The 53977-nt window shown below is 69.6% G+C and carries 60 protein-coding genes (2 of these 60 only partly in view); 26 read left to right on the top strand and 34 right to left on the bottom strand.

From position 1 onward, the window contains the following. Positions 1 to 714, bottom strand: partial view of a heparinase II/III family protein gene (locus O4G76_RS00585; RefSeq protein ID WP_269395817.1) — the start only. 993 nt of this gene lie to the left of the window's left edge; the window shows 714 of its 1707 coding nt (coding positions 1-714); it begins with the start codon at positions 712 to 714; its stop codon lies off the left edge, out of view. Positions 715 to 780: 66 nt separating this feature from the next. Continuing rightward, on the bottom strand, positions 781 to 2082 hold the full coding sequence (locus O4G76_RS00580) for an RsmB/NOP family class I SAM-dependent RNA methyltransferase (protein ID WP_269395520.1): 1302 nt from the start codon (positions 2080 to 2082) through the stop codon (positions 781 to 783). A gap of 85 nt (positions 2083 to 2167) precedes the next feature. Here O4G76_RS00580 and O4G76_RS00575 point away from each other — a divergent pair, with 85 nt between their 5' ends. Beyond that, positions 2168 to 2365 (top strand): DUF1674 domain-containing protein, encoded by a 198-nt coding sequence (locus O4G76_RS00575; protein WP_269395519.1) that lies wholly within the window; start codon positions 2168 to 2170, stop codon positions 2363 to 2365. Between the two features lie 19 nt (positions 2366 to 2384). Here the strand turns inward: O4G76_RS00575 and dapB are convergent, their stop codons facing one another. Further along, positions 2385 to 3203, bottom strand: coding sequence for a 4-hydroxy-tetrahydrodipicolinate reductase (gene dapB / locus O4G76_RS00570; protein WP_269395518.1), 819 nt, complete (start codon positions 3201 to 3203; stop codon positions 2385 to 2387). An 86-nt stretch (positions 3204 to 3289) separates the two neighbouring features. Here dapB and rbfA point away from each other — a divergent pair, with 86 nt between their 5' ends. From rbfA to truB, 3 genes are read left to right on the top strand one after another with little or no spacing between them, the layout of a single operon-like run. Next, a complete protein-coding gene (gene rbfA, locus O4G76_RS00565; RefSeq protein WP_085895054.1) occupies positions 3290 to 3715 on the top strand; it encodes a 30S ribosome-binding factor RbfA in 426 nt (141 codons plus the stop codon). Next, complete coding sequence (locus tag O4G76_RS00560; RefSeq protein WP_085895055.1) at positions 3712 to 4476, top strand: phosphodiester glycosidase family protein; 765 nt, start codon at positions 3712 to 3714, stop codon at positions 4474 to 4476. Before rbfA ends, O4G76_RS00560 begins: the two co-directional genes overlap by 4 nt. A gap of 36 nt (positions 4477 to 4512) precedes the next feature. Further along, on the top strand, positions 4513 to 5418 hold the full coding sequence (gene truB / locus O4G76_RS00555) for a tRNA pseudouridine(55) synthase TruB (RefSeq protein WP_269395517.1): 906 nt from the start codon (positions 4513 to 4515) through the stop codon (positions 5416 to 5418). A 41-nt stretch (positions 5419 to 5459) separates the two neighbouring features. Here the strand turns inward: truB and O4G76_RS00550 are convergent, their stop codons facing one another. The 4 genes from O4G76_RS00550 to rnhA all read right to left on the bottom strand — a co-directional run bounded on the left by O4G76_RS00550 (position 5460) and on the right by rnhA (position 8809). Continuing rightward, complete coding sequence (locus tag O4G76_RS00550) at positions 5460 to 6224, bottom strand: sulfite exporter TauE/SafE family protein (RefSeq protein ID WP_269395516.1); 765 nt, start codon at positions 6222 to 6224, stop codon at positions 5460 to 5462. A gap of 45 nt (positions 6225 to 6269) precedes the next feature. Then, positions 6270 to 7481 carry an MFS transporter gene (locus tag O4G76_RS00545; protein ID WP_269395515.1) on the bottom strand — a complete coding sequence of 404 codons (1212 nt, stop codon included), beginning with the start codon at positions 7479 to 7481 and terminating at the stop codon, positions 6270 to 6272. A gap of 124 nt (positions 7482 to 7605) precedes the next feature. Then, complete coding sequence (gene recO, locus O4G76_RS00540) at positions 7606 to 8334, bottom strand: DNA repair protein RecO (RefSeq protein WP_269395514.1); 729 nt, start codon at positions 8332 to 8334, stop codon at positions 7606 to 7608. Positions 8335 to 8341: 7 nt separating this feature from the next. Beyond that, entirely contained in the window at positions 8342 to 8809 is a 468-nt protein-coding gene (gene rnhA, locus O4G76_RS00535) for a ribonuclease HI (protein WP_269395513.1), read from the bottom strand. Positions 8810 to 8945: 136 nt separating this feature from the next. Between rnhA and O4G76_RS00530 the strand changes: the two genes are divergently transcribed. Further along, positions 8946 to 9770, top strand: a complete 825-nt coding sequence (locus tag O4G76_RS00530) for a manganese catalase family protein (protein WP_269395512.1) — start codon at positions 8946 to 8948, stop codon at positions 9768 to 9770. A gap of 157 nt (positions 9771 to 9927) precedes the next feature. On the opposite strand, the gene O4G76_RS00525 is transcribed toward O4G76_RS00530, so the two are convergent. The 3 genes from O4G76_RS00525 to O4G76_RS00515 form a co-directional block, all read right to left on the bottom strand. Beyond that, positions 9928 to 10362, bottom strand: a complete 435-nt coding sequence (locus O4G76_RS00525) for a DUF3429 domain-containing protein (protein ID WP_269395511.1) — start codon at positions 10360 to 10362, stop codon at positions 9928 to 9930. Further along, positions 10359 to 11318, bottom strand: a complete 960-nt coding sequence (gene ispH, locus O4G76_RS00520; RefSeq protein WP_269395510.1) for a 4-hydroxy-3-methylbut-2-enyl diphosphate reductase — start codon at positions 11316 to 11318, stop codon at positions 10359 to 10361. Before ispH ends, O4G76_RS00525 begins: the two co-directional genes overlap by 4 nt. A 106-nt stretch (positions 11319 to 11424) precedes the next feature. Further along, positions 11425 to 11985: an NYN domain-containing protein gene (locus O4G76_RS00515; RefSeq protein WP_085895063.1), complete on the bottom strand. Its 561-nt coding sequence runs from the start codon at positions 11983 to 11985 to the stop codon at positions 11425 to 11427. A 101-nt stretch (positions 11986 to 12086) separates the two neighbouring features. On the opposite strand from O4G76_RS00515, the gene folK reads away from it, so the two are divergent. The 13 genes from folK (at position 12087) to O4G76_RS00450 (ending at position 23016) form a co-directional block, all read left to right on the top strand. Further along, the gene (folK, locus tag O4G76_RS00510) at positions 12087 to 12680 is read left to right on the top strand and encodes a 2-amino-4-hydroxy-6-hydroxymethyldihydropteridine diphosphokinase (RefSeq protein WP_269395509.1); all 594 of its coding nucleotides are present in this window, start codon (positions 12087 to 12089) and stop codon (positions 12678 to 12680) included. 138 nt (positions 12681 to 12818) lie between these two features. Further along, positions 12819 to 13172 (top strand): DNA-directed RNA polymerase subunit omega, encoded by a 354-nt coding sequence (gene rpoZ / locus O4G76_RS00505; protein ID WP_021692332.1) that lies wholly within the window; start codon positions 12819 to 12821, stop codon positions 13170 to 13172. A 37-nt stretch (positions 13173 to 13209) separates the two neighbouring features. Further along, positions 13210 to 15360 carry a bifunctional (p)ppGpp synthetase/guanosine-3',5'-bis(diphosphate) 3'-pyrophosphohydrolase gene (locus O4G76_RS00500; RefSeq protein ID WP_269395508.1) on the top strand — a complete coding sequence of 717 codons (2151 nt, stop codon included), beginning with the start codon at positions 13210 to 13212 and terminating at the stop codon, positions 15358 to 15360. A gap of 14 nt (positions 15361 to 15374) precedes the next feature. Beyond that, positions 15375 to 16031 (top strand): DUF2062 domain-containing protein, encoded by a 657-nt coding sequence (locus O4G76_RS00495; protein ID WP_269395507.1) that lies wholly within the window; start codon positions 15375 to 15377, stop codon positions 16029 to 16031. Positions 16032 to 16054: 23 nt separating this feature from the next. After that, positions 16055 to 16804: a pyridoxine 5'-phosphate synthase gene (locus O4G76_RS00490; protein WP_269395506.1), complete on the top strand. Its 750-nt coding sequence runs from the start codon at positions 16055 to 16057 to the stop codon at positions 16802 to 16804. A gap of 243 nt (positions 16805 to 17047) precedes the next feature. Continuing rightward, positions 17048 to 17692 (top strand): hypothetical protein, encoded by a 645-nt coding sequence (locus tag O4G76_RS00485; RefSeq protein WP_269395505.1) that lies wholly within the window; start codon positions 17048 to 17050, stop codon positions 17690 to 17692. A gap of 171 nt (positions 17693 to 17863) precedes the next feature. Then, complete coding sequence (locus O4G76_RS00480) at positions 17864 to 18304, top strand: PA2169 family four-helix-bundle protein (protein ID WP_269395504.1); 441 nt, start codon at positions 17864 to 17866, stop codon at positions 18302 to 18304. A gap of 116 nt (positions 18305 to 18420) precedes the next feature. Further along, complete coding sequence (acpS, locus tag O4G76_RS00475; protein WP_085895068.1) at positions 18421 to 18828, top strand: holo-ACP synthase; 408 nt, start codon at positions 18421 to 18423, stop codon at positions 18826 to 18828. A gap of 56 nt (positions 18829 to 18884) precedes the next feature. Continuing rightward, positions 18885 to 20045, top strand: a complete 1161-nt coding sequence (locus O4G76_RS00470; RefSeq protein WP_269395503.1) for an MFS transporter — start codon at positions 18885 to 18887, stop codon at positions 20043 to 20045. Between the two features lie 77 nt (positions 20046 to 20122). Continuing rightward, positions 20123 to 20974: a signal peptidase I gene (lepB, locus tag O4G76_RS00465; protein WP_269395502.1), complete on the top strand. Its 852-nt coding sequence runs from the start codon at positions 20123 to 20125 to the stop codon at positions 20972 to 20974. Further along, entirely contained in the window at positions 20971 to 21651 is a 681-nt protein-coding gene (rnc, locus tag O4G76_RS00460; protein ID WP_269395501.1) for a ribonuclease III, read from the top strand. The genes lepB and rnc overlap by 4 nt, the downstream gene beginning before the upstream one ends. Continuing rightward, a complete protein-coding gene (gene era / locus O4G76_RS00455) occupies positions 21648 to 22685 on the top strand; it encodes a GTPase Era (protein WP_269395500.1) in 1038 nt (345 codons plus the stop codon). Before rnc ends, era begins: the two co-directional genes overlap by 4 nt. Continuing rightward, complete coding sequence (locus O4G76_RS00450; RefSeq protein WP_269395499.1) at positions 22678 to 23016, top strand: DUF1491 family protein; 339 nt, start codon at positions 22678 to 22680, stop codon at positions 23014 to 23016. The genes era and O4G76_RS00450 overlap by 8 nt, the downstream gene beginning before the upstream one ends. A gap of 85 nt (positions 23017 to 23101) precedes the next feature. Here the strand turns inward: O4G76_RS00450 and O4G76_RS00445 are convergent, their stop codons facing one another. The 6 genes from O4G76_RS00445 to mbfA are packed head-to-tail and all read right to left on the bottom strand — an operon-like array spanning position 23102 to position 27641. Then, complete coding sequence (locus O4G76_RS00445; RefSeq protein ID WP_269395498.1) at positions 23102 to 24001, bottom strand: ornithine cyclodeaminase family protein; 900 nt, start codon at positions 23999 to 24001, stop codon at positions 23102 to 23104. After that, positions 23998 to 24618: an HAD family phosphatase gene (locus tag O4G76_RS00440; RefSeq protein WP_269395497.1), complete on the bottom strand. Its 621-nt coding sequence runs from the start codon at positions 24616 to 24618 to the stop codon at positions 23998 to 24000. Before O4G76_RS00440 ends, O4G76_RS00445 begins: the two co-directional genes overlap by 4 nt. Beyond that, positions 24615 to 25073: a YaiI/YqxD family protein gene (locus O4G76_RS00435; RefSeq protein ID WP_269395496.1), complete on the bottom strand. Its 459-nt coding sequence runs from the start codon at positions 25071 to 25073 to the stop codon at positions 24615 to 24617. The genes O4G76_RS00440 and O4G76_RS00435 overlap by 4 nt, the downstream gene beginning before the upstream one ends. Next, complete coding sequence (fghA, locus tag O4G76_RS00430; protein WP_269395495.1) at positions 25070 to 25900, bottom strand: S-formylglutathione hydrolase; 831 nt, start codon at positions 25898 to 25900, stop codon at positions 25070 to 25072. Before fghA ends, O4G76_RS00435 begins: the two co-directional genes overlap by 4 nt. Then, positions 25897 to 26604 carry a nitroreductase family protein gene (locus tag O4G76_RS00425; RefSeq protein WP_269395494.1) on the bottom strand — a complete coding sequence of 236 codons (708 nt, stop codon included), beginning with the start codon at positions 26602 to 26604 and terminating at the stop codon, positions 25897 to 25899. The genes fghA and O4G76_RS00425 overlap by 4 nt, the downstream gene beginning before the upstream one ends. A 59-nt stretch (positions 26605 to 26663) precedes the next feature. Further along, positions 26664 to 27641: an iron exporter MbfA gene (gene mbfA / locus O4G76_RS00420; RefSeq protein WP_269395493.1), complete on the bottom strand. Its 978-nt coding sequence runs from the start codon at positions 27639 to 27641 to the stop codon at positions 26664 to 26666. Between the two features lie 125 nt (positions 27642 to 27766). Between mbfA and O4G76_RS00415 the strand changes: the two genes are divergently transcribed. Further along, positions 27767 to 28384 carry a TetR/AcrR family transcriptional regulator gene (locus O4G76_RS00415; protein WP_269395492.1) on the top strand — a complete coding sequence of 206 codons (618 nt, stop codon included), beginning with the start codon at positions 27767 to 27769 and terminating at the stop codon, positions 28382 to 28384. On the opposite strand, the gene O4G76_RS00410 is transcribed toward O4G76_RS00415, so the two are convergent. Next, positions 28381 to 29112 carry an NYN domain-containing protein gene (locus tag O4G76_RS00410; protein ID WP_269395491.1) on the bottom strand — a complete coding sequence of 244 codons (732 nt, stop codon included), beginning with the start codon at positions 29110 to 29112 and terminating at the stop codon, positions 28381 to 28383. The genes O4G76_RS00415 and O4G76_RS00410 overlap by 4 nt on opposite strands. Before the next feature lie 111 nt (positions 29113 to 29223). After that, entirely contained in the window at positions 29224 to 30354 is a 1131-nt protein-coding gene (locus O4G76_RS00405; RefSeq protein ID WP_269395490.1) for an S-(hydroxymethyl)glutathione dehydrogenase/class III alcohol dehydrogenase, read from the bottom strand. A gap of 129 nt (positions 30355 to 30483) precedes the next feature. Here O4G76_RS00405 and O4G76_RS00400 point away from each other — a divergent pair, with 129 nt between their 5' ends. Both O4G76_RS00400 and O4G76_RS00395 read left to right on the top strand, forming a co-directional pair. Further along, complete coding sequence (locus O4G76_RS00400) at positions 30484 to 30765, top strand: I78 family peptidase inhibitor (protein WP_269395489.1); 282 nt, start codon at positions 30484 to 30486, stop codon at positions 30763 to 30765. A gap of 298 nt (positions 30766 to 31063) precedes the next feature. Further along, complete coding sequence (locus tag O4G76_RS00395) at positions 31064 to 31405, top strand: DUF2794 domain-containing protein (protein ID WP_269395488.1); 342 nt, start codon at positions 31064 to 31066, stop codon at positions 31403 to 31405. Between the two features lie 3 nt (positions 31406 to 31408). On the opposite strand, the gene O4G76_RS00390 is transcribed toward O4G76_RS00395, so the two are convergent. From O4G76_RS00390 to O4G76_RS00380, 3 genes are all read right to left on the bottom strand, one after another. After that, entirely contained in the window at positions 31409 to 32224 is an 816-nt protein-coding gene (locus O4G76_RS00390) for an NlpC/P60 family protein (protein ID WP_269395487.1), read from the bottom strand. Between the two features lie 5 nt (positions 32225 to 32229). Next, positions 32230 to 33624, bottom strand: coding sequence for a M17 family metallopeptidase (locus O4G76_RS00385; RefSeq protein ID WP_269395486.1), 1395 nt, complete (start codon positions 33622 to 33624; stop codon positions 32230 to 32232). An 82-nt stretch (positions 33625 to 33706) separates the two neighbouring features. Further along, positions 33707 to 34099: a hypothetical protein gene (locus O4G76_RS00380; protein ID WP_269395485.1), complete on the bottom strand. Its 393-nt coding sequence runs from the start codon at positions 34097 to 34099 to the stop codon at positions 33707 to 33709. A 100-nt stretch (positions 34100 to 34199) separates the two neighbouring features. On the opposite strand from O4G76_RS00380, the gene O4G76_RS00375 reads away from it, so the two are divergent. Continuing rightward, the gene (locus tag O4G76_RS00375; protein WP_373568000.1) at positions 34200 to 34859 is read left to right on the top strand and encodes a carbonic anhydrase; all 660 of its coding nucleotides are present in this window, start codon (positions 34200 to 34202) and stop codon (positions 34857 to 34859) included. Here O4G76_RS00375 and O4G76_RS00370 read toward each other — a convergent pair. The 7 genes from O4G76_RS00370 to O4G76_RS00340 all read right to left on the bottom strand — a co-directional run bounded on the left by O4G76_RS00370 (position 34823) and on the right by O4G76_RS00340 (position 43780). Further along, complete coding sequence (locus O4G76_RS00370) at positions 34823 to 35929, bottom strand: AbrB family transcriptional regulator (protein ID WP_269395484.1); 1107 nt, start codon at positions 35927 to 35929, stop codon at positions 34823 to 34825. The two genes, O4G76_RS00375 and O4G76_RS00370, sit on opposite strands and share 37 nt — an antisense overlap. Before the next feature lie 41 nt (positions 35930 to 35970). Continuing rightward, the gene (locus tag O4G76_RS00365; protein ID WP_269395483.1) at positions 35971 to 36843 is read right to left on the bottom strand and encodes a rhodanese-related sulfurtransferase; all 873 of its coding nucleotides are present in this window, start codon (positions 36841 to 36843) and stop codon (positions 35971 to 35973) included. 128 nt (positions 36844 to 36971) lie between these two features. Continuing rightward, complete coding sequence (gene selD / locus O4G76_RS00360) at positions 36972 to 39125, bottom strand: selenide, water dikinase SelD (RefSeq protein ID WP_269395482.1); 2154 nt, start codon at positions 39123 to 39125, stop codon at positions 36972 to 36974. 49 nt (positions 39126 to 39174) lie between these two features. After that, positions 39175 to 39729, bottom strand: a complete 555-nt coding sequence (locus O4G76_RS00355) for a pyridoxamine 5'-phosphate oxidase family protein (RefSeq protein WP_269395481.1) — start codon at positions 39727 to 39729, stop codon at positions 39175 to 39177. After that, positions 39722 to 40756, bottom strand: a complete 1035-nt coding sequence (locus O4G76_RS00350) for a lipocalin-like domain-containing protein (RefSeq protein WP_269395480.1) — start codon at positions 40754 to 40756, stop codon at positions 39722 to 39724. Before O4G76_RS00350 ends, O4G76_RS00355 begins: the two co-directional genes overlap by 8 nt. Next, positions 40746 to 43127: an FtsX-like permease family protein gene (locus tag O4G76_RS00345; protein ID WP_269395479.1), complete on the bottom strand. Its 2382-nt coding sequence runs from the start codon at positions 43125 to 43127 to the stop codon at positions 40746 to 40748. The genes O4G76_RS00350 and O4G76_RS00345 overlap by 11 nt, the downstream gene beginning before the upstream one ends. After that, positions 43124 to 43780, bottom strand: coding sequence for an ABC transporter ATP-binding protein (locus O4G76_RS00340; protein WP_269395478.1), 657 nt, complete (start codon positions 43778 to 43780; stop codon positions 43124 to 43126). The genes O4G76_RS00345 and O4G76_RS00340 overlap by 4 nt, the downstream gene beginning before the upstream one ends. Before the next feature lie 170 nt (positions 43781 to 43950). Here O4G76_RS00340 and O4G76_RS00335 point away from each other — a divergent pair, with 170 nt between their 5' ends. The 4 genes from O4G76_RS00335 (at position 43951) to idi (ending at position 48068) form a co-directional block, all read left to right on the top strand. Then, the gene (locus O4G76_RS00335) at positions 43951 to 44535 is read left to right on the top strand and encodes a hypothetical protein (RefSeq protein ID WP_269395477.1); all 585 of its coding nucleotides are present in this window, start codon (positions 43951 to 43953) and stop codon (positions 44533 to 44535) included. Beyond that, the gene (locus O4G76_RS00330; RefSeq protein WP_269395476.1) at positions 44536 to 47100 is read left to right on the top strand and encodes an HWE histidine kinase domain-containing protein; all 2565 of its coding nucleotides are present in this window, start codon (positions 44536 to 44538) and stop codon (positions 47098 to 47100) included. It abuts the gene before it with no gap. Between the two features lie 67 nt (positions 47101 to 47167). After that, positions 47168 to 47485 carry a hypothetical protein gene (locus tag O4G76_RS00325; RefSeq protein WP_269395475.1) on the top strand — a complete coding sequence of 106 codons (318 nt, stop codon included), beginning with the start codon at positions 47168 to 47170 and terminating at the stop codon, positions 47483 to 47485. Between the two features lie 58 nt (positions 47486 to 47543). Continuing rightward, positions 47544 to 48068 (top strand): isopentenyl-diphosphate delta-isomerase, encoded by a 525-nt coding sequence (gene idi, locus O4G76_RS00320; RefSeq protein WP_269395474.1) that lies wholly within the window; start codon positions 47544 to 47546, stop codon positions 48066 to 48068. A 6-nt stretch (positions 48069 to 48074) separates the two neighbouring features. Here idi and O4G76_RS00315 read toward each other — a convergent pair whose 3' ends face one another. The 6 genes from O4G76_RS00315 to recQ all read right to left on the bottom strand — a co-directional run. Continuing rightward, positions 48075 to 48527 carry a cytochrome c family protein gene (locus O4G76_RS00315; protein WP_269395473.1) on the bottom strand — a complete coding sequence of 151 codons (453 nt, stop codon included), beginning with the start codon at positions 48525 to 48527 and terminating at the stop codon, positions 48075 to 48077. Between the two features lie 140 nt (positions 48528 to 48667). Then, a complete protein-coding gene (locus O4G76_RS00310; RefSeq protein ID WP_269395472.1) occupies positions 48668 to 50881 on the bottom strand; it encodes a xanthine dehydrogenase family protein molybdopterin-binding subunit in 2214 nt (737 codons plus the stop codon). Continuing rightward, positions 50878 to 51861, bottom strand: a complete 984-nt coding sequence (locus O4G76_RS00305) for a xanthine dehydrogenase family protein subunit M (protein ID WP_269395471.1) — start codon at positions 51859 to 51861, stop codon at positions 50878 to 50880. Before O4G76_RS00305 ends, O4G76_RS00310 begins: the two co-directional genes overlap by 4 nt. Next, entirely contained in the window at positions 51858 to 52370 is a 513-nt protein-coding gene (locus O4G76_RS00300; RefSeq protein WP_269395470.1) for a 2Fe-2S iron-sulfur cluster-binding protein, read from the bottom strand. The genes O4G76_RS00305 and O4G76_RS00300 overlap by 4 nt, the downstream gene beginning before the upstream one ends. A gap of 80 nt (positions 52371 to 52450) precedes the next feature. Further along, positions 52451 to 53014, bottom strand: coding sequence for a putative glycolipid-binding domain-containing protein (locus O4G76_RS00295; RefSeq protein ID WP_269395469.1), 564 nt, complete (start codon positions 53012 to 53014; stop codon positions 52451 to 52453). Positions 53015 to 53093: 79 nt separating this feature from the next. Further along, a protein-coding gene (gene recQ / locus O4G76_RS00290; protein WP_269395468.1) for a DNA helicase RecQ crosses the window boundary here: on the bottom strand, positions 53094 to 53977 show its final stretch. Its footprint extends 1165 nt past the window's final position; 884 of the gene's 2049 nt are visible here — the last part of the coding sequence; its start codon lies beyond the right edge, outside the window; the stop codon is at positions 53094 to 53096.

Here is a 53977-nt window from a genome sequence, read left to right as displayed (position 1 = left end):
GTCCGGGCCGAGGATCGCGGCCGCCTCGCCCAGCGCGCAGAACAGGTCAAGGAGCGCCTCGGGCGCCCGCGAGGCGATGCCGCCGTCGGGACCGACCGCCTCGGCGACCGCGCGCGCCAAGGCCGCGGCGCGCTGCGTCGGCTGGCGCGGCTCGCTATGCAATGCGGTCTCGGCCCAGAGCAGCGCCGTGAGCGCCGCGATCCGCTCCGGCGCGCCCGAGGCCCGGGGCCAGTGCCGCGCCAGCCAGCGCGACTGCAGCGACAGGCTGCGCAGGAAGCTCGGCATGTCGGCCCGGGGCGAGGCCGTTTCGCTCAACCAGCCGGCCTGCGCCACCCAGCGCGACAGCCGCGCCGCCGTGGCCTCGGGTGTCCATCCCGGGCCGCGCCCGTCCCCGTAGCGGGCGATCCAGTCGAGAAGCCAGGTCCAGGCAAGATCGCGCGCCACCGGGCCGCCAAGGCTGGACAGGTCGTCGATCCAGCCGAAGCGATGCAGCGCCGCGCCCTGCGGATCGGTATCGGGGCCCAGCATCCAGATCGAGCGGTCCCCGGCCTCGACCAGCTGCCCGGCGCGGTGGTGCCGTCCCGCCAAAAGGTCGCGGCCGCGCGCGGCATCGCCGAAGCCGTCCGGTTCGGCGAGGCGCGCCAAGACGTCCGGCACCGGGGCGCGCGCATCCGCGCGCCACCTCAAGCGCTCCAACCCCCAGATCCGCTGCATGAGCGCCACCGGCCGCCTCCCCCTGCCCCACATTCGGGCCATGCTAGGGCCGGGACCCCGCGCTTGTCACCCGTCGCGCGCGCCCGGTCGCAGGCAGGCGATGAAGAAGCCGTCCATGCCACCCCGCTCGGCCCAGAAATCCGGCCTGAGCCGCAGCCCCTCCGGCCCGATCCAGTCCGGCGCGATGCCGGGCCGTGCCAGCACCTCGCGGTCGTTGACCAGCCCCGGATGCCGCGCCAGTGCCTCCTCGACCTGCACCTCGCCCTCGTCGGGCAGCAGCGAGCAGGTGCAGAAGACCAGCCGCCCGCCGGGCTTCAAGAGCCCCAGCGCGTGATCGATCATCTCCGCCTGTAGCGCGATCAGCGCGCCGAACTCCGAGCCGTCCTTGGCGTGCGGCAGGTCCGGATGACGGCGGATCGTGCCCGTGGCCGAACAGGGTGCATCCAGAAGGATCGCATCGAAGCCGGTCTCGTCGAACTCCAGCGCGTCGGCCTGCACCACGCGCGCCGCAAGCCCGGTGCGGTCGAGATTCTCGCGCAGCCGCGCCAGCCGCGCCTCAGAGAGGTCGAGCGCCGTGACATCGGCGCCGGTCGCGGCGAGCTGCATCGTCTTGCCGCCCGGCGCGGCGCACAGGTCGAGAACCCGCTCGCCCGGCCGCGCATCGAGCACGCGCGCCGCCACCGCGGCGGCGGCGTCCTGCACCCACCAATCGCCCGCGGCGAAGCCCGGCAGCGCCGAGACCTGCCCTGCTTCGCGCAACCGGATCGAGCCGGTGGGCAGCAGTTCGCCACCCAGCGTCGCGGCCAGCGCCGCCGCGTCACCCTTCGCCGTCAGGTCGAGCGGCGGGACCTGCACCTGCACCGCCTCCATCGCCTCGACCGGCTTGCGGCCCCAGGCCTCGACTAGCGGTCCGCGCAGCCAGTTCGGCAGCTTTGGCGCCGGCAGCCTGGCCCATGCCTCGGCCGGCTGCTCGCCGATCTTGCGCAACACCGCGTTGACGAGGCCCTTGTAGCTCTGGGTGCGTTTGCCCTTGGACATGATCTGCACCATGGCGTTGACGACGCCATGCGCCGCGGCACCTTCCATGATCTCGACCGCGCCGAGGCGCAGCGCGTTGCGTACCGCGAGCGGCGGTTGTTTCACGAGAAACGGCTTGAGCGCCCGGTCGGCGCGCGGCAACTGCCGCAGCACCTGGGTGGCAAGACGCTGGGCACGGGCGCGATCGGGGGGCGACAGCCGCTCCAACGCCCCGGCAGCGATGCTTTCCGACAGCAGCCGCTGCGCGCCCGTCGCCTGCTCGATGAGATGCAGGGCCGCGCGGCGCGCGGCGATGCCGTCGTCTGGGGACGTGGCGCGGGCTTGGGTCATGGCGGGTCCGGGGCTTGTTGGAGACGCGTCAGCACGTATATCCCAAGCATCCGCCGCACAAGCGCCGCCCCCGAGGAGAGCCGCCATGGCCGACGACAGCCCGACCCCTGACATGCCCGCCGACCTGCCGCCCGCCGCGCAGCGGGCGCTGGAGGAAGCCCGCGCCCGGCGCGCGGCGCTCGACGACGCGGCGAAGCTGCCGACCGAGCTCGGCGGCCGCGACGGCCCCGAGCCGGTGCGCTATGGAGACTGGGAAAAGCAGGGCCTCGCCATCGACTTCTGACGGCGCGGCTCCTGAGGGCTCAGCGCTCGAGGCCCAGCACGTCGATCATGTCGTAATGGCCCGGCGAGCGCCCCTGCCCCCAGAGCGCGGCCCGCACCGCGCCGCGGGCGAAAATCATCCGGTCGGTCGCCATGTGCCGCAGCACGATGCGCTCGCCCTGACCGGCGAAGATCACGTCGTGCTCGCCGACGATGTCGCCGCCGCGAATCGCCGAAAAGCCGATACGCCCCTCGACCCGCGCGCCGGTGATGCCGTCGCGGCCCCGGTCGGCGACCTCGGACAGCTGTACGCCGCGCCCCTCGGCCGCCGCCTCGCCCAGCATCAGGGCGGTGCCGGAGGGGGCATCGGCCTTGCGGTTGTGATGCGCCTCGACCACCTCGATGTCCCAGCCCTCCTCTAGCGCCGCCGCGACCATCTTGGTCAGGCCGGTCAGGAGGTTCACCCCGAGGCTCATGTTACCGGCGCGCACCTGCACCGAATGCCGCGCCGCCGGGACCAGCCGCTCGATCTGGCCCGCGTCGAAGCCGGTGGTGCCGATCACGTGCACCGCGCGGGCCTGCGCCGCGAGATGCGCCACCTCCAGCGTGGTTTCGGGGGTGGTGAAGTCGATCACCGCCTGCGCGCGCGCCATCGCCTCGAGCGGATCGTCCGAGACGGTGACGCCCATGGCGGGCCCGCCCATGGCATGGCCGACATCCTGGCCCACCCAGTCATGGCCCGCGCGCACCACCGCGCCGGCGAGCCGCGCCCGGTCGCTGTCGCAGACGGCCTGCACGAGCATCCGGCCCATCCGGCCCGCCGCCCCCATGATCACGATTCCCGGTGCCGTCTCGGTCATGCGCCTGTCCCCTTGCTGTGCCGCTCCTTCCTCGCCCGCGCCGCGCCCGCTTGGCAAGCCCGGCCGCGGAGACTAGATGGTGCGGCATGAGCAAAACCCGCGCCTCCGAACCCCGTGGCCCGTCGCAGCGCCAGCTGCGCGTGGGCGAACTGATCCGCCGCAGCCTCTCCGAGCTGCTGAGCCGCGGCGACCTGCACGAACCCGAGCTGTCGGCAATGTCGATCACCGTGGGCGAGGTCCGGGCCACGCCCGACCTGAAGCGCGCCACCTGCTTCGTGCTGCCGCTGGGCGGCGGCGACGAGACGGTGATGCTGGACGCGCTGCGCCGCGCCAAGCCCGAGATCCGGCATCAGCTGGCCCGGACCATGAAGCTCAAGCACGCGCCGGACCTGAAATTCGAGATCGACCGCACCTTCGACCGGATGGACGAGACGCGCCGCCTGCTTTCGGACGAGAAGGTCCGCCGCGACGTCGAAGCCGCGCGCGACGCGACGGAGGGGGACGGGGAATGATCCCCCGTCTGGCGCTGGCCACCCTTGGTCTCGGCGCGGCCTGCGCCCTGCCGGTGCCGTCGCAGGCGGCGGCTTGCGAGGACGTCGATTACGAGGGGCTGTCATACACGATCTGCGAGGTCGATCCGGCGAGTGACGACCTGCGGCTGTTCCTCACCGACGGCAATGGCGGCCTCTATGGCAGCTTTCAGGCGATCGACCGCGAGATCGACGGCGAGGCGCTGGTCTTCGCGATGAACGCCGGCATGTATCACCCCGATCGCCGCCCGGTGGGCCAGTATCTCGAGAATGGCGAAGAGGTGATGCGCCTTGTCACCAATGCCGGGCCCGGCAATTTCGGCATGCTGCCCAACGGCGTGTTCTGCATCAACGACGACACGGCGCAGGCGATCGAAACCCTGCGCTACGAGCGCGAGGCGCCCGAATGCCGCTACGCCACGCAATCGGGGCCGATGCTGGTGATCGACGGCGAACTGCACCCGCGATTCCTGCCCGACAGCACCTCGCGCAACATCCGCAACGGCGTCGGCACCACCGATTCCGGTGATCGCGCCGTTTTCGCCATCGCCAACCAGCCGGTGACCTTCCACGAGTTCGGCTCGTTCTTCCGCGACCATCTGGAGCTGCCGCAGGCGCTCTATTTCGACGGCAATGTCAGCCGGCTGCACGCGCCGGGGCTGGGCCGCTCGGATTTCGGCTTCGCGATGGGGCCGATCGTCGGGGTGCTGGCCCCCGTTGACGAGGCACGTCCCGACGGCTAGGCCGCGCGCCTCGCACGCAGGCATCAGGAGGGCCGCATGGCACGCAAGCGCAAGGGCCGCGACATCTCGGGTTGGCTGGTGGTGGACAAGCCCGCGGGCATGACCTCCACGGCGGTCGTCAACAAGGTCAAATGGGCCTTCGACGCCAAGAAGGCGGGCCATGCCGGCACGCTCGACCCCGACGCCACCGGCGTGCTCGCCGTGGCGCTGGGCGAGGCGACCAAGACCGTGCCCTTCATCACCGATGCGCTCAAGGCCTACGAGTTCACCGTGACCTTTGGCGCCGCCACCAACACCGACGATGCCGAGGGCGAGGTGATTGCCCGCTCGGACGCGCGCCCAACGGACGTCGAGATCAAGGAGGCGCTGCACGGCTTCGTCGGCGACATCGAGCAGGTGCCGCCCGCCTTCTCGGCGGTGAAGATCGACGGCCAGCGCGCCTATGCCAAGGCCCGTGCAGGCGAAGAGGTCGAGCTTGCCGCCCGACCGCTCTGGGTCGAGAGCCTGATCCTGCTGGAGCGACCCGACAGCGATCACGCGAAGCTGGAGATGGTCTGCGGCAAGGGCGGCTATGTCCGCTCGATCGCCCGCGATCTGGGCGAGAAGCTCGGCTGCCTCGGCCATGTGCGCGAACTGCGCCGGGTCTGGTCGGGGCCGTTCTCGGCAGCCGAGGGCGTGACGCTCGAGCAGATCGAGGCCGAGGCGAAGTCCGAGGCGCTCGACCGTTTCCTGCGCCCGCTCGAGGACGGGCTGGCCGACCTGCCGCGCGTCACCTGCTCGGCCGAAGCGGCGGGGCGCCTCAGGAACGGCAACCCGGCCCCGGTGATCGCCTCAGGGCTCGACTACGGCGAAGAGGCCTGGGCTGCGCATGAGGGCCGGGCCGTGGCGGTGGGCCGGGTGATGGGGCCCGAGCTGCATCCGAACCGGGTCTTCGTGATCTGACATCGCTGCACCATGCTTCGAGGCTTGGCGCGGCGCACCCTTCAGAAGACCGCGCGCCGCACGAGATTCAGCCCGGCGATCAGCAGCACCGCCAGCGTCACCCGGCGGAACGCCTGCTGGTCGATCCGGTCATGCACCAGCCCGCCCAGCATCATTCCCGCCACGGCGGGGACGATCATGAACAGCGAGAACGGCAATGTCGCGCCGTTGAGCACCCCCGATTGCAGATGCGCGCCCGACAGCGCCAGCGCGCCGAGGCCGTAGATCACCCCCTGCACCCGGATCGAATCGCCCTTGGGCGTGTCGATCGCAGTAAGATAGGCCACCGTCGGCGGCCCCCAGACCCCCGACACCCCGCCCACGAAGCCCGAAAAGCCGCCGATCAGCGCCTCGATACCGTTGGTCTTCTCGGGAAGCTTCGGCTTCCATCCCGACAGCTGCAGCAGCGCGAAGGCCGAGACCGGCGCCCCGATCAGCAGGAACAGCGCCTCGGCCGACAGCACCCGCACCAGCTGCGCGCTGATCGCGAGCATCACGCCGCCCACGATCAGGTAGACCCGAAAGCGCTTTACCGTCGACGCCGCCGCGCGGCCGCCCTGCCGCAGCGCCTGCATGCCGTTTGTCACCAGCGTCGGTGCGATCAGCGCCGCGAGCGCCAGCTCGGGCGGCAGGAACAGCGACATGGCCGAGATCATGATCATCGGCATGGCGAATCCGACCATGCCCTTCACGATGCCCGCGCCGAAGCCCACGAGGACGGAAAGCAGCAGCAGCTGCGGCGGCATCAGCTCGGCGAAGGGAAGCATGCGGTCTCCGGGGGTTGCGTTGCCGCCCCTGTGGCCCGGCGCCGTTCAGACGGCAAGGGGACGCGGCGCGCCGAGCCGCGGGTGCAGCTTCGCCGCAATGGCCGAGGCCGCGGCCATGCCGGCCCCGCAGGCCGCGAACACCCCCGCCACCGGCGCCACGGTCAGCACCAGCCCGGCCACCGCCGGGGTGAGGATGCCCGACACGTCGCGAAAGCTCGCATAGACCGCGGCCATCTCGGTGCGCTCGGACGGCTTCACCGCCATCAGGAAGGGCAGCCCAGCGCAGACGTCGAGCATCACCAGGCAAACCGATCCCGCCATCAGCGCGGCGAGCGCCGCCCATGGCGCGCCGGAGAGAAGCGTCGCCGCGACGAATAGCGCCGCCGCGACAGCAAAGCTGCCGCGCACCGCGAAACGCACGCTGGTGCGCTGCACCAGCCGCAGCATCAGGGGCGTGGTGAACAGCAGCGCGTTCGACAGCGACAGCATCACCCCGCCGAGCCTGTCTCCCAGACCCTGCTCGATGCAGAAGATCGGCAGGTAGACGATGTAGACCCACCAGCCGCAGGAACGGATCACCGCGAAGAGCCAGCCCGCCACGAGGCGCGGCTGCGCGCCGAAGCGTCCGAGAAACGCCAGCGGGTTCGGCGCCGGTCCCCGGGCCCGGACGATCTGCCGGCCATTGCCGAGCCGCATCCGCCAGAACGCCGCCACCACCGCGAGCGCCATCGCAGCCGCCAGCAGGAACGGCGCCGGATACCACCAGTCGAGCAGGATCACCCCCAGCGCCGGACCGACCATCCACGACGCCGCCGAATAGACCAGCCGCGTCGATTCGTTGCGCCCCAGATCGCTGCGCGCGATGTGATCGAGCACATAGGCGTTGAAGCAGACCATCCACAGCACCGTCGCCAGCGCGTTCGACGCGAGACCCAACGCCAGCAGCCCGGGCCGCCCGGTCAGGGCGAGCCCGGTGCCCAGCACGTAGAACAGCCCGACCCCGGTGAACAGCCAGCGCCGGGGCACGCGCCTGTTCACCCAAGGCAGCAGCAATCCGCCGCAAAGCGACGAGATCCCCACCGCGAAGTAGATCACGCTCACCAGCGCGGCGTCGCCAAAGGCGCGATAGAGCGCCAGCGGCATCACCGAGAGCAGGATGCCCCGCACCCCGGCCTCCAGCGCCGCCAGCCTCGCGAAATCCTCGACGCGCGGCGTCGGCGAATGGGTGAGGAAGATCGGGGCGCGGGGGGTGACCATGAGGCGACTCGCATCGACGGCAGACACTTCCTCCTTGCGCCCGCCGCTCCCGCCCCGGCTGTGCCGGACGCGACATCGCGATGTCGTATCGGGGCCAAACGCACGGGGCGGCGGAACCGCGCCGTCACCCGCTTCGCGCGATCGCCTCGATCAGCCGGCCACGCGCCGGGGGCAGCGGCCGGTCGCCAGATCCCGGCAGCAGCCGGTGCTCGATGAACCAGCCGGTGGTGCCCAGCGCCGCGACGATGTCCTGCGGCCCGGCCTCGCCCTCGCCGCGCAGCACCGGCGGCAGCGGCAGCAGCTTCGCGGCCCAGGCCCCCGCCCCCGCCCGGCTTACCGCGCGGCCCGATTTCGGGCTGACCAGCTCCAGCCCCTCGGTCTCGCCGGTGACCGCGCAGCGCGTGAGGTCGAGCGCGAAGCCCATCTCCTCCAAGAGCGCCATTTCCCAATGCAGGTAGGCCAGCGGCCAGAGCTCGCTTTCGCCCAGCAGATCCAGAAGCGCCATGGTCCGGTCGTAGAGTGGCGGGTGCGGGTCGCGCTCGGGCAGCACGCTGACCAGCAGCGCCGCGACCGCGTTGAGGCCGGCCAGCGCCAGCCGGTCCTCCATCACCTGCGCGGCGCGAGAGCGCAGCGGCTCGAAGGTGAAATTCCCCAGATGCTCGCCCAGTCGCGCCTTCCAGGTGAGATCGAGCTGCGCACCGGGTTGCAACAGCGGCGCGATGCGGCGCGAGCCGCCGCCGCGAACCACGCCCGCATGCAGCCCGTGGCCGCGGGTGAACACCTCGACGATGGCCGAGCCCTCGCCATGGCGGCGCACCCGCAGGAGCGCGCCCTCTTCGCGCCACTCGATCATGCGCGGATCACGCGCGCGCGCGGCCCGGCTTGAACGGCGCCATGCCGGCGCGGGCCAGCTCGTCGGCGCGCTCGTTCTCGGGATGGCCGGCATGGCCCTTGACCCAGGTCCAGGTCACGTCGTGCCGCGCCGCCGCCTCGTCGAGCCGGCGCCACAGGTCCTCGTTCTTCACCGGCTTGCCGGTCGAGGTCCGCCAGCCCTTGCGCTTCCATCCCGCCATCCACTCGGTGATGCCCCCCTTCACATAGGCACTGTCGGTCACGACGGTAAGCTTGGAGGACTTGCCCAGCGCCTCGAGAGCCGCGATCGCCGCCATCAGCTCCATGCGGTTGTTGGTGGTCATCGCCTCGCCGCCCTTGAGCTCGCGCTCCTTGGTAACGGTGTCGCCGTCCTTGGCCTGCAGCAGCGCGCCCCAGCCGCCGGGGCCGGGATTGCCCGAGCAGGCGCCGTCGGTGAAGGCGAAGATCTTGGCCATGGGGGCGTCCTTGGTCAGGGGGTCGGGGCGTTCCCTTTAAGCGAAGCTCCGCCGTCCGGCAACGTACCATGCGGAACTCGCCCCCCGGGTGAGGATGTTCAATCGGGGTGACTTAACCGAATGCGGAGCCCTTCCCATGTTCCACCACTCCTCCAAGCTTCAGTACCAGGTGCGCGTCGACAAGCCCTCACCGGCCTTCGCCAAATATCTCCAGCAGGCGATCGGCGGCGTCGAGGGCGAGATCCGCGTCGCCATGCAGTACTTCTTCCAGGCGATGGGCGCGCGCGGCGACAGCAAGTACCGCGACATGCTGATGATGACCGCGACCGAGGAGCTGAGCCATATCGAGTTTCTCGGCCACGCCGTGGCGCTGAACCTCGAAGGCGCGCCGGTCGAGGTGCAGGACGAGGCCGCGAAGGACCCGGTCGTGCATGCGATCCTGGGCGGCATGAATCCGCGCCACATCCTCAGCTCGGGCCTTTCGGCGATGCCGGTGAACGCGAACGGCGTGCCGTTCGACATGAGCCATGTCTACGCCACCGGCAACCTCGCCGCCGACATGATGGCCAATGCCACCGCCGAATCGGGCGGCCGGGTGCTGGCTTCGCGGCTTTACAACATGACCGACGACGCGGGCATGAAGGACATGCTGTCCTTCCTGATCGCCCGCGACACGATGCACCAGCAGCAGTGGCTGGCGGTGATCGAGGAGTTGGGCGGCTGGGAAAAGGCGTTGCCGATCCCGAACTCGACCCCCGAGGAGCACGAGGCGACCGAGCACAGCTACTACTTCCTCAATACCTCGCTCGACGAGCCGACCCCCGAGGGCCGCTGGACCTCCGGTCCCTCGCTCGACGGGCGCGGCACCTTTTCGAAGAAGGACAAGCCCGAACCGCTGGGCCAGAAGCCCGATCTCGGCAAGGCCAAGCCGAAATCCGGCACCCAGACCGAGCAGCAATGAGTTCAGGAGGGGCGGGCTTCCGGGCGCGCCCCTTCCCTTTCATCCTTCTTCAAATACGCAGATCCGACACCAGCCGTGCGCGAGGTGCCGAACGTGGTGCCCGCCGCCAGCCGGGGGATTTGCGTATTTGGGGAAAGATGAACAACAAGGAGCGCTCTCAGAGCAGCGGCAGCGCCAGGCAGATCACGACGAGACCGGTGAGCAGCAGCCGCAAGCGCAGCCACCAGCCCGGCGCGAGGCCATGTTTCTGGAAGCCCGCATCGAGCGCCAGAAGGCCAAGAAAGCCGGCGATCAGCACCAAGCTCGACCGCTCCCAGCCGCCACCGACGAGGAAGGCGACCCAGAGCGCGGGGAGGGTCGAGACGCCGTAACCGATGGCAGCGGCGCGGCCGCTGGTCTTGGTCGCGAAGCCCCACAGCACGCCGGACATGAAGCTCAGGATTACGCTGCCATAAAACACTTGGACGTAGGGTCCGACCAGCCTCTGCGGCAGCCAGCCTGGCACGAGGCCGGGAAACCACGTCGTCAGCAGCCCCCAAGCGAAGGGAAGCACCCCCGCGAGCCCGAGGAGCAGGGCCGCGGGCGGGATCACGCAGGTTCGCGCAGGATGCGGGGTACCTTGAATTCGACGTTTTCCTGCGCCGTCTCGACCAGCTTCACGGTGACGTCGAAGCGGGCGCGGAAGGCATCGATCACCTCCTGCACCAGCACCTCGGGCGCGCTCGCCCCGGCCGTGAGGCCGAGCGAACGGATGCCGTCCAGCGCGCGCCAGTCGATCTCGGTGGCGCGCTGCACAAGCTGCGCATAGCCGCAGCCCGCCTTGGCCGCGACCTCGACCAGCCGCTTGGAGTTCGATGAGTTCGGCGCCCCCACCACGAGCAGCGCGTCGCACCGGGGCGCCATCGCCTTCACCGCTTCCTGCCGGTTGGTGGTGGCGTAGCAGATGTCCTCTTTTCCGGGTCCCTTGATCGCCGGAAAGCGCGCCTTGAGCGCCGCGACGATGCCGGCGGTGTCATCGACAGACAGGGTGGTCTGGGTGACGAAGGCGAGCCGCTCGGGATCGCGCACGGCGACGGTAGCGACATCGGCCTCGGTTTCGACCAGCAGCACCTCGCCCTCGGGAAGCTGCCCCATGGTGCCGATGGTCTCGGGGTGGCCCGCATGACCGATCATGATCATCTGCAGCCCCTCGGCCGCGTGCCGCGCCGCCTCGTTATGGACCTTGGTTACCAGCGGGCAGGTCGCATCGACCGCGATCATCTCGCGCCGCGCCGCCTCGGCCGGGACCGATTTCGCCACGCCATGCGCCGAGAAGATCACCGGCCGGTCGTCGGGCGCCTCGTCCAGCTCCTCCACGAAGACCGCCCCCTTGGCGCGCAGGTCATCGACCACGAAGCGGTTGTGCACGATCTCGTGGCGCACATAGACCGGCGCCCCCCATTTCTCGAGCGCCATCTCGACGATCTTGATGGCGCGGTCGACTCCGGCGCAAAAGCCGCGCGGCGCGGCCAGATGGAGCGTCAGGGGCGGCAGGGTGGTCTCGGGCATCGGGGGCCTCCGGGGCGCGCTGGCCGGTGGATTGCGATGCCGCACAGCTAAGCGTTCCGACGCCCGAGGTCCAGCGGCCACCCCGACGGCCCGCCTGCGCGGCGGCTCATTCCTCGTTCGCGGCCGCCGCACCGTTCTGGCGCGGCGCCCGGCCGATCACCTCGCGCAGCTCCTCGAGCTCGATGAAATTGTCGGCCTGGCGGCGCAGCTCGTCGGCGATCATCGGCGGGGTGGAGCGGATCGACGACACCACCGAGACCCGCACGCCGCGCCGCTGCAACGCCTCGGCCAGCGCCCGGAAATCGCCGTCCCCGGAGAACAGCACCGCATGGTCGATGCGATCCGCGAGGTCGAGCGCATCGACCGTCAGCTCCACGTCCATGTTGCCCTTGATCTTGCGCCGCCCCTGCGCGTCGGTGAACTCCCGCGCGGGCTTGGTGCGCATCGCGAAGCCATTGTATTGCAGCCAGTCGACTAGCGGCCGGATCGGCGAGTACTCATCGCCATCGAGCAGCGCGGTATAGTAGTAGGCCCGGATCAACCGACCCCGCCGCAGGAACTCCTGCCGCAACAGCTTGTAGTCGATATCGAATCCCAGCGCCTTGCCGGTGGCATGCAGATTGGCTCCGTCGATGAACAGGGCCAGTCTTTCGTCCCGATAAAACATTGTGGAAAATTCCTTGATAAAATATCGCCGAAGCTTGCCGGATCGATCTCTTGGCGGACCTTCCGCACTCCTGCCCCTCTTTGTCTGGGAAAATCAAGCGAATGGCGCAAGATACACATATCGACACCTCGCCCGGCGGACGGCAGGCCCTGATCGCGCTGGGCGCCAATGCCGGCTCGCCCGCGGGCGCGCCCGAGGCGACGCTGCGCGCCGCCATGGCGCGGATCGAGGCGCTCGGCACCGGCGCGCGGCACAGCCGCCTGTGGCGTAGCCCGGCTTTCCCGGCGGGCAGCGGCCCCGATTTCGTCAACGCGGCGACGGCGATCGAGACAGAGCTCGGCGCCGAGGCGCTGCTCGGGGCGCTGCACGAGATCGAAGCCGAGTTCGGCCGCGAACGGCGCACCCGCTGGGGACCGCGCAGCCTCGATCTCGACCTCCTGGCGCTGGGCGATCTGCTCTGTCCCGACCTCGCCGGCTGGTCGCTCTGGCGCGATCTGCCGCTCGACCGTCAGGCCCGCGAGGCGCCCGACCGGTTGGTCCTGCCGCATCCGAGGTTGCAGGATCGCGGCTTCGTCCTGCTGCCGCTGTCGGAGGTCGCGCCGGACTGGCGCCACCCCGTCACCGGCTCCGACGTGGTGGCGATGCGTGATGCGCTGCCGCCCGGGGCGCGCGAGGGGCTGGAGCCGCTGGGTTGAACCGGGCCGTCCGGCCCGTCCCACCCCTGCCCCGCCTTGTGTTCCGCCGCCCGGCGCTGTATGCGTGCGCCTTCGAGGCCGTGCCGCGCGATTCCGCGTGCGGCCGCCCTTTGCCCAACCTGAGATGGGAGTCGTCCGATGGCCCGCGTGACAGTCGAAGATTGCGTTGACAAGGTTCCGAACCGGTTCGAGCTGGTGATGCTCGCCGCGCATCGCGCCCGCGAAATCACCTCCGGCGCGCCGCTTACGGTCGCCCGCGACAACGACAAGAACCCCGTCGTGGCGCTGCGCGAGATCGCCGACGAGACCCAGCAGGCCGACGATCTGCGCGAGCGGATGATCGAGGCGCACCAGACCCAGATCGAGGTCGACGAGCCCGAAGCCGATTCGATGTCGCTCCTGATGAGCCAGGAAGCCGACAAGCCGGCGCAGGACGACATGAGCGAAGAGCGCCTGCTGCGCGAGCTGATGCAGGTCCAGAAAGAGGGCTGATCGCAGCCCGCACCAGGCCGGGGGGTAGGACGCCCAGATGACATCCGCAGACGAGCTGATCGCTCTGGTCCGCAGTTACAACCCGGCCACCCGCGACGCGTTGATCCGCGACGCCTATGCCTTCGGCGAAGAGATGCATGAGGGGCAGTTCCGCAAGTCGGGCGAGCCTTATTTCATGCATCCGGTCGCCGTGGCGGTGATCCTCGCCAAGCAGCAGATGGACGATGCCACCATCGTCACGGCGCTGCTGCACGACACGATCGAGGACACGCGCGCCTCGTTCTCGGAGGTCTCCAAGCGCTTTGGCCGCGAGATCGCCGAACTGGTCGATGGCGTCACCAAGCTGACCAACCTGCAGCTGTCCTCGACCCGCACCAAGCAGGCCGAGAACTTCCGCAAGCTGTTCATGGCGACCTCGCGCGACCTTCGGGTGACGCTGGTCAAACTCGCCGACCGGCTCCACAACATGCGCACGATCCGCTCGATGCGGCCCGAAAAGCAGGCCCAGAAGGCGCGCGAGACGATGGAGATCTACGCGCCGTTGGCGGGCCGGATGGGCATGCAGTGGATGCGCGAGGAACTCGAGGACCTGTCCTTCCAGGTCCTCAACCCCGAGGCGCGCAACTCGATCATCCGCCGCTTCATCATGCTCCAGAAGGAGGCCGGCGACGTCGTCGAGCGGATCACCTCCGACATGCGGCTCGAACTCGACCGGGCGGGCATCAAGGCCGACCTGTTCGGTCGCGCGAAGAAGCCCTATTCGATCTGGCGTAAGATGCAGGAGAAGGATCAGGGTTTCTCGCGGCTCTCCGACATCTACGGCTTTCGCGTCATCACCGACAACGAGGCCGACGCCTACCGCGTGCTCGGCGTGATCCACCAGCGCTGGCGCGCCGTGCCGGGCCGGTTCAAGGATTACATCAGCCAGCCGAAATCCAACGGCTATCGCTCGATCCACACCACCGTCTCGGGCCGCGACGGCAAGCGGGTCGAGGTGCAGATCCGCACCCGCGAGATGCACGAGGTCGCCGAGACCGGGGTCGCCGCGCATTGGTCCTACCGCGACGGCCTGCGGGTCGAGAACCGCTTCGCGGTCGATCCGGCGCGCTGGATCGCCCAGCTGACCGAGCGGCTGGAGACGGGGCATGACGACGAGGATTTTCTCGAGGCCGTGAAGCTCGAGATGTACCAGGACCAGGTGTTCTGCTTCACGCCCAAGGGCGAGGTGATCAAGCTGCCGCGCGGCGCCACGCCGATCGACTTCGCCTTCGCGATCCACACCCGGATCGGCAGCGCCTGCGTCGGCGCCAAGGTCGACGGGCTGCGCGTGCCGCTCTGGACCCGGCTTAAGAACGGCCAGTCGGTCGAGATCATCACCGCCGACGGGCAGCGCCCGCAGGCCAGCTGGATCGAGATCGCGGTCACCGGCCGCGCCAAGGCCGCGATCCGCCGCTCCTTGCGCGAAGAGGACCGCGAGCGCTTCGTGAAGCTTGGCTCCGAGCTGGTGCGCGTGGCCTTCGAGAATGTGGGCCGCCGCGCCACCGACAAGGCGCTGCGGACCGCTGCCCGGACGATGGGGCTGGAGAGCGCCACCGAGCTTCTGGCGCGGTTGGGCTCGGCCGACATCACCACCCGCGAGGTGGTGCAGGCGCTCTATCCCGAGCTGGCCGCGCGCGGCGACACCCAGGAGGTCGCGCAGGAGCGCGCCGTCGCGGGCCTCGCCGCCGGGCAGAGCTTTCGCCGCGCGCCCTGCTGCCAGCCGGTGCCGGGCGAACGCATCGTCGGCATCACCTTTCGCGGTCAGGGCGTGGTGATCCACGCGATCGACTGCCCGACGCTGGCGCATTACGAGGAACAACCCGAGCGCTGGGTCGATCTGCGCTGGCAGGACGGCACCCATGGCGCCGTCAACACCGTGAGCCTCGACCTGACGATCACCAACGATGCCGGCGTGCTGGGCCGGATCTGCACGCTGATCGGCGAGCAGTCGGCCAACATTTCGGACATGACTTTCCTCGACCGCAAGCCCGATTTCTACCGCATCCTCGTCGATGTCGATCTGCGCGACGCCGAGCATCTGCATCGGGTGATGACCGCGCTCGAAGCCGAAAGCCACGTCTCCTCGATCGAGCGGCATCGCGACCCGTCGCGCGCCCTGCCCCACGCCCCGGCCCCGGCCGGGGGCTGAGCGGGAGCGCGCGCGTGGTCTTCAAGCGGCGCGACAGGCGGTCGGTGGGCCGCGCGGTGGCCGAGGCGCTCTATCCGAGGGGCGGCTGGCGCCGCGCCTTCGGCTACGTGAAGCACCGGTTGCAGCGCCTGCCCGACACGCCCGAGAAGATCGGGCGCGGCATCTTCGCCGGGGTGCTGGCGAGCTGGACCCCGTTCTACGGGCTGCATTTCATCATCGCCGTGATCTTTGCCAAGATCGGCCGGGGCAACATGCTGGCGGCGCTGCTTGGCACCTTCTTCGGCAACCCGCTCACCTATGTGCCGATCGGCGTGGTGGCGCTGCAGACCGGCTATTTCATCATGGGCCGGCCGCCGCATCGCGACATCGAGACCTCCCTGATGGGCAAGTTCGGTGCCGCCGGGCAGGATCTGTGGCACAATTTCGGGGCGCTGTTCGGCCCCGACCGCGCCGATTGGCGGGGGCTGGCGCTGTTCTATGACGACGTGTTCCTGCCCTATCTTGTGGGGGGCATCCTGCCGGGGCTGATTTCGGCCTTCGCCTGCTACTGGCTCTTCGTGCCGGTGATTTCGGCCTACCAGAACCGCCGCCGCCGCAAGCTGCGCGCCAAGCTGCAGGCGCTTGGAAAAAACCCGTCCACCCCGGCTGACGGGGCGGCGGGACCGGACTAGTCTGCGCCCAAAGGAGACAGATGATGACGGATCTCAGGCTCGGCGTGAACATCGACCACGTGGCCACGGTACGCAACGCGCGCGGTGGCGACACGCCCTCCCCGGTGCGGGCGGCGAAGCTCGCCGAGGAGGCGGGCGCCGACGGCATCACCGCGCACCTGCGCGAGGATCGCCGCCACATCTCCGATGCCGATATCGAGGCGCTGGTGGCGGCGCTGAAGGTGCCGCTCAACTTCGAAATGGCCGCTACCGATGAAATGCAGGCGATCGCGCTGCGGCACCGGCCCCACGCCGTCTGCATCGTTCCCGAAAAGCGCGAGGAGCGCACCACCGAAGGCGGACTCGAAGTCGCGAAGGACGAGAACCGGCTGGCACATTTCATCGCGCCCCTGCGCGAGGCGGGCTGCCGGGTATCGATCTTCATCGCCGCCGACCGGCCGCAGATCGATGCCGCCGCCCGGATCGGCGCGCAGGTCGTGGAGTTGCATACCGGGGCCTATTGCGACGCTCATGCGGCCGGGGATACCGCCACGCGCGACGCCGAACTGGCGAAGATCACCGATATGGCGACCCATGCCCATGCGCTCGGCCTCGAAGTGCATGCCGGGCACGGGCTGACCTATGACACGGTCGGGCCGATCGCCGGACTGCCGGAAGTTCGCGAATTGAACATCGGCCATTTCCTGATCGGCGAGGCGATCTTCCGCGGGCTGTCGCCCGCCATCGCCGAGATGCGTCGCCGGATGGAGGCCGCGCGGCGAGTGTTGCGCTGAACGGGTTCCCGCTTCGGGCGATCACGATTTCCGCCTTCACGTGGCAAGGGCCGGTTTTCGCAAGTCTTTGCCAAGGCCTTGGCAATTTTCTGCCAGACGGTGGGGCATCGCGGCGCTGCCTGAAAAACCGGCAGGAACGAGACGCCGTCGCAGCCGTTCTGCCCTCCGAGACCGCCGGGGCCCACTCACCCCCCTAACTGCCCCGGCCGGTCAGAATACTGGAGGAAAGGAACGATTATGTTCATGAAGTCCAAGAGTCTCGTCGCCGCCGCTGCCCTCACCGTCGCCGCCTCCGGCGCCTTTGCCCAGGGCCAGGAGGGCCTCGTCAACGTATCCGTGGACGACAACACCGTGCAGGTGCCGGTGAGCGTCGCGGCCAATGTCTGCGATCTCGACGTCAACGTGCTGTCCGGCCAATTCGTCGGATCGGACAAGACCGCCTGTGAAATCGACCAGGAAACCGCTGCCGCAAACGGCATCGATACCGGTTCGAATGGCGGGTCGGGCAACGGCCAGCAGGAAGGCCTCGTCAATCTCTCGGTCGATGGCAACACCGTTCAGGTGCCGGTGGGCGTGGCCGCCAATGTCTGCGACGTCGACGCCAACGTGATCGCCCAGCAGATCAAGGGCACCGACGACAGCGCCTGCGAGATCGATCAGGAGACCGCCGCCGAGAACGGTATCGACACCGCGGGCCTGAGTGACAGTGACATGACCAACGCAACGGATGCGGCCGAGGACGCGGCGGAGAACACGGTGGAGAACGCCGAGGAAGCCGCCGAGAACACGGTCGACGCTGGCGAGAACGCCCTCGATAACGTCGAGGAGACCGCCGAGGACGCGCAGGACGACCTCGAGGAGACCGCCGAAGACGCGACCGACAGCTGATCCGTCCAGTACGACTCAAAGGGAGCGTCCGGCCACGGGCCGGGCGCTTTCTTTTGCTCCCAAACACCCGTGGATACAGCAATTTTTCCCACCGAATCAGGACCGATCATCGGTGTTGGGCGTTGTTATCCCGAAGCCCCTTGCGGGCGAAAACATGACATGGAGGACATCATGGCCGACCATCTCGACACTCTCAAGAAACTGCACACCCGCGTCATCGACAGCCGCGACGGCTACAAGCACTCGCGCGAGGAAGTGAAGGACGAGCGCGGCTTCGTCGGCTTCTTCGACCGCCGCATCGCCGAGCGCGAGCAATTCCACACCGTGATCCATCGCCAGCTTGGCGCCGAGGGCGTCGAGGTGAGCGAGAGCGGCTCCACCGCCGCCGCGGCGCATCGTGGCTGGCTGTCTCTCAAGGATTCGCTGACCGGCGACGACGAGGCGGTCTATGACGAGATCATCAATGGCGAAGAGCAGCTCCTGAAGCTCTATGATGAGGCGATCGAGGCCACCGCCGGCAAGCCGGAATGGTCCTTCCTCGCCACCCAGCGTGCCGATGTTGAAAAGGCGCTGAGCGAGGCGCGCTCCGAGAAGATGCGCCACGCGGCCTGATCCACCGCCCTTTCGGTTCCGAAGGCGCCGTCCCCCCCGGGGGCGGCGCTTTTTCGTCGCCGGCCCCGATCCCCACACAGATTGCCCGCCCTCCCGGCATCGGCTACCCAAGGCCCATGATACTGGGCATCGGCACCGACCTCGCGAATATCGACCGCATCGCCGGCGTCCTCGAACGCCATGGCGACCGCTTCCGCAATCGTGTCTTCACCCCGGTCGAACAGGCCAAGGCCGAGCGCCGCCGCGACGTGGCCGGCACCTATGCCAAGCGCTGGGCCGCCAAGGAGGCCTGTTCCAAGGCGCTGGGCACCGGCCTGCGCATGGGCATCGCCTGGAAGGACATGGCGGTGTCGAACCTTCGCACCGGCCAGCCGGTGATGGAGGTGACGGGCTGGGCCCGGGAACGGCTCGACGCGATGACCCCCGTGGGCCACGAGGCGATCATCCATGTCACGCTGACCGACGACCACCCCTGGGCCCAGGCTTTCGTGGTGATCGAGGCACGGCCCCTCGCAGGCCATTGATGCTCGCGGCGACGCGCAGACGGATCGGGGGCAATCGCGGTCTCGGACCGCTTCTCTTGGCGCAGCTACCCGCGGATTTCGCCGACTGGCTCGATTTCGTGGCCGTGACCGCGCTTCTGACCTTCACCTGGTCCGCGCCCACCCATGCCTATGCGTGGCTCGCGGTGGGGCTGGGCCTGCCCTATCTGACGGTCGGTCTCTTCGCCGGCGCGCTGGTCGACCGGCTCGATCTGAACCGGGTGCTGGTCTGGTCCAATATCGGCCGCGCGGTGGCGACGGCCGCGCTGATCCTCGCGCCGAACTGGCAGGTGCTCGTCACCATCATCTTCGCGCGCGGTTGCGCCGACGCCTTCTTTTCGCCCGCCAAGCAGGCGGCGCTTCAGGCTCGCACCATGGAGGCCGATCTGGTCTTTGCCAACGGGCTCAGCCATTCGATCAATCAGTCGAGCAAGATCGCCGCCCCTGCGCTGGGCGGCGCGATGCTGGCCTTTCTCGACCCGCAAGGGGTCTTCGCCTTCAACGCCGCCGTCTCGGTGCTGGCGGGCGTGGTGCTGTCGCGTCTCGATCCGTTCGAGCGTCCGGGCCCGGCCCGCGCGCCGCGCCCGATCCTGCACGACATCGCCGAAGGGATGCGGCTGGTACGCCAGAGCCCGGTGCTGGGTGCCGCGATCACGCTGATGGCGCTCGGCTTTTTCGCGATGTTCTTCTACGACACGCTGATCGCGCCGTTGATCGAGGCGCTGGGGCAGGACGCGACGGCGCTTGGCCTGTGCCTTGCCGCCCTCGGGACCGGTGGCGTTCTGGGCGGGCTGCTCCTGGGCGGCACACGCGGCATATCCGGTGCCTTCGGCACCGTCGCGGCGGGCAATCTCGCCTCGGCGCTGATTCTCGGCGGCATCGGCCTGGCCGAGATCGCGGACTGGCTCGCGCCGCTACCGCTACTTCTGGCCCTGTTCGCGCTCGCGGGCGTGGTGTCGGCGCTGGCGCTCGTACCCTACAGGGCGCTGATCCAGTCGGGGGCCGGTGCGGGCGGGGTCGGCCGGGTCTCGGCGCTGTCGGAAGCGGCGAACATGGCGGCGCTGCTGATCGCGCCGTTCCTCGGTGCGGCGCTGGCCGAGGCGGTGTCCGTCGGCGCGGCCTTCGTCGCGGGTGCCGCGATCACGCTCATCATCGCGCTGGCGGCGCTGGGGCTGGCCTTGCGGTTTCGCGCGCGCTAGATGGCGCCTCTGGCGGTTTCCTTGACTAATCCCCCCGCCCCCCGCATGTAGCCCCGAAACCCCGAGGGACCCATCGCATGGCCAGCAGATCCGATACCGAGAAGCAGGGCTTCGTCCACAGCGTGTGGGAAACCGTCAAGACGGTGTTCTGGGCGCTGCTGATCGCGGGCATCTTCCGCACCCTGTTCTTCCAGCCGTTCTGGATTCCCTCGGGCTCGATGAAGGACACGCTGCTGATCGGCGATTTCCTCTTCGTCAACAAGATGGCCTATGGCTACTCCTACGCCTCCTGCCCCTCGGTACGGCTGGATTCGATCGGCATCGACATCTCGGCCGAGGATGTCTGCGGCTGGGCCAAGGGCGACAACGACCGGCTTTGGGGCGAATACCCCGAGCGCGGCGACGTGGTGGTGTTCCGCCACCCCGTGACCGGAGAGGATTTCATCAAGCGCGCCATCGGCCTGCCCGGCGACCGGATTCAGGTCCGCGACGGGCGGCTCTTCATCAATGACGAGGCGGTGGGCCTCGAGCCTGCCGGCACCTTTACCGAGGTGATGGAACGGCAGGGGCCGCAGGGCTTGCTGCCGCGCTGCCGCAACGGCGCCGTCGGCATGGGAGCCACCTGCGAGAAGACCCGCTATACCGAGACGCTGCCCAACGGGCGCAGCCATGACGTCCTCGACATTACCACGCAGTCGTCGGACAATACCGGCGTCTACACCGTTCCCGAGGGGCATCTGTTCTTCATGGGCGACAACCGCGACAACTCGACCGACAGCCGGGTGCCGCAGAACGCGCGCGGCGTGGGCTTCGTGCCCTTCGAGGATCTCGTGGGCCGGGCCGACCGGATCATGTTCTCCTCGGCGGGCCGCTCGATGCTGGCCTTCTGGACCTGGCGCTCCGACCGCTTCTTCAAGGCGGTCGAGTGAAGCTTTCGGCCGAACTCCGTGCCTTCGCGGCCCGGCTGGGGCACGAGTTTTCGCGGCCCGAGCTGCTGTCGCGCGCCGTCACCCATGGCTCGATCTCCGGGCCTATGCGCGATGACAACCAGCGGCTCGAATTCCTGGGCGACCGGGTGCTGGGCCTGGTGATGGCCGAGGCGCTGCTCGAGGCGGATCGGAACGCCACCGAGGGCCAGATCGCGCCGCGCTTCAACGCGCTGGTGCGCCGCGAGACCTGCGCCGAGGTGGCCCGCGAGATCGAGATCGGCGCGGTGCTGCGGCTGGGACGCTCCGAGATGAAGTCCGGCGGCCGCCGCAAGGAGGCGCTGCTCGCCGATGCGATGGAGGCGGTGATCGCCGCGGTCTATCTCGATGCGGGCTTCGAGGCGGCCAAGCGGGTGGTGCGCGGGCTCTGGGGCGACCGGGTGAACCGGGTCGAGGAAGATGCGCGCGATCCCAAGACCGCGCTTCAGGAATGGGCGCAGGCGCGCGGCGAGCCGCCCCCTGCCTATGCGGAGACCGACCGCGAGGGACCGGACCACGCGCCGGTCTTCACGATCGAGGTCAGGCTGGCCTCCGGCGCCGCGGAGAGCGCCACCGCGGGGTCGAAACGGCAGGCGGAACAGGCGGCCGCGGCCGCGCTTTTGAAACGGGTGAGCGAATGAGCGAGCACGACCAGACGCCGGAAGGCGACGACACCCCGGGCGCCGCTCAGGGCGCAGGCCCCGAGGCGCTGCACGAGAATGACCTGTCAGGCGCGCCGATCGGCAGCGACCAGCATGGCGAGGATGGCCCGACCCGCGCCGGTTACGTAGCGCTGATCGGCGAGCCGAACGCCGGCAAGTCGACCCTGCTGAACCGCATGGTCGGTGCCAAGGTGTCGATCGTCACCCACAAGGTGCAGACCACCCGCGCCCGCATCCGCGGCGTCGCGATGGAGGGGCGCTCGCAGATCGTCTTCGTCGACACGCCGGGGCTGTTCCGGCCGCGCCGCAGGCTCGACCGCGCGATGGTCGCCGCCGCCTGGAGCGGTGTCGCCGATGCCGACATGGTGGTTCTGCTGATCGAGGCGCATCGCGGCATCACCGACGGCGTGAGGGCAATCCTCGACTCCCTGCCCGAGCGGCTCGGTCGCAAGCCGGTGGCGCTCGCCATCAACAAGATCGACAAGGTGAAATCCGAGGCGCTGCTGAAGCTCGCGCAGGACTGCAACGCCGCGCATCCCTTCGTGAAGACCTTCATGATCTCGGCCGAGCGCGGCCACGGTGCCGCCGACCTGAAGGAATGGCTCGGCGCCGAAATGCCCGAAAGCCCCTGGCTTTATCCCGAGGACCAGCTTGCCGACCTGCCGCTGCGGATGATCGCCGCCGAGATGACGCGCGAGAAGCTGACGCTCAGGCTGCATCAGGAGCTGCCCTACGAGCTGACGGTCGAAACCGAGAGCTGGCAGGAGCGTGAGGACGGCTCGGCCCGCATCGACCAGATGATCTATGTCGCCCGCGAGGGCCACAAGGGTATCGTTCTGGGCAAGGGCGGCGAGACGATCAAGGCCGTCTCCAAGGCCGCGCGCGAGGAGCTGGCGGAGTTTCTCGGGCGCAAGGTGCACCTGTTCCTGCAGGTGAAGGTGCGACCGAACTGGCTCGAGGAAAAGGAACGCTATTCCGAGATGGGCCTCGATTTCCGCGATGGGAATGGCTGAGCCGCGGCTTGCCTCGGGCATCTGGGTCTCCGCCTATCTGGCCCGTCTCAGGCTGCACGACATCCCCGCCTTCGTCACCGCCAAGGGCGACGAGACGGCGGGCGCGGTACTGATCAAGTCCAATACGCTCGACGGGCAGGCGCGGCTCCATCAGCGCAGCCTCGACCTGATGACCGGGGCGCGGGCCTGGATCGTGTTGGCCGAAGGGCCTGAGCCGGAGGTCGATGCCAGCATCGAGAAGCAGAAACGCTTCGACCCCGATCTGTGGGTGATCGAGGTCGAGGACCGCGCGGGCCGGACGCTTCTGGACGAGCCGGGGCTGGCCGACTAGGACGAGGCCATCCCGGGCCCCGATCGCTCATACGGGCGCCGGGGCGATCTCGTTACCTGTCGTTCTCCCGCCTTCAGAGCCCGGCTCAGGCCGACCGCCAGCGCTCGAGGATGTGCCGCGCCACCATCAGGTCGAGATGCGCGCCGCCGCCATTCTTGAACAGCGTGATCTCCTCCTCGCTTTCGCGCCGGAACCGCTCGGGCTCCGAGAACTCCGCCACCACGTCCTCGCGCGCGATCGCCCCCGCCTCCAGCGGGATCTTCAACTCGCCGATATGATCGAGCGTGGTGGCGCGCGCATCGACGAAGATCCGTGCCCGCTGCAACGCCCGGTCGTCGGTCTCGCGCATCTGGGGCGTGAAGGCGCCGATCAGGTCGAGATGCGTGCCGGGGCGCAGCCAGTCGCCCCGTACCACCGGCGCCTTCGCCATGGTCGCGCAGGTGACGATGTCGGCGCGACCCACTGCCGCTTCCAGATCCTCGGCTACGGTGATGTCGGGGTGTTTCGCCTTCAGCCGCTCCGCCCCCTCGCGCGAGCGGTTCCAGACCGTGAAGCGCGCGTCGGGAAAGGCCGCGCCATAAGCCTCGCGCAGCGACGAGGCGACATTGCCGGCCCCGACGATCAGGATCTCGCGGCTGTCGGGGCGCGCGAGTTTCATCGCACCTAGCAGGCTGTCGGCGGCGGTCTTCCACTTGGTGACGAGGTGGAAGTCCACCACCGCCTCCAGAGTGCCGTCCCTATCCGAAAGCAGGTTCACCGCGCCATTGATGCTGGGGCCGTCATTGCCCGGAAAGATCGTCGCGACCTTCACCGCGATCCCCAGCCCCTCGATCCAGGCGGAGCGGTTCAGAAGCGTATCCTCGCCCCGGTAGAGGAAGGTGTCGGTGACCTGAGCGGGCGGCAGTTCGTGCCCCGCCTCGATCGCGCGGGCCATGGCGATCCAGTTCAGCCTGGCCTCGGCCTCGGGTGGGACGATCTCGGTCATGCGGCCTCCGCTTCGCTCAGCAGCCCCTCGGCCACCAGCCTTTTGGCCAGCCCCTCGGGTCCGGTGAAATGATGGGTCTGCCAGCCGCGCGCATGGGCAGCCGCGATGTTGTCGGCGCGGTCGTCGGTGAACAGGAGCCGCTCCGGCGCCACGCCGGTGTCGCGCTCCAGCCGCTCGTAGATCGGCGCGTCGGGCTTGGCCATGCGCAGATGCCCCGAGACGAAGAGCGCATCGAACTCGGCGAAGACTGGGTAATGGGCACGGGCGATCTCGAAGGTCTCGACCCCGAAATTCGACAGCGCGAAGACCGGCACGCCACGTGCCTTCAGCGCCCTGAGCAGCCGCCCCGAGCGCGGGATCTCCGGGCTCGCCATCTCGATCCAGCGGTCGTGCCACAGCATGATCTCGGCCGCGCGCGCGGGATGCGCCCGGGCCAGGGCACTTACCTGCCCGTGAAAGCTCTCGCCCAGATCGACGCGCTCGTTCATCCCGTGCAGGTCGACTGCGCCGAACAGCTCGGCCCGGCGCTCGGGTCCGATCACCGCATCATAGACCCGCTCGGGGTTCCACTCGATCAGCACGTTGCCGATGTCGAAGACCACCGCCTCGATATTCACGATCCCGTCCCTTCCGTCTTGGCCTTGCGCAGGGCCCGTTCCAGCGCGTCGAGGAACCGCGAGCGGTCCGCCTTGGTGAATCCCTTGCCGCCGCCCTGTCGGAACGGATCGGCGGCGCGGATATCGGCCATCAGGTCGCGCGTCGCCAGCACGTTGCCGATATTGGCCTGCGTCAGCGGCTCGCCATTGTGCCTGAGCACCTGCGCCCCCGCCTCGACGCATTTCGCGGCAAGCGGGATGTCGTTGGTGATGACCACGTCCCCCGCCTTGGCACGATCGGCGATCCACATGTCGGCCACGTCCGGCCCCTCGGGCACGATCACCGTCTCGACATAGGGGTTCTGCGACGGGCGCAGCCCGCCATTGGAAACGATCGCCACCTTCATCTTGTGGCGGGTGCCCACCGTCTCGCATTCGGCCTTCACCGGGCAGGCATCGGCATCGACATAGATCATGACCACAGCGCCGCGGCGTGGAAGTCGACGTGGTCCTCGATGAAGGACGACACGAAGAAATAGCTGTGGTCGTAGCCGCGCTGAAGGCGCAGCGTGCCGGGCTGACGCCGCTCGGCCATGGCGCGGGCGAAATGCTCGGTGCCGAGCTTGTCGCCGAACTGGTCGGCGGTGCCGGTGTCGATCAGCAACGGCCCATCGAAGCCGGTCTTGGTCATCAGGAGCGTCGCGTCGTGGCGCGCCCATGTGGCCTCGTCCGCGCCGAGATAGGCCGCGAACTGCCGCCGTCCCCACTCGCTCTGCGTCGGGTGGCAGATCGGCGCGAAGGCCGAGACCGAGCGGTAGCGTCCCGGCAACCGCATCGCCATGGTCAGCGCGCCATGCCCGCCCATCGAATGACCGGTGATCGACTGGCGGCCCTCGTCGATGGCGAACTGTCCCTCCAGCAGGCCGGGCAGCTCCTCGGTCACGTAATCCCACATCTGGTAATGCTCGGCCCAAGGGTCCTCGGTGGCGTTGAGGTAGAACCCCGCCCCCTGCCCCATGTCGAAGCCGTCGTCGTCGGCCACGCCCGCTCCGCGCGGCGAGGTGTCGGGAAACACCAGCGCAATGCCCTGCTCGGCGGCCCAACGCTGCGCGCCCGACTTGGTCATCGCGTTCTCGTGGGTGCAGGTGAGACCCGACAGGAACCACAGCACCGGCACCGGGCCTTCCTGCGCCTCGCTCGGCAGGAACAGCCCGAAGGTCATCTCGGTGCCGGTCGCCTCGCTGGCATGGGAATAGACCCCCTGCACGCCGCCGAAGCAGGTGTTCTCGCTGATCGTCTTCATGTCGTCTCCGTCTGCGCCCCGATCACCGTCAGGATCTCTTCGAGCGGTTTCTTGTTCAATGCCGCCGCCGGCACGGTGGCGTCTTCGGCGGGGTGGCCCACCGCGAGGATCATCACCGGCTTTTCGGCCACCGGGCGGTCGCATAGCTCTGTGAGGAATTTCATCGGGCTCGGCGTGTGGGTGAGTACCGAGAGCCCCGAAAGATGCAGCGCGCCGATCAGGAAGCCGGTGGCGAGGCCGACGCTCTCGGGCACGTAGTAGTGCTTGTAGCGCGAGCCGTCGGGCCGGGTGCCCCAGCGCTGCGCGAAGACCACGATCAGCCAGGGCGCCACCTCGAGATGCGGCTTCGAGGCCCCGGTGCCGATCGGCTCCAGCGCGGCGATCCACTCGTCGGGCGCGCCGCCACCGTAAAAGGCCCGCTCCTCCTCCTCGGCCGCGGCGCGGATCCGGGCCTTCATGTCCGGGTCCGAGATCGCGACGAAATGCCAAGGCTGCTGGTTCGCGCCCGATGGCGCGCGCCCGGCCGTGGCGATCGCCGTCTCGATCACCTCGCGCGGCACGGGGCGGTCGCAGAATTCGCGCACGCTGTGGCGGGTCGCCATCGCGTCGAAATGCGTGCGGGCGGCCTCGACCATCGCCGCGTCGGTCATCTCGCGTCGGTCCGGCAATGGCGTGGGCCTGTAATTCGTCGTCTCGAAGCTCATCGCGCCCTCCCCTTGCGAGTGGGCAGTCTCTCCAATGCCCCTGCCGGGCGCAACCCGCCTCAGCCGCCGCCGATCAGCACCCCCGCCGCGAAGACCAGCGAACCGCCCAGCACCACCTGAAAGGCGGCGCGGAAGAACGGCGTGTCCATGTAGCGGCTCTGGATCCAGGCGATGGCCCAGAGCTCGACGAAGACGATCACGATGGCTGTGATCGTCGCGGTCCAGAAATGCGGGATCAGGTAGGGCAGCGCGTGCCCCAACCCGCCGATCGTGGTCATGATCCCCGTGGCGAGGCCGCGCTTGACCGGCGAGCCGCGCCCGGAAAGCTGCCCGTCATCCGAGGCGGCTTCGGTGAAGCCCATCGAGATGCCCGCGCCGACGCTGGCGGCGAGCCCGACGAGGAAAGTGGTGTGGGTGTCCTGGGTGGCAAAGGCGGTGGCGAAGATCGGCGCCAGGGTCGAGACCGAGCCATCCATCAGCCCCGCCAGCCCCGGCTGCACGTAGGTCAGTACGAACTGCCGCCGCGCCGCGTGGTCCTCGTCGGCGCGGGCCTCGTGGTGCAAATGCTCCGCCGCCAGCGTCTGCGCGGTGTTCTGGTGCCCCGCCTCGGCGGCGGCGAGATCACCCAGAAGCGTACGGGTCGCGGCGTCGCGCGCATGGGCGGCGGCGCGCGCGTAGAAGGCCCCGGCCTCGCGCTCCATCTCGGCCGCTTGGGCGCGGATCGTCTCGAGCCCGAGATTCTCGACCAGCCAGACCGGACGGCGGGCGTGGAACCCCGCCACGTGCTCGCGGCGCAAAAGCGGGATCACCTCGCCGAAACGGTCACGGTGCAGCGCGATCAGCTGGCGCCGGTGATCATCCTCCTCCTCGGCCATGCCGTCGAACACCGCGGCCGTGGCCGGGTAGCCGGTGCGCAGCCGCTCGGCATAGAGCCTGTAGATCCGTGCGTCGTCCTCCTCGGAGGAGATCGCCAGCGCGAGGATCTCCTGTTCGCTGAGATCGTTGAATCGGCGTCGGGAGGAGAATCCGGGAATCATGACCGCACCTTCTTTAGAACGATTCCAATCTACCGCTGCATCCGGGTGACGCAACCCGGCGTCACGGCATGGCTGGCCGTCGCTCGACGGGATGCCTATGCTGTCGACGATCCACAGGAGACGAGATGACCGCCGAGGCGCAAGAGATCCGCAAGGGCCGCAAATACGACCAGGTGCTGGAAGGGGCACGCGAGGTGTTTCTCGGGGAAGGTTTCGAAGGCGCCAGCGTCGATGACATCGCCCGCGCGGCGGGCGTCTCGAAGGCGACGCTCTACAGCTATTTCCCCGACAAGCGGCTGCTGTTCCTGGAAGTGACCCGCAACGAGTGCCGGCGCCATGCCGACAATGCGCTGTCCGAGGTCAAGGGTTCGGGCCCGCCGGACAAGGTGCTGCGCATGACGGCGCGGCGGATGATCGCCTTCTACACTTCCGATTTCGGGCTGCGGGTCTTCCGCGTCTTCGTCGCCGAAAGCGCGCGTTTTCCCGATATCGGTCGCGCCTTCTATCGCAGCGGCCCGGAGATGGGCCGTGCGCTGCTCGTGGAGTACTTCCGCGAGGCGGTGGAGCGCGGCGAACTGGTGATCGAGGATTTCGAACTGGCGGCCGACCAGTTCCACGAGCTGTGCCGGGCCGACCTGTTCTACCGGGCGATCTTCAGCGTCACCGACCAGTTCACCACCGAGGAGTGCGACCGCGTCGCCGATGGCGCGGTCGATACCTTTCTGGCCCGCTACGGCGCCTAGTCCTTGCGCCGCACCTGCAGCTGGTTGCCCTGCTTGCGGGTCTCGAAGCGCTTGAGCTCCTGCACCAGCTCGGACAGCTTGCGCTTGCCGTAGCTGCGCACGTCGAAATCCGGATTGTCGGCGGTGATGTACTGGCCGATCGGCCCGAGCGGGTACCACTCGTCGTCATCCTGCTCGATCTTGTCCATCGCCCGCAGGATCAGCGGCACCGCCTCGAGCGGCGACTTCTTGCCCGCCGGTGCGGCCGGCGTCTCGCCCGTCGCGGCGTCGGGCTTGGTGGCCACCGGTTCGTCCACGATGTTCTCGATCAGCACGAAGCGGTTGCAGACGTTGCGCAGGCTCTCGGGCGCCTTGGCCTCGCCAATGCCGATCACGTCGAGCCCCTGCTCGCGGATACGGTTGGCCAGGGCGGTGAAATCGCTGTCCGAGGATACCAGCACGAAACCGTCGAAGCGGCCCGTATGCAAGATGTCCATGGCATCGATCACCAGGCCGATATCGGAGGCGTTCTTGCCCTTGGTATTGGCGGTTTCCTGATGCGCCACGAGCCCGAGCGCCCGGACATTATCGGCCCAACCGCGCAGCCGCTCGGCCGACCAGTCGCCATAGACCCGCCGCAGCGCCGGCTCGCCGAAGGAGGTGATCTCCTTGAGGATCGGCTTGGCGAAGCGCGCCGGGATGTTATCGGCGTCGATCAGCACGGCATAGAGCGGGCGGGTCTCGGGCATCTGGTCCTCCTGGGTTTCACTCGCCCATCGCGCCCCCGCCCCGCGGCGTCAAGCCGGGCGGGGGCAAAACTCTTGCAAGAGTTTTGGCAAGGATCTTCGAAGATCCTTGTCTCAGTAGACCACGACCGAGCGGATGCTTTCACCCGCATGCATCAGGTCGAAGCCCTTGTTGATCTCGTCGAGCTTCAGCTGATGGGTGATCATCGGGTCGATCTCGATCTTCCCTTCCATGTACCAGTCGACGATCTTCGGCACGTCGGTGCGGCCGCGCGCGCCGCCGAAGGCGGTGCCCTTCCAGGTGCGGCCGGTGACCAGCTGGAACGGCCGGGTCGAGATCTCGGCCCCCGCCGGCGCCACGCCGATCACCACCGAGACGCCCCAGCCGCGATGCGCCGATTCCAGCGCCTGCCGCATCACCGTGACGTTGCCGGTGCAGTCGAAGGTGTAGTCCGCGCCGCCGATCAGGTCGCCACGCCGTTTGGTCATGTTGACCAGATGCGGGACGATGTCGCCGTCGATCTCCTTGGGGTTCACGAAATGGGTCATGCCGAAGCGCTCGCCCCATTCCTTCTTGTCGTTGTTGAGATCGACGCCGATGATCATGTCGGCGCCGGCAAGCCGCAGCCCCTGAATCACGTTGAGGCCGATGCCGCCCAGCCCGAACACCACCGCCGTGGAGCCCATCTCGACCTGCGCGGTGTTGATTACCGCACCGACGCCGGTGGTGACACCGCAGCCGATGTAGCAGATCTTGTCGAAGGGCGCGTCCTCGCGCACCTTGGCGAGCGCGATCTCGGGCAGCACGGTGTGGTTCGAGAAGGTCGAGCAGCCCATGTAGTGCAGGATCGGGTCGCCATCGAGGGTCGAGAAGCGCGAGGTGCCGTCGGGCATGAGGCCTTGCCCCTGGGTGCCGCGGATCGAGGTGCACAGGTTGGTCTTCTGGCTCAGGCAGGACGGGCATTGCCGGCATTCGGGGGTGTAGAGCGGGATCACGTGATCGCCGGGCTTGAGCGAGGTCACGCCTTCGCCGACCTCGACCACCACGCCCGCGCCCTCATGCCCGAGGATCGCCGGAAACAGCCCCTCGGGATCGGCACCCGACAGGGTGAATTCATCGGTATGGCAGATGCCCGTGGCCTTGATCTCGACGAGGACCTCTCCCGCCTTGGGGCCTTCGAGATTGACCTCCATGATCTCGAGCGGCTTACCGGCCTGGGTGGCGACTGCGGCACGTGTGCGCATGGGATGACCTCCGTGTTGGCACGCGCCGGGGAGGCGACGCGCTTCGCGCGTCAAGGTCGCGGAAAGCGCGGCCGAGATCAATGCCGCAGCCTCTTGCGCGGGACCGTGCGCCGGGTCAGGCTCGGCCCCATGCGATACCTGATCCTGCCCCTGCTCCTCGCGGCCTGCGCGGCCTATCCTCCGGCGCCCGAGCCGGTCCCGTCCCCGCCTGCGGCGGAGCCCGGCGCCTGCGGCGCGGCCGAGCGTCAGAGACTTGTCGGTGCGCCGGTCACCGCGCTCGAGCGCGAGTTGATCCTCGGTCCGGTGCGGATCATCCGGCCCGGGGACGTGGTGACGATGGATTTCCGCCCCGACCGGATCAATTTCGAGATCGACGCCCTGGAGCGGATCGCCCGGGTCTATTGCGGCTGAATGGCCGTGGCTTGGCTCGCCCCGCGCCGGAGACGAGGACGGCCCGGAGGCAAGGTTGCCGCCCCCGGGCCGTGTCGGATTTGCAAACAGGCCCCGCCCCATCGCGGGTCAGGTGGGGGCTATTATCGCCACGAAGGGACGGTTGGCCTGCCGCTGAACCCTTTGTGCCGATGATCCGCGGCACGGGTGGGGTGCGCGGTGGCCAAGGGAAGGGTGATTTCGCGGCATTCGCATGGCGCAGCCTCCCGTGACGGCGGCCGGGCTTGAAAAGAGGCCCCGCCCGCGTAACTCTGAGGGCATGACGCTTCAGCCCCCCACGCCGTTTCCCGGCCGCCTGCCAGAACAGGTCGCCTTTCACCGGACCGAGCTGGGGCCCATTCTCTCCGTATACGGGCGCATGGTCGCGGCGGGCGAATGGCGCGACTACGCGATCTCCTCCCTGCGCGAGATGGCGGTGTTCTCGGTGTTTCGCCGCACCGCCGAGACGCCGCTCTACCGCATCGAGAAACGTCCGAAGCTGCGGCACCGGCAGGGACAGTTCTCGGTGCTTGGCCCCGAGGGGCAAGTGTTGCGCCGGGGCGACGAGCTGGCCCAGGTGCTCAAAGTCTTCGACGCGCGCCGCTTCCGGGTGATCGAATAGCCCTCAGAGCCTGCGGCGATGCGTCACCGGTCCGCCGCCCTGCGCCTCGATCCGAAGCGCGGCCTTGGTCGCACCCTCATAGGTCACCGCCATGGCATGGCCATTGGCATGGATGATCGTCTCGGCATCCACCATCAGCGCCACGTGCCCCTTCCAGAACCACAGGTCGCCGCGCTGCGGCGCCTCGCCTTCGGCGTCACGGCCCAGCGCCTGCTGCAGGTCGCTGTCACCGGGGCAGGCCACGCCGCAGGCCAGTAGCGCCGCCTGCACCAGCCCCGAGCAATCGATGCCCAGCCGCGAATTGCCGCCCCAGAGATAGGGTGTGCCGAAGAACATCTGCGCCACCGTCACAGGGTCGGAGAAGGGCCGATCGATTTCGCGCAGGTGCTTCTTGGGGATGAAGCCCTCCGGCGTCTCGAACAGCTCGCGCCGCTCGTGCAGCACGGTGACCCGGCTGCCGAAGCTCAGATGCGCGAGGTCGGGCGACTTGATGCTCTCCTCGGCATAGAGATGGGTGGCCGGTGTCGCGACGATATGGGTCGCCGCGCGGGGCGCGCCGAGGCCCGGCTCCTCGACATAGCCGCAATAGCCATCGCGCCCGGCGCGGATGAAGGCCCAGCCATCGCGCCGCTCGAAGATCTCGACGCCCTCGCCCAGCAGCAACTGGCGCTCGCGGGCGCCGCCGGGTGCGGCCAGCAGGTCGAGCACCGGACGCGTCACCCGCGCCCCCTCGGCCGGGACATAGCGCTCGGCCTCGATCTTGCCCGCCAGCTCCAGCGCCGCGACGCGGCCATTGGCCGGGGTCAGTCGGCGATCCATGGCGCTCATTCCAGCCCGAGGAGATCGGGCATCGCCTCGAGCAGCGCCCGCGCGCCCATGCCGACGCCGCCCTTGGGCCGCGCCGGGGCCGGTTTGGGGTTCCAGCCGTAGATATCGAAATGCGCATAGCGCACCGGTTCGGCGAAGCGGCGCAGGAACAGCGCGGCGGTGATCGAGCCCGCCATGCCGCCCGAGGGCGCGTTGTCGAGATCGGCGATACCGGGCTCGATCATCGCCTCGTAGGGAGCGTGGAACGGCATCCGCCAGACCGGGTCGGCCGCCTTCGCCGCGCCGCGCGAGATCGCCGCCGCGTCGGCATCCGCATCGGTATAGAACGGCGCGAGATCGGGGCCGACCGCGACCCGCGCCGCGCCGGTGAGCGTCGCCATCGAGATCATCAGATCGGGACTCTCCTCTGCCCCCATGGCCAGCGCATCGGCCAGCACCAGCCGCCCCTCGGCATCGGTGTTGTTGATCTCGACGCTGAGGCCCTTGCGCGAGGCAAGGATATCCCCCGGGCGGAAGGCATCGGCCGAGACCGAATTCTCGACCGCCGGGATCAGCACGCGCAGCCGCAGCTTCAGCCCCAGCGCCATGATCATCCGCGCGAGGCCCAGCACGGTGGCGGCGCCGCCCATGTCCTTTTTCATCAGCCCCATGGAGCTGCCCGGCTTGAGATTGAGCCCACCGGTGTCGAAGCAGACCCCCTTGCCGACCAGCGTCAGCGTCGGGCCGCTCTCGCCCCAGCGCATGTCGATCAACCGGGGCGCGCGATCGGCGGCGGCGGCCCGGCCCACGGCGTGGATCAGCGGCAGGTTGCGCGCAAGAAGCTCCTCGCCGGTGGTCACCGCCATCCGCGCGCCAAAGCGCTCCGCCAGAGCGGCGGCGGCGGCCTGCAGCTCGGCCGGGCCCATATCCGAAGCGGGGGTGTTGATCAGGTCGCGGGTCAGCACCTCGCCCGCCGCGATGGCACGCAGCCGCTCCGCATCGACGCCCTTCGGCGCCACCAGCCGTGCCTTCGGCGCGGCCTGCTTGGCATAGCGGTCGAAGCGGTAGCTCTCCAAGAGCCATCCCAGGGCGGTCTCCCGGGCAAGATCGGGGTCGGTGGCGGCGTCGAGGGCATAGGTCCCCTCGGGCAATTTCGAGGCGGCGCCCGCCGCGACGAAGCGGCCCCGCGCCCGTGCCTTGTCGTCGCCCAGGCCCACCAGCGCGCCCCACAGCCCGCCCGCGGCGTCGGGCAGCGGCAGCACCGCGCCCGCCCCTGCGCCGAAGCCCTGCGCCACGGCCCAGCCGCGCGCGGTCTCGGGCAGATCGGCCAGTGCCGCGTCCAGTCCCTCGGGCGTCACGAGGCGCAGCGGCAGGGCGGACGAGTCGGGGGCGGCGAAATCGGGCATGGGCATGGGCCTGCTCCTTGGGCGGCTTTGGCGGCGGTGTCGGGGCGAGACTAGCCCGCCCTGCCGCAGCCGCAACCGGGATCGCGCCTCAGCCCGGGCGGCGCAGCGCCGCCAGCGCCCCGGCACCGATGCGCCACAGCCGCGCCACCACCGCCCCGAGCGCCGCCGCGTCGCCGGAGGCGGCGCAATCCTCGACACTGGCCGCGACGCGGGCCATTTCGGACAGACCGAGCCGCAGCGCCAGCCGGTGCAGCCCCCGCGCCTCGATGCGCAGCCGACCGAAGGCGCAAGCGGCGAGCTGCGCCTCGATCCGGCTCAGCCGCACCGACAGGTCGAGCGCCGGCGATGGCCCGCGCCGCCGGCCCGATCCCGTCGTGCCCAGCCGTCGCGCCCGCATCAGCGCCTCGGGCGGTGGCTCCGGCAGCGGCAGGCGCGGCGCAAGCGCGCATGGCGCATCAAGGGATCGGTCGGCGTCTCTCATGCGTCGAGTCTGACGCCACCCAATGTGGAAAGCGTTGCCCGGACCGCGAGATATGTCTCGAATCCAAGCTCAATTCCGCCTATTTGCAACGGAACGACGCATGGAGACGCTGATGATCATCGCCAGACCCCTCCCCGATTACCTCACGAAGCGCTACCACGGCTGGAAGGCGACCGCCTATGCCGAGAACAGCGCCTGGTACCGCAAGCTCGCCGATGACGGCCAGCATCCGCGCGCCATGGTGATCTCGTGTTGCGACAGCCGGGTGCACGTCACCTCGATCTTCGGTGCCGATCCGGGCGAGTTCTTCATTCACCGCAACATCGCCAACCTCGTGCCGCCCTATGCCCCCGACGGCAATCAGCACGGCACCTCGGCCGCGATCGAATACGCGGTGACGGCGCTCAAGGTGCCGCATCTCATCGTGATCGGCCATTCGAGCTGCGGTGGCGTGCGCGGCTGCTTCGACATGTGCGAGGGCCACGCCCCGGCCCTGGAAGAGAAGTCGAGCTTCGTGGGCCGCTGGATGGACCTGCTGCGCCCCGGCTATGCGCGGCTGCCCGAGGGCACCGAGGCCGAACGCGTCGCGGCGCTGGAAAAGCAGGCGGTGCTGGTTTCGCTCGAGAACCTGATGAGCTTTCCCTACGTGAAGGCGGCGGTCGAGCAGGGCAAGCTGACGCTGCACGGGCTCTGGACCGACATCGGCGCGGGCGGGCTCGAATGCTACGATTCCGATCGCGGCGATTTCGCCCCGGTCTGATCCCTCTCCGATCTGGGCCGCGTCAGCCGGAACATCGGCTGCGCGGCGAAGATCACCAGCATGATCCGCACCAGATGCAGGACCGAGACATAGGCGACGTCCTGGCCCATCGCCAACGCCAGCAGGCTCATCTCGGTGAGCCCGCCCGGCGAGTAGCCCAGAAAGCTGAGCGACAGCGGCAGCCCGGTGATCGCGCTCAGCCCCCAGGCGAAGATCACCGCGACACCGATCATCACCACCGATGACAGCGCCCCCAGCGACAGGTCGCGGCCGATCTGGCGGGCGCCGACCCCGATGAAGCGGCAGCCGATCACCGTGCCGATCACCAGCTGCGCCACCACGATCAGGAATCCCGGCGGAGCCACGGTGACGAGCCCGGCGAGATGCAGCGCCCCGCTCAGCAGCATCGGCCCGGTGATCTGCGGCGCCGGCAGCCGCAGTGACTTGCCCAGCGGCACCCCGGCCACGGCCGCGGCCCCCAGAAGCGCCCAGTCGAGCGGCGACAGCGCCGAGGCGGCGGTGCCACGCGCCACCTCGCCCGAGCTGACATCGAGCGCGTAGCCATAGAACAGCACCACGAAAAGGATGACGAGCAGCACCCGCGCGGCATGGGCCAGCGCGATCCGCTTCTCGTTGCCGCCCGCCGCGCCGCCGAGGATCAGCATGTCGTTGAGCCCGCCCGGCATCGCCGAGAAGAAGGCGGTGACCGGGTCGTAGCGCCCGATCCGGCGATAGACGGCATAAGAAGCCAGCGCCGTCAGCGCGAGGAACGGCAGCAGGAGCGCGAAGCTCGCGGCATAGCGCGAGGCGGCGGCGAACATCTCGGGCCGCATCGCCGAGCCGAGCATCACGCCGATCACCGGGATCACGAAGGGCCGCAGCCGATCCGGCCCCCGCACCGGCAGCGACAGAACCGCCGCCAGCGTGTTGCCGATCATCGGCCCGAGCATCCAGGGCAGCGGCATGCCCGCGAGACTCGCGAGCCAGCCCGACAACGCACCGATGGCCAAGGCGAAGACGGCGCGGCGCCCCGGCACGAGGCCGCGCAGATACATGACGACAGCATCCATACCGCCTGCTTAACGTCGCGGCGGTTGGAGGTATAGGGGGATCAGCGGTGCAATTGCCGCTGCCGCTCGGCATAGCGGGCACGGTCGGCATCGCTTCGCTCGTCGATGCAGCCGGGGCAGGAGATGCCCTCCACATAGGCCGGGTCCCGCATCGCCCGCGGCGAGACCGGCATCCGGCAGGCGCGGCACAACACGTGGGAGCCGGGTGCCAGCCCGTGGCCCACCGCGACGCGCTCGTCGAAGACGAAGCATTCGCCGCGCCACAGGCTCTGCCCGGCGGGCACCTCTTCGAGGTATTTCAGGATGCCGCCCTTGAGGTGGAACACGTCCTCCACCCCCTGCGCCTTGAGAAACGAGGTCGATTTCTCGCAGCGTATGCCGCCGGTGCAGAACATGGCGATGCGCTTGCCCGCGAGCGCCTCGCGGTTGGCCTCCCACCAGTCGGGAAACTCGCGAAAGCTCGCGGTGCCCGGCTCCACCGCCCCCTCGAAGCTGCCCACCGCGACCTCGTAGCCGTTGCGCGTGTCGATCACCGCGACATCGGGGGCGGAGATCAGGGCGTTCCACTCGGCGGGATCGACATGGGTGCCGACCTGCCCCAGCGGGTCGACGCCGGGCTGGCCCATGGTGACGATCTCTCGCTTCAGCCGAACCTTGAGACGGCGGAAGGGGGCGATCTCGGCGTCGCTCTCCTTCCATTCGAGTCCCGCGAATCCCGGCCAGCCACGCAGATGCGCGATCAGGTCGAGAATCGCGGCACGGTCCGGAGCGGCGACGGTACCGTTGATCCCCTCGGCCGCGAGGATCAGCGTGCCGATGATCCCGCGCGCGGCGCAGAATTCGAGCAGCGCCTCGCGGCGCTCGGGCGCGTCCGAGAGGGGCGCGAAATGATAGAGGGCGGCGACGGTGAACATGGCGCGCGGGATTACGCCGGGGACGGCGCCTGCGCAAGCCGGGTCGCGCGCCATGGGCAACTTTGTTCTGCAAATACGCAATCCGACGGCTACCCCATGCACCCCGCAGGGCAGGTCGCCGCATCGGATCAGACCAGCCGCAGCCCCACATCTTCGGTCATCCGCCCGATCAGCGCCGCCGGGTATCCCGCCGCGCGCAGCTCGGCGAGCAGCCGCTCAGCCTGCGCCGCATCGACGGCGGCGAGCAGCCCCCCGGCTGTCTGCGGGTCGAACATCAGGTCGGCGCGCGGCCCGCCCGCGCCGATGATGACCGCCCCCGCCCCGGCCATGTTGTCGGCGAAGAGCGTCGAGCGCGTGCCCGTTTCGGCCAGTTCCAGTGCCCCCTCCATCAGCGGCACATCGGCGACGCGCAGCTCGGCGCCGCAGCCGCTCGCCTCGCAGATCCCCGAGAGATGGCCGGCGAGGCCGAAGCCGGTCACGTCGGTCATCGCCTGCGCCCCTGCGAGGATCGCCGAGGCCCGGCCCTGCGGCTGCAGCATCGTCTCCCATGCCCCGGCCACGACCCGCCCCGGAGCCGCCCGCGCCATCTCGGCGGCCATGATGGTGCCCGATCCCACCGGCTTGGTGAGGATCAGCGCCGCGCCGGGCCGCGCGCCCGCCAGCGTCACCGGCTCGCCCTCGCAGAGGCCGGTGACGGTAAAGCCCACGGTCAGCTCCGAGCCGAGCGAGCTGTGGCCGCCGAGGATATGCGCGCCGGCCGCATCCATCACCTCGCGCGCCGCGGCCATGATCTCGGCCATGGTGCGGCGCTGCATCTCGGCGCTCATGCGCGGCAGGATCAGGCTCACCGTCGCGGCCTGCGGCTTCGCGGCCATGGCCCAGACATCGCCCAGCGCGTGGATCGCCGCGATCCGGGTCATCAGGTCGGAATCCTCGACCATGGCGCGCAGGTGGTCGGTCGAGATCACCTGCTTGGCGCCGCCGGTGACGATCAGCCCGGCATCGTCGCCGGGCAGTGGCAGCACGTCCTCGCGGGCGCGCATGGGCAGACCGGCCAGCGCCTCGCGCAGCGCGCCGCGCCCGACCTTGGCACCGCAGCCGCCGCACATCGGCTTGTCCCCGAGCGCCTCGACCACCCCTTCGGCCAAGGGATCGGGCAGCTTCGTCGCGGCCATCTCCGGCAATTCGGACAGCTTGTTCATGAACTTGCGGTCGATCCGGTCCTTCCAGCGCCAGAGCACCGGATGCGCCACGGCGCGTCCCCATTTCTCGGCCATCGCGGATTTGTCGCCCAGCGAGACCAGCTTGAGATAGTCCTTCTGCGGCCGGTAATCGCGCATCGTCCCGCCCGAGAGCGCGGCGCGCAGGTTGTGATGCAGGATCGGCGCCTGCCGCACCGCATAGACCCCGGCCTTGGGGCGCGGGGTCCGGACCATATGCGCGCAGTCGCCCACGGCGAAGACACCGGCCGCGCTGGTCTCCAGCGTCGGCGCGACTTGGATGAAGCCGTCATCGAGCGCCAGCCCGGTCCCGGCCAGCCAGCCCTGCGGCCGTGCCCCGGCGGCGCCGATGGTAAAGTCGGAGGCGATCTCGCGCCCATCCTCGAGCAGCACCCGGTCGGCTTCGATCCGCGCGACGCCGGCATTCTCGACCACCTCGATGCCGAGCCGCGCCATCCGGTCCAGCACGATGCGGCGGGCGCCGTCGGAGGTCTCCGAAAGCAACCGGTCCTTGTCGATCACCGTCACCTGCGCCTCGCGGTGCCGCAGTCCGAAGGCGGCCGCCATGGTCAGCTCGGCCCCGGCGACGCCGCCGCCGATCACCGCCACGCGGGCCGGGCCGTCGCCCGCCCGAAAGACGCCCCAGTCGCGGGCCAGCCGCCCCAGCGGCTTGGCCGGTACGCCGTGTTCGGCGAAGCCCGCGACCTGAGGCATCTGGCTGGTCACGCCGACATCGAAGGAGGCCGCGTCGAAACCGATGCGCCGCGCGCCGACGATCACCTCGCGCGCGGCGAGATCCAGCCCCTCGGCCCGGCCGAGGATCAGCCGCGCCCCCGCGAAGCGCGCCAGCCGCACCAGATCGATCTGCGGGGTGTCGGCGTCGTAATGCCCCGCCACATAGCCCGGCAGCATGCCGGAATAGGCGGTAAGCGGGCCGGGATCGATCAGTGTCAGGCGCACGCCCGGCAGCGGGTTCATGCCCCACCGCTTGAGCACCAGCGCATGGGCGTGGCCGCCGCCGATCAGAACGAGGTCGCGGGTCAGGGGGATGAGGGGCGTCATGCGCGGGGATCTATCGCCCCGCCCTTCTCCGCGCCAGAGCCGCTCGCGCTCACGGCACCAGCCAGCTGCCCTGCCAGCCCTCCTCGCGCTCGAAGCGGGCGCGGCGGTGGATCTCGCCGAGATGCAGCGCCTCGATCCGAAGCACCCGCGCGCGCAGCACCGCGAAGCGGGCCGGGCGCGGGTTCGGATGCCAGGCCTCGGCCGAGGCGATCGGTGTGCCGGGCGGCGGCACCGTGCCGTAGCGGGCGCGGGCCTCCTCGGGCACCTCTTCCCAAAGCGTCTTCTCCTCCTCATGCGGCAGCCGCACGACATGCGCCCGCATCCGCACCTGCAACGACGCTTCGGCGTCCCAGACATGCAGCGCCGCACGCGGCCCGTCGGTCAGCTGCAGCACCTTGGCGGCGTCGGCATCGGAATGCAGGTCGAGCGTCCAGTCGGCCGCGTCGAAGCCGCGCAGCACCATGGTGCGCGCCGAGGGCCAGCCCTGCGCGTCGCGCGTCGCCAGCACCGGCAGCCGCGCCGCCGCGTCGCGGTCCACGAGACCCGCCCCGATGCGCGCGCGCACCAGATCGAGCAGCCCCGAAAGCGTCGTGATGTCACTCATAACCCGTCATCTCCAGATATCCCCTGCCCTCATGGCTCCCCGTTACCGTCACCGGCCCCTCCCAGTAAGGGGGCGACAGCGCGTTCCATGCCGCCGGGTTCAGCGCCGTCACCTCGACCGCGACCTCCCGTTGCGACAACCGCACCGCCCAGCGCACCGGCACCTCCACCCCGTCGAGCGACGCCATCTCCAGCGGTTCGGCCTCGAAGTCGCCCACATAGGGGGCGAGCGTCCCGTCCGGCGCGATCCAACTGGCGTAACTGTAGCCTGCCGCATCGTTTTCGCGAAGCTGGAAGCCCATCAGCTTGGCACCGCCCTCGAAGGACAGCGAGAACCAGTCCCAGCCGGTCTGGCGCTCCGACAGCGGCTGCGAGGACCACTCATGGTCGAACCAGGCATGGCCGCCGACCTCGACCGGGCCGTCGGGCAGCCTCAGCATCCCCTCCACCGCGAAGAAGGGCTGCGAGTAGTAATAGGAGGCCTGCCCCTCGCCGGACTTCACCGAGTAGCCCGCCTCGCCATGCAGGACCAAGGGCCCGGTGGCGGACATCGACAGATCATAGCCGAAGTCCGGGCCGCTGGCCGCGAGGTCGAGATTGTCGAAATCCGGCCCCGCCATGCGCCAGTCGTCGATCCATGCCGCGAAGGGCGCGGCCTCGACCCCCGCCTGACCGATGCCGCCCCGCGCCAGCCGCTGGGTGAAGAGATGGCGCTCGGGCGTGGTGACGGCGGCATGGCCGAGCCAGATCTGCGGGCTGGCGAAACCCTCGGCCTCGCGCGGGGCCAGCGCCGAGCGGAACAGGGTCCATTGCAGCCCGTAGGGCGTGCCGTCGGGGCCGGTCAGGTTGGCGGTGACGTACCACCACTCGATCCGGTAGTCGGGATGGGCCCCGTGATCCTCGGGAAACGCCGGGGCGACGGAGGGGTCCGGCAGGGCGAAGCCGCCCGCCTCGCCGCCGAGGCCCGCGAAGCCCTGCGCCTGGGCCAGACCCGGCAGGCAGATGAGAAGAAGAACCCTAGCGTTCATTGGCGAAGACCCCCAGCAGCGCGGCGGGCGGCGTGCGGGCCAGCCGGATCGCGGGCCACAGCGCCGCAAGCCCGGCCGCGACCAGTGCGAACAGCCCGAGCCGCGCATAATCCCACGGGAACAGGAACATCGGCAGCCGCCAGCCGAAGGCCGCGACATTGACCACCGAGAGCAGCACCCAGGCCAGCGCCAGCCCGAGCGGCAGCGCCATCAACGCGGTCAGCGCCGCCAGCAGCACCGCGCGGACCACCTCAAGCGCCGCCAACCGCCGCCGCGTCAGTCCCAGCGCCCAGACCGGGGCAAGCTGCGGCAGGCGCAGCGCCGCCAGCGTCAGCAGCGACATCAGGATCGCGAAGCCCGCGACGGCGAGCGTCAGCACGTTGAGCGCCGCCGTTACGGCGAAGGTGCGCTCGAACACCTGCATCGAAAAGCGCTTCACCGCCGCCTGATCGGTGATCGCGCCCTCCGGCAGTCCCTCGGCCACCAGCGCGGCGCGGATCGCCGGCACCTCGTCCGGGTCGAGCCTGAGGCCGAAGCGGCGCGGCACCACCTCCGGGTGCAACTCGGCGAACAGGGCCTCGGTGACGATCACCTGCCCTACCGGGTTGCCGTAATCGCCATGGATGCCCAGCACCGGCAGCACCGTGTCCGGCCCGAGCCGGACCGGATCGCCCAAGCTCAATCCGGCGCGGCGCGCGAGCTGCTCGTTGACCAGCACCCCCTCACCCGCGGCGAGCCGTTCCCAAGGGCGGTCCACCGCCTGCAGGAAGCGCCAGTTCTGCGGATAGGTCGGGTCCGGCCGCGCGAGGTTCAACTCCACCGGCAGACCCGCGACCTCGGTTTCGACCGAGGCCAGCGGCAGGACCGAGCGCACGCGCGGCGCGAGAAAGGCCTCAATCGCGCGGGCCTGATCATCATCGGCGGTCTCGATGTAGAGCTCCGGCGCGAGGCGCTGATCGAGAAAGCCGGTGAAGGTCTGACGGAACGAGCTGACCATGGTGGAGACGCCGATATTGGCGGCCATCGCCAGAAGCAGCGCCATCAGCGCCAGCGACAGCCCCGGAAGCTGCTGGCGCGTATCGGCCCAGAACCACTGGGCCAGCGGGCCGCGCGCCAGCCGCGCCGCGATGGCCAGAACCGCGCCCAGCACCACCGGCAGGGCCAGCGCCGCGCCGACGAGTCCCGCGCCCAGAAGGCCGAAGCCCGCCACTAGCCCTTCGCCCCAAAGCGCCAGCCCCACCGCCACGCCGATCAGCCCCAGCGCCGCGCCGCCCTGCCATCGGGCGGAGCGCGCATCGGCCATGGCCCAGGCCCGGCGCCCGCCCGCCGCCAGAAGCGGCATTCGCGCCAGCCGCCACAGCGCCGCCCCGGCGGCGAAGCCGGTGCCCAGAACCGCGATGCCGAGCCCCGAGAGCCACCAGACCGGGCGCAGCCGCAGCCCGCCCGCCACCTCGGCCCCGTAAAGCCCGCGCAGCGTCGCTGCCACATCGGGCAGAAGCTGTGCCGCCAGCAGCCAGCCCAGCCCCACCCCAAGCGTGCCCGCGATCAGCGCGAAGCCCAGAAGCTCGGCCATCATCAGCGCCACGAGGCGGCGCAGCGGCACGCCCAGGGCCCGCATCGTGCGCAGCACCGGGCGACGCTGCTCGAAGGCGAGCCCGACCGCGCCATGCACGATGAAGATGCCGACCGCGAAGCACAGCAGGCCGAAGGCGGTGAGGTTGAGGTGGAAGCTGTCGGTGAGCCGGCCCACCTCGGAGCCCGCCTGTGGCGGGCGCAACGCCAGATCGGGGGCGATCTCCTCGAGCGCGGGACGGCCCAGAGGCTGCTCGGGCGCAACGATCAGCGCGTCGAAGCCAGCCCGGTCCAGAAGCCGCAGCGCGACCGAGACGTCGGTGACCACGGTGCCCGGCGCGGTGTCGGGCGCGACCACCTTCTCGGCGTCGATCCCCGGCAGCGCTTCCAGCGCCTCGGCCCGGCCGAAGACCTGCCCGGCGCCGGTGAGAAAAGCGGCGATGTCGGCGTCCTCGGCTGCCGGACCGATGCCGCCGGGCGCGGTCAGCGGCTCGATCCCCACCAGCTTGGCGCCGCCGAGCCGTCCCTGTACCACCGGGCTCACCTGCCAGCTGGCGCGGCGCAGCGCCACGTAATCCGCCAGAGCGATCTCGCCCCCCGCCGTCGCCACGATCCGCGCATAGCGCCCCTCGCCCAGCGTCGCGGCGGCGGCATCGTAGCTCGCGCGGGCCTCGGCATTGATCGCCTGCACCCCGGACCACAGCCCGGTCGCCAGCGCCAGACCGGCGATCAGGGTGAAGAGTTGCAGCGGCGCGCGGCGCCAATGCGACAGGAGCGCCCGCAGGACCGTCCGGGTCACGCGATCCGCCCCGCATGCAGGTGCAGCCGCCGCCCCATGCGGGCGGCGTGACGCTCGGAATGTGTGACCATCAGCAGCGCCGCGCCGGTTTCGGAGACGAGCTCCAGCATCGCGCCCAGCACCGCCTCGGCGGTGGTTTCGTCGAGATTGCCGGTGGGTTCGTCCGCCAGCACGAGGCGCGGCCGCGCGGCAAGGGTGCGGGCGATCGCGGTGCGTTGCTGCTGGCCGCCCGAAAGCTGTTCGGGGTATTTCGACAGGTGCGGCGCGAGGCCGAGCCGCTCGGCCAGCATCATCGCCCGCCTTGCGTCATGCCGTCCGGCAAGCCGCGCCTGGAAAGCGATGTTGTCGCCGACGCTGAGCGACGGGATCAGGTTGAACTGCTGGAACACCACGCCCACGGTGCCGCGCCTGAGCGCCGCGCACCCCGAATCGTCGAGCGCCTCGACCCGGGCGCCGTCGAGCGCGATGCAGCCCGCATCGGGCCGGTCGAGCCCGCCCACGAGATGCAGCAGCGTCGACTTGCCGGAGCCGCTTTCGCCGGTCAGGGCGAGGCTCTCGCCCGCTTCGAGGTCGAGATCGACGCCCCGCAGCACCGGCACCGGCCCCTCGGCTCCGGTGAAACTCTTGTGCAGGTCCCGCAATCGCAACAGCATGGGGCGAAGCTAAGCCGATCCGCGGTACCGGAAACAGCGGCATCGCACCGCGATGCATCGGAAACAAAAAACTTCGCCTTCTGGAACCACTTGATCTGCTCCGGCGTTGACATGTTTGCTGGTGTGAAACACGAGCTTTCGACGTGTTCACCGACGAGGGACCACCGATCTTGACGATGCACCAGACGCCGCTGCGAAGCCGGTTGCGAGAGGATCTCGCCCCGCGTCACGAGCGGCTCGATGCCTGCTTCTCCCGCTTCGACCTGACGACCCGGCCCGGCCTGTCGGGCTTTCTCGCCGCGCATCGCGCCGCCTTCGCGGCGATCCGCCCCGCACCCGGCGGCCTGACCGGTCAGCCGCTGCTCGACCGGATGATCGCGGCGCTCGACACCGATCTCGACCGGCTCGGCCACGAGTCCTTACAGGCGCTTGCGCCCTGCAGATTGAGCCAGCCGATGGCGCAGGACTACGTACTGCTCGGCTCGCGTCTGGGCAGCCAGCTCTTGCGACGCCGCTGGGAGGCAGGGCGCGATCCGGAACTGCACGCCGCCGGCAGCTACCTGTCGCTGCCGCCGATGGCCGCAGAGTGGCGCGCCTTCTGCTTGCAGGCGAGCGCGCAGCCCGGTCTCGGTACGGAAGCAGACCGCGTGATCGCCGAGGCCGGCGGGTTGTTTGATCTCTTTCTGACGGCGGGGCAGGATGCCGCCCTGCCTCCTCGGGCTACGCCCGCCCCTCTGACCGAACGGACCGCCTGAATGACCGATTCCCTGGCCGATGCGCCGGTCGACCTCAGCAATTGCGAGAAGGAACAGATCCAGTTCCTCGGCCATGTGCAGCCCTATGGCTGCCTGATCGCCGTTTCGCGGGACTGGGTGGTCCGGCACGCCTCGGCCAATACCGGCGAGATGCTCGGCCATGAGGCGCAGGCGATGATCGGAACGTCGCTGGCCGATCTGTTCCCGCGGGACGTGACGCATGATCTGCGCGGTCGCCTGCAGATGCTGGGCCACGGCGCCGGGGCGGCGCGGATCTACGGGATCGACCTGTTCGAAGACGGCCGGGCCTTCGACGTCTCGGTGCATCTGTCCGAGCCTCATTACCTGTTCGAGTTCGAACCCAAGACCGAGGGCGGCGCTCGGGACGAGATGTCGCTGGTGCAGCCGCTAGTGGCCCGGCTGCGCCGCCAGCCGGATATCGGCCGCATGGCGCGCGAGGCTGCGCGGGCGATGAAGGCGCTCACCGGCTTCGACCGGGTGATGATCTACCAGTTCCAGCGCGACGACAGCGGCAAGGTGATCGCCGAGTCGGCGGCACCGGGCCTGACGCCCTTCCTCGGGCTGCGCTTCCCCGCGAGCGACATCCCCCCGCAGGCGCGCGCGCTCTACATGCGCAACCCGATCCGGCTGATCCGCGACGTCGACGCGCCGCCGCAGCCGATCCTCTCCGCCCCCGAGGCGGAGGGCGAGCGGATCGACCTGTCGCATTCCGTGACCCGGGCGGTCTCGCCGATCCATCTCGAATACCTGCGCAACATGGGCGTCGCGGCCTCGATGTCGGTGTCGATCCTGCGCGACGGCAAGCTGTGGGGGCTGATCGCCTGCCATCACGGGACGCCGCATTACCTCGACTACGAAAAGCGCTCGGCGGTGGAACTGTTCACGCAGCTGCTCTCCTACGAGATCGCCGCGCTGGAGAACGAGGCCGAGCGCGCGCAGGCCGCCAAGGCACGGGTGCTGCATACCTCGCTTCTGGCGCGGATGACCGACAGCACCGCCATCGCCGACAACTTCAAGAAAATCGCCGGAGAGATCGGCGAGGTTATCCCTTTCGACGGCATCGCGATCTGGATCAACGACCGCTACCACGCGATCGGCGCGACCACTACCGGCGAGGAGTTCGCGGGGCTGCTGCGCCACCTCCATTCCACCCATGCCGGGCATGTCGAGGCCACCGACAGGCTGATCGATCGCTACCCGGCGGCCGAGAGCTTTGCCAACCGCGCCGCCGGGATCCTGGCGCTGCCGATCAGCCGCGGCCCGCGAGACTACATCGTGCTGTTCCGCCGCGAGCAGGTCGAGGAGGTCACCTGGGCCGGCGATCCGGCCAAGCCGGTCTCGACCGGGCCGAACGGGCTGCGGTTGACGCCGCGCAAGAGCTTCGAGGCCTGGACCGAGACGGTGCGCCACCAGAGCGCGCCCTGGACCGACAGCGAGATCGCCGCCGCCGAGACGCTACGGATCACACTGCTCGAGGTGGTGCTGAAGATCGCCGATGATTCCATCGCCGAGCGCAAGCGCGCGCAGGAGCGGCAGGAGCTGCTGATCGCCGAACTGAACCACCGGGTGCGCAACATCCTCAACCTGATTCGCAGCCTGGTGTCGCAAAGCCGCTCCGGCGTCACCTCGGTGGAGGAATACAGTCGCCTCGTCGATGGCCGGATCGACGCGCTGGCGCGCGCGCATGACCAGTTGACCGGTTCCGACTGGGAGGCGGCCTCGCTCAAGACGCTGATCGAGACCGAGATCGACGCCTTCATCGCGGCCCAGCGCGACCGGGTGCGGATCACCGGGCCCGATGTCGGCCTGACGCCCGAGGCCTTTTCGACGCTGGCGCTGGTGGTGCACGAGCTGGTCACCAACGCCGCGAAATACGGTGCCTTGAAGGACGGGCATGGCTGGGTCGAGGTCGGGCTGTCGCGCGATGTGCAGGGCGATCTGCGCGTCGAGTGGCGCGAGCGCGGCGGCGCGCCGCTGCGCGCCGGCAAGGGGCGTGGCTTCGGGACCACGGTGATCGAACGCTCGATCCCCTTCGAGCTCGGCGGCGATGCCGAGCTGCGCTTCGCGCTCACCGGCGCCGAGGCCCGCTTCCGGATTCCCGCCCGCTTCGTCGCGACCGCGCCGGAGGCCGCCCCGGCCCGGGACGACGCGGCTCCGGACGATGGCGAGACGCCGTTCACGCTCGCGGGCAAGGCTCTGGTGGTCGAGGACAACATGATCATCGCCATGGACGCGTCCGACATCCTCTCGGAGCTGGGCTGCGCTGCGGTGTCGATGGCGAACGGCGTCGGCGAGGCGCTGCGGCTGATCGAGGCCGAGCAGTTCGATCTCGCGCTGCTCGACGTCAATCTCGGCAACGAGACCTCGCTGCCCGTCGCCGAGACGCTGCGCGCGCGCGGCGTGCCGTTCCTGCTCGCCACCGGCTATGGTGCGACCGAGGACATCACCGCGGCCTATCCCGACGCCCCGACCCTGAAAAAGCCCTATACCAAGCGCAGCATGCGCGCGGGCTTCATGGCGCTGCTGCGCGACGGCGACGGCTGATCGACTCTGGACGCGGCAGCATTGGCACGGCAGTCTGCGCCGGCATTGAATTGACAGGAGAAACGGCATGGTGGCAGCAGCGGCACGGAAGACGGGCCTGGCATTGATCGGGCTCGCGGCGCTGGCCGGTTGCGACGCGCTGCCGAGCGCCGCCCCCGCCGACCAGGCGGTGCCGATGGCGTTCCAGCAATGCCTGACCCGGATCGACGAGACCGCGGCGCGGATCGGCCAGAGCCCGGCCGTGCTGGCCGAGACCTCCGAAAGCCGCATCGTGCGCTTTACCGATGAGGGCGAGATCGTCACGGTGACCTGCGACGCTCTGGCCAGCCGCATGGTGGTGCAGACCCGCCCGGCCCCGACGCCCATGGCCGAACCGGCCTTCTGACGGTGCCGCGTGCCCCGGGGCGCGCGGCGCGAACCGGACTGCCGGGGAGGGGCGGTTGATGCGTGACGACAGGGACAATTTCGAGATCCCGGCCTGGGTGGACGGCCAGCTGAGACCGGTCGACAAGATCGCGGTGCATGAACGCGGGCTGCGCCATCCGGCGGTCAGCGTCTTCGTGATGTGGCGGGGCCGGACGCTCTTGCAGCAACGCGCCGAGGCCAAGTACCACACCCCGGGGCTCTGGGCGAACAGCTGCTGCACCCATCCGCTCTGGGGCGAGGCGGCCGAGGATTGCGCGCGGCGACGTCTCGGCGAGGAGCTGGGTCTCACCGACCTGCCGCTGCGCCCGGCCGGGCAGATCGAATACCGCGCCGATGTCGGCGGCGGGCTCGTCGAGCACGAGTTGGTCGAGGTATTCCTCTCCGAACCCGCGCAGGAGCCACGGCCGCGCCCGGCCCCCGAAGAGGTGCAGGACACGGCCTGGATCACGCCCGAGGCGCTGCGCGCCGATCTGGCGGACCGGCCAGAGCGCTACACGCCCTGGCTCAGGATCTACATGGGGAAGGCCGGCCTTCTGGGCTGAGCCGGTTCAGTTCGCGGCTTCGCTGCGCGTCGAAAGCCCTTCGATATAGGCATAGATGTCGGCCGCATCCTGCGGATCGCGCACCTGGTAGGCCATCTTGCCGCGAGCGCGACGATCCTCGAGCGTGGCGCGCAGCCAGGCGGTCGGATCGGTGACGTAGCCCAGGAAGCTCTCCTCGTCCCACTCCATGCCACGGTCGCGCAGCCTGATCATCGCGTCGCCGTAGCGGAAATCCTCGACCGAGCCGATCACCCGGCCCTCGATCCCGTAGAGATTCGGACCGGTGCGGGCGTTGCGGCCCGCCAGAACGCGGCCCTCGGGATCGCGCACCACGTGGCAAGCCACGCATTGGCGGCCGAACTGGACCTCTCCATTGGCGACGTCCTGCGCCGTGGCGGGGGCCGACCAAAGCCCCAGCCCGGCCAAGGCCAGCGCCGTGCCTCGTGACAGCAAATTCATCGAGATCTCCTTGAACCCGTCAGTGACCGATGCCCCAGTCAGTCTAGCAGATATATGCTTCGGGACGGGCATCCAATCCCTGTCCCGACACGGTGACGTGTCGGGACGAAAAGGCGGCTTTCGAAGGTTTCCCCGGTGCTTCAGCCTTGGGCGATCAGCCCGTCCATCACCTGATCGAGCGTGGCGGGCAGGCGGCGCACCCGCACGCCGCAGGCGTTCTCGATCGCGTTGATCACCGCGGCACCGGAGCCGCAGACCGACAGCTCGCCGATCCCCTTGGCCTGCAGCGGGTTGGCCCAGTCGTCACGCTCTTCGAGGAAATGCACCCCGAGCTGCGGCACGTCGAGATTGACCGGCAGGTGGTACTCGGCGAGATCCCGGTTGACCATGTGGCCGTCGCGCGGATCGTGCTCCATCGCCTCGGTCAGCGCCAGGCCGATGCCCCAGGTCATGCCGCCATGGCATTGCGAGCGGGCGGTCTTGAGGTTGAGAATGCGACCGGCGGCGAAGGTGCCGTCCATGCGGCGCACCCGCGTCTCGCCGGTCACGTCGCTTACCGCCACCTCGGCGAAGATCGCGCCCCAGGTCGCCTGCCGCACCTCCTGCCCGGCCTTGCCCGGCTGCAGGTGGCCCAGCGCCCGCCATTCCTCTTCGCCCAGGATTTCGGCCAGCGGCGTCTGCCGGTTCTCGTGGATCGCGAGGCCGTCCTTGAGGGTGAGCTCGGGCTCCTTCACCCCGAGCTTCGCGGCCAGCCGCTCGCGCAGTTCCATGCAGGCGAGATAGACCGCCGTGGAGGTCGAGGCCGCGCCGAAACTGCCGCCCGAACCGGAGGCCGGCGGCAGGTCGGTGTCGCCCAGCACCGTTTCGACCCGGTCGGGCGCGAAGCCCAGCATCTCGGCCGCCACCTGCGTCAGGATGGCGTAGGAGCCGGTGCCGATATCGGTCATGTCGCATTCGACCCGAACGCCCTGACCGGTCAGCACCGCCCGCGCCATCGCCTCGATCATCATGTTGACGCGCACCGCGCCCGCCATGCCGGTGCCGATCCACCATTCACCCTCGCGGCGCTGGCGCGGCGGCGTGTGGGTCCAGCCGAAGCGCTTGGCCCCCTCGCGCAGCGTCGCCTCCATGGTCGATGACGAAAACGGCTTGCCGTTCTCGGGGTGCTTGTCGGGCACGTTCCTGAGCCGGAACTCCAGCGGGTCGATCCCGGCCTTCTTGGCCAGCTCGTCGATCGCGATCTCGAAGGCGGTGACGCCGACCGCCTCGCCCGGCGCCCGGACCGATCCGGCGGCGGGGCGGCGGATGCGGGCGATCTCGTGGCCGATCACCCGGTTCGGCGCGGCGTATTGGAAATGCGTGCCCTGCGCCACCGGCTCGGAAAAGACCTCGCCGGGAAGCTGGCTCACGAGGTTCTCGTGGCCGATGGCCGAAAGCTTGCCCTCGGCATCGCAGGCGAGCCGGATCCGCTGGCGTGTCTCCGAGCGGCGGGTGACGGTTTCGAAAACCTGACGGCGATGCAGCACCACGCGGACCGGGCGGCCCAGCGCCTGCGCCGCCAGCGCCGCGGCGACCGCCTCGGGGGCGAGGCCCAGCTTGGAGCCGAAACCGCCGCCGACATAGGGTGAAAGGATGCGGACCTTGTCTGGCGCCACGCCCAGCACGTCGGCGAGTTCGGCCTTGTTGAACTTCAAAAGCTGGTAGGAGCCGCGCAGTGTCAGCACGCCATCCTCGTCCCATTGCGCGATCGAGGCATGCGGCTCCATCGCCGCGCTCGACATCGACGGCGTGTGGTAGGTCGCGTCGAGCGAGAAGGTTGCCGCCGACATGGCGCCTTCGAGATCGCCCTGATCGAGCTGCTTCTGCTCGGGCTTCTCGACCTCGGCCGCCGGGTCCTCGGCGTCGAAGACATGGGTGCCGTCGGGCTCGATCGTCACCATCATCGCCTGCGCCGCGTGGCGCGCCTGTTCGAAGCTCTCGGCCACGACGCAGGCCACGGGCTGGCCCACATACCAGACCTGACCCTGCCTCTGCACCGGCGACTCCCCCGCCATGCCCTGCGCGGCGTTGCGGATCATCCGCTCGTCCTCGATCACCTCTATCACGCCCGGCATGGCCCGGATCGCATCGGCGTTCGAGCCGGTGATCCGACCGATCGTGGTGGCGCGCACGAGATAGCCTTCGGCCATCGCCTCGGGATGCGCCTCGGCCGCATAGGTGGCGCGGCCCGAGACCTTCAGCGGCCCCTCGGGACGGTCCATGCCGGTGCCGAGCACGCCTTGGGCCATGCCGTCGAGGCGGCGGTCGGTGTCGGGGGTGTCATGCTTGAGACGGCGCGTGGTTTCGAGCGTCATTGATCGGCCTCCGTCGCCTGGGTCAGTACGGCGGCGAGGGTGCGCCGTGTCAGCGGGATCTTGAAGTCATTGCCGCCATGGCCCTTGGCCTCGGCCAGAAGAATGTCGGCGGCGCGGTCGAACAGGGCGGCCGAGGGCGTTTCACCGACAAGGGCATCCTCGACATCCGCGTCGCGCCACGGCATCGGGCCAAGACCACCGAAGGCCAGCTGCGCCTTGGCGATGCGACCGTTCTCGACCGCCACCACGGCGGCGACGGACACCAGCGCGAAGGCATAGGAGGAACGGTCGCGGACCTTGCGGTAGATCTGCCGCCCCCCGGCCGGCGGCGGCAGGATCACGGCGGTGATCAGCTGGCCCGGCTCCAGCACCGTCTCGATATGCGGGGTGTCGCCCGGCAGGCGGTAGAAATCCTCGAGCGCGATCTCGCGGGCGCCGCCCTGCCCCTCGACCTCCACCCGCGCGCCCAGCGCGCGCATCGCCACGGCCATGTCGGAGGGATGCGTGGCGATGCAGTGCTCGGAGGTGCCTAGAATCGCGAGGATGCGGTTCATGCCGTCCCTCGCGGCGCAGCCCGAACCGGGCTCGCGCTTGTTGCAGGGCTCGCCCCGGTCATAGAAATAGTAGCAGCGCGTGCGTTGCAGCAGGTTGCCCCCGGTCGTGGCCTTGTTCCTGAGCTGGCCGCTGGCCCCCGCGAGCAGCGCCCGGCTCAGCACCGGCCAGTCGCGGCGCACCCGCGCATCGGCGGCAAGGTCGGAATTGGTGACCAGCGCGCCGATCCTGAGCCCGCCCTCCCCGGTCGCCTCGATACCGCCCAGATCGAGCCGGTTGATGTCGACGAGCTTGCCCGGCGCCATCACCTCCAGCTTCATCAGGTCCAGAAGATTGGTGCCGCCGGCGATGAAGCGGGTTTCTGCGCCGCCCGCCTCGCGCAACGCTTCGGCGGTGTCCCCCGCGCGGACATAGTCGAAGGCTCTCATGCCCGTGCCTCCTCTCTCGCGACCTGCCGGATCGCATCGACGATGCCCGGATAGCAGGAGCAGCGGCACAGATTGCCGCTCATCCGCTCGGAGATCTCCTCGATCGAGGCCTCGACCTGCGCCTCCAGATCGTCTGTGACGTTGCTCGGCCAGCCGGCCTTGATCTCTTCGATCATCGCCGTGGCCGAACAGATCTGCCCGGGCGTGCAATAGCCGCATTGATAGCCGTCATGCTCGACGAAGGCCCGTTGCAGGGGCGAGAGGTCGTCGGGCCGGCCGAGACCCTCGATGGTGGTGATCTCGTCACCCTCATGCATGCAGGCCAGCGTCAGGCAGGAATTGATGCGGCGGCCATTGACCATGACGGTGCAGGCCCCGCACTGGCCATGATCGCAGCCCTTCTTCGACCCGGTGAGACCGAGATGATCGCGCAGCGCGTCAAGCAGCGAGGTACGGGTGTCGAGGTCGAGCGCGTGGCGCTCGCCATTGACGTCGAGCTGAAATTGCATGGGGGAGATCCTTCGGGCCGGTCGGAGAACACGGTTCCAACCGGCGCCGATGCGAGGCAGTTCCCGCTTGGTATTCCGGCCTAGCTCTCCAGCGTCACCGTGCCATGCCACAGCCCCGGATCATCGGTGACGAATCCGGTTTCGTGCAACGCGATCCGGGCATCGCGGCCCAACGCGGGAATCGCGTGGTCCATGCCGCCCCGCACCCGACAGAAGCTGTGGCCGAGCGGCTCCAATCGACCGCCATCGGCGGCGTGAAGCCGCGCCGTCTCGATCGGGCGGGGCCGCGCCTCGGGCAGGTCGAGCCGGTTCAGCGGCACCAGCATCCAGGCCGGGGTGAAGCCGAGATCGAGATCGCAGGCCGGCACCGGGTCCTGCCCCTCGAGCGCGAAGCCCTCGGACGTGCGGGTGATCCGGTAGGCCACAGGGCTCTCGCCGCGCAGGCCGGTGACATCGGCGGAGAGGCAGGACCAGCCCGCATCGCAGCGGATCGCGTAATCGAGCGCGACCCCCCGGCCCGCCTCGTCCCAGCGCGCATGGCCCATGATCAGCCAACCCGCATCGAGCCGGGCAAGACGGCAGCGGTCGGTGCCGTCACGGTCGAGCCTGTGCCAGATCACGCTGGCCACGGTGGTGCCGGTCATCGCGAACCTCCCATCGCATTCGCCCGATGGTGGCACGCGGCTCGCCATCCTGTCCACGATTCTGGGGGCTTGCGGCGGCTCAGCCGGTCTCCTCGCCCTCCTCGAGCGCCTGCAGGAAGGCCGCGCCGAAGCGTTCGGCGTGGCGCGGCCCGAGCAGCCGCTCCATCGCCTCCATGTCGCGCGGCCGCGCGCTCGCCACCCGGGCCAGCTCCTTGGCCGAACAGCTCATCGGCTTGTCGTGGCCGGTTTGGCCCCGCATCAGTTCGGCCTGAATCGCCATCAGACGGTCATAGAGCGAGCCGGCGCCACGCGTGGCGAGCTTGCGCCGCGCCGGGTGGATGTCCTCGGCGGCACCGGTGATCACCGCGAGAAACTCGCGCCCGTAGCTTTCGAGCTTCTTGGCACCGACCCCGCCGATCCGCGCCATCTCGTCGAGACTGGCGGGCTTCTTCTCGGCCATCTCGATCAAGGTGCGGTCGGTGAAGATGATGTAGGCGGGCAGACCCGCCGCCTCGGCCAGCGCGCGGCGCTTGGCCTTGAGCGCCGACAGGAGCGGCGCGTCCTCCTCGGACACCATCTCGCGCACCTTCGGACCGAAGCGCGCCGATTTGACGGTGTCCCTCCTCAGCGTGATGCTTTCTTCGCCGCGCAGGATCGGACGCGCCGCCTCGGTCATCCTCAGCGCACCGTGGCGCTCGGGGTCGGGGCGCATCAGGTCGCGACCCATGATCTGCCGGAAGATCGCCTGCCACTGCGCCTTGGAATGGGCCTTGCCGACGCCGAAAGTCGGCAGGTCCTCGTGGCCACGCTGCCTTACCTTGTCGGTGGCGTTGCCCATGACGATGTCGATCAGATGTCCCGCGCCGAACCGCTCCTCGGTCCGGAGCGCCGCCGAAAGCGCCATCCGCACCGGCTGGGTCGCGTCGAAGGTCTCGGGCGGTTTGTCGCACAGATCGCAATAAC

Origin of the sequence: Limimaricola sp. G21655-S1, assembly GCF_027213785.1 — a bacterium.
GTDB lineage: Bacteria > Pseudomonadota > Alphaproteobacteria > Rhodobacterales > Rhodobacteraceae > Limimaricola.
This window is presented reverse-complemented; position numbering and strand designations above follow the sequence as displayed.

Excerpts from the sequence above, each read along its gene's own strand:
- O4G76_RS00370 (WP_269395484.1), bottom strand. The coding sequence starts at position 35,929 with ATGGATGCTGTCGTCATGTATCTGCGCGGCCTCGTGCCGGGGCGCCGC.
- O4G76_RS00560 (WP_085895055.1), top strand. The coding sequence starts at position 3,712 with ATGATCCCCCGTCTGGCGCTGGCCACCCTTGGTCTCGGCGCGGCCTGC.
- O4G76_RS00415 (WP_269395492.1), top strand. The coding sequence starts at position 27,767 with ATGACCGCCGAGGCGCAAGAGATCCGCAAGGGCCGCAAATACGACCAG.
- O4G76_RS00295 (WP_269395469.1), bottom strand. The coding sequence starts at position 53,014 with ATGACCGGCACCACCGTGGCCAGCGTGATCTGGCACAGGCTCGACCGT.
- O4G76_RS00445 (WP_269395498.1), bottom strand. The coding sequence starts at position 24,001 with ATGACCGAGATCGTCCCACCCGAGGCCGAGGCCAGGCTGAACTGGATC.
- O4G76_RS00305 (WP_269395471.1), bottom strand. The coding sequence starts at position 51,861 with ATGAGAGCCTTCGACTATGTCCGCGCGGGGGACACCGCCGAAGCGTTG.
- O4G76_RS00315 (WP_269395473.1), bottom strand. The coding sequence starts at position 48,527 with ATGAATTTGCTGTCACGAGGCACGGCGCTGGCCTTGGCCGGGCTGGGG.
- O4G76_RS00450 (WP_269395499.1), top strand. The coding sequence starts at position 22,678 with ATGGCTGAGCCGCGGCTTGCCTCGGGCATCTGGGTCTCCGCCTATCTG.
- O4G76_RS00550 (WP_269395516.1), bottom strand. The coding sequence starts at position 6,224 with ATGCTTCCCTTCGCCGAGCTGATGCCGCCGCAGCTGCTGCTGCTTTCC.
- O4G76_RS00350 (WP_269395480.1), bottom strand. The coding sequence starts at position 40,756 with ATGAACGCTAGGGTTCTTCTTCTCATCTGCCTGCCGGGTCTGGCCCAG.
- O4G76_RS00500 (WP_269395508.1), top strand. The coding sequence starts at position 13,210 with ATGACATCCGCAGACGAGCTGATCGCTCTGGTCCGCAGTTACAACCCG.
- O4G76_RS00385 (WP_269395486.1), bottom strand. The coding sequence starts at position 33,624 with ATGCCCATGCCCGATTTCGCCGCCCCCGACTCGTCCGCCCTGCCGCTG.
- dapB (WP_269395518.1), bottom strand. The coding sequence starts at position 3,203 with ATGACCGAGACGGCACCGGGAATCGTGATCATGGGGGCGGCGGGCCGG.
- O4G76_RS00365 (WP_269395483.1), bottom strand. The coding sequence starts at position 36,843 with ATGTTCACCGTCGCCGCCCTCTATCATTTCGCGCCCCTCTCGGACGCG.
- O4G76_RS00490 (WP_269395506.1), top strand. The coding sequence starts at position 16,055 with ATGACGGATCTCAGGCTCGGCGTGAACATCGACCACGTGGCCACGGTA.
- O4G76_RS00395 (WP_269395488.1), top strand. The coding sequence starts at position 31,064 with ATGACGCTTCAGCCCCCCACGCCGTTTCCCGGCCGCCTGCCAGAACAG.
- O4G76_RS00425 (WP_269395494.1), bottom strand. The coding sequence starts at position 26,604 with ATGAGCTTCGAGACGACGAATTACAGGCCCACGCCATTGCCGGACCGA.
- O4G76_RS00300 (WP_269395470.1), bottom strand. The coding sequence starts at position 52,370 with ATGCAATTTCAGCTCGACGTCAATGGCGAGCGCCACGCGCTCGACCTC.
- O4G76_RS00375 (WP_373568000.1), top strand. The coding sequence starts at position 34,200 with ATGGAGACGCTGATGATCATCGCCAGACCCCTCCCCGATTACCTCACG.
- lepB (WP_269395502.1), top strand. The coding sequence starts at position 20,123 with ATGGCCAGCAGATCCGATACCGAGAAGCAGGGCTTCGTCCACAGCGTG.
- O4G76_RS00575 (WP_269395519.1), top strand. The coding sequence starts at position 2,168 with ATGGCCGACGACAGCCCGACCCCTGACATGCCCGCCGACCTGCCGCCC.
- O4G76_RS00325 (WP_269395475.1), top strand. The coding sequence starts at position 47,168 with ATGGTGGCAGCAGCGGCACGGAAGACGGGCCTGGCATTGATCGGGCTC.
- selD (WP_269395482.1), bottom strand. The coding sequence starts at position 39,125 with ATGACGCCCCTCATCCCCCTGACCCGCGACCTCGTTCTGATCGGCGGC.
- O4G76_RS00340 (WP_269395478.1), bottom strand. The coding sequence starts at position 43,780 with ATGCTGTTGCGATTGCGGGACCTGCACAAGAGTTTCACCGGAGCCGAG.
- O4G76_RS00545 (WP_269395515.1), bottom strand. The coding sequence starts at position 7,481 with ATGGTCACCCCCCGCGCCCCGATCTTCCTCACCCATTCGCCGACGCCG.
- rpoZ (WP_021692332.1), top strand. The coding sequence starts at position 12,819 with ATGGCCCGCGTGACAGTCGAAGATTGCGTTGACAAGGTTCCGAACCGG.
- O4G76_RS00390 (WP_269395487.1), bottom strand. The coding sequence starts at position 32,224 with ATGGATCGCCGACTGACCCCGGCCAATGGCCGCGTCGCGGCGCTGGAG.
- era (WP_269395500.1), top strand. The coding sequence starts at position 21,648 with ATGAGCGAGCACGACCAGACGCCGGAAGGCGACGACACCCCGGGCGCC.
- folK (WP_269395509.1), top strand. The coding sequence starts at position 12,087 with ATGGCGCAAGATACACATATCGACACCTCGCCCGGCGGACGGCAGGCC.
- O4G76_RS00405 (WP_269395490.1), bottom strand. The coding sequence starts at position 30,354 with ATGCGCACACGTGCCGCAGTCGCCACCCAGGCCGGTAAGCCGCTCGAG.
- truB (WP_269395517.1), top strand. The coding sequence starts at position 4,513 with ATGGCACGCAAGCGCAAGGGCCGCGACATCTCGGGTTGGCTGGTGGTG.
- O4G76_RS00435 (WP_269395496.1), bottom strand. The coding sequence starts at position 25,073 with ATGATCTATGTCGATGCCGATGCCTGCCCGGTGAAGGCCGAATGCGAG.
- recO (WP_269395514.1), bottom strand. The coding sequence starts at position 8,334 with ATGATCGAGTGGCGCGAAGAGGGCGCGCTCCTGCGGGTGCGCCGCCAT.
- fghA (WP_269395495.1), bottom strand. The coding sequence starts at position 25,900 with ATGAAGACGATCAGCGAGAACACCTGCTTCGGCGGCGTGCAGGGGGTC.
- O4G76_RS00310 (WP_269395472.1), bottom strand. The coding sequence starts at position 50,881 with ATGACGCTCGAAACCACGCGCCGTCTCAAGCATGACACCCCCGACACC.
- rbfA (WP_085895054.1), top strand. The coding sequence starts at position 3,290 with ATGAGCAAAACCCGCGCCTCCGAACCCCGTGGCCCGTCGCAGCGCCAG.
- acpS (WP_085895068.1), top strand. The coding sequence starts at position 18,421 with ATGATACTGGGCATCGGCACCGACCTCGCGAATATCGACCGCATCGCC.
- O4G76_RS00515 (WP_085895063.1), bottom strand. The coding sequence starts at position 11,985 with ATGTTTTATCGGGACGAAAGACTGGCCCTGTTCATCGACGGAGCCAAT.
- O4G76_RS00410 (WP_269395491.1), bottom strand. The coding sequence starts at position 29,112 with ATGCCCGAGACCCGCCCGCTCTATGCCGTGCTGATCGACGCCGATAAC.
- O4G76_RS00530 (WP_269395512.1), top strand. The coding sequence starts at position 8,946 with ATGTTCCACCACTCCTCCAAGCTTCAGTACCAGGTGCGCGTCGACAAG.
- O4G76_RS00480 (WP_269395504.1), top strand. The coding sequence starts at position 17,864 with ATGGCCGACCATCTCGACACTCTCAAGAAACTGCACACCCGCGTCATC.
- rnhA (WP_269395513.1), bottom strand. The coding sequence starts at position 8,809 with ATGGCCAAGATCTTCGCCTTCACCGACGGCGCCTGCTCGGGCAATCCC.
- O4G76_RS00400 (WP_269395489.1), top strand. The coding sequence starts at position 30,484 with ATGCGATACCTGATCCTGCCCCTGCTCCTCGCGGCCTGCGCGGCCTAT.
- O4G76_RS00485 (WP_269395505.1), top strand. The coding sequence starts at position 17,048 with ATGAAGTCCAAGAGTCTCGTCGCCGCCGCTGCCCTCACCGTCGCCGCC.
- mbfA (WP_269395493.1), bottom strand. The coding sequence starts at position 27,641 with ATGATTCCCGGATTCTCCTCCCGACGCCGATTCAACGATCTCAGCGAA.
- O4G76_RS00580 (WP_269395520.1), bottom strand. The coding sequence starts at position 2,082 with ATGACCCAAGCCCGCGCCACGTCCCCAGACGACGGCATCGCCGCGCGC.
- O4G76_RS00380 (WP_269395485.1), bottom strand. The coding sequence starts at position 34,099 with ATGAGAGACGCCGACCGATCCCTTGATGCGCCATGCGCGCTTGCGCCG.
- O4G76_RS00330 (WP_269395476.1), top strand. The coding sequence starts at position 44,536 with ATGACCGATTCCCTGGCCGATGCGCCGGTCGACCTCAGCAATTGCGAG.
- idi (WP_269395474.1), top strand. The coding sequence starts at position 47,544 with ATGCGTGACGACAGGGACAATTTCGAGATCCCGGCCTGGGTGGACGGC.
- ispH (WP_269395510.1), bottom strand. The coding sequence starts at position 11,318 with ATGCCCGAGACCACCCTGCCGCCCCTGACGCTCCATCTGGCCGCGCCG.
- O4G76_RS00355 (WP_269395481.1), bottom strand. The coding sequence starts at position 39,729 with ATGAGTGACATCACGACGCTTTCGGGGCTGCTCGATCTGGTGCGCGCG.